49 protein-coding genes are annotated in these 56,225 nt (G+C 72.4%); 15 read left to right on the forward strand and 34 right to left on the reverse strand.

The genetic code is table 11. The features are described from left to right. Positions 1–258 precede the first annotated feature (258 nt). On the reverse strand, positions 259–1,224 hold the full coding sequence (locus ABZ471_RS28385; protein WP_359070195.1) for a serine/threonine-protein kinase: 966 nt from the start codon (positions 1,222–1,224) through the stop codon (positions 259–261). A 158-nt stretch (positions 1,225–1,382) separates the two neighbouring features. Further along, positions 1,383–2,285, reverse strand: coding sequence for an MBL fold metallo-hydrolase (locus ABZ471_RS28390; RefSeq protein ID WP_359070197.1), 903 nt, complete (start codon positions 2,283–2,285; stop codon positions 1,383–1,385). A 71-nt stretch (positions 2,286–2,356) separates the two neighbouring features. Here ABZ471_RS28390 and ABZ471_RS28395 point away from each other — a divergent pair, with 71 nt between their 5' ends. Continuing rightward, entirely contained in the window at positions 2,357–3,292 is a 936-nt protein-coding gene (locus ABZ471_RS28395) for an AraC family transcriptional regulator (protein ID WP_359070199.1), read from the forward strand. On the opposite strand, the gene ABZ471_RS28400 is transcribed toward ABZ471_RS28395, so the two are convergent. The 6 genes from ABZ471_RS28400 to ABZ471_RS28425 all read right to left on the reverse strand — a co-directional run bounded on the left by ABZ471_RS28400 (position 3,279) and on the right by ABZ471_RS28425 (position 15,517). Then, positions 3,279–4,871, reverse strand: coding sequence for a serine/threonine-protein kinase (locus ABZ471_RS28400; protein ID WP_359070201.1), 1,593 nt, complete (start codon positions 4,869–4,871; stop codon positions 3,279–3,281). The two genes, ABZ471_RS28395 and ABZ471_RS28400, sit on opposite strands and share 14 nt — an antisense overlap. A gap of 53 nt (positions 4,872–4,924) precedes the next feature. Beyond that, a complete protein-coding gene (locus ABZ471_RS28405) occupies positions 4,925–6,598 on the reverse strand; it encodes a serine/threonine-protein kinase (protein ID WP_359070203.1) in 1,674 nt (557 codons plus the stop codon). Between the two features lie 63 nt (positions 6,599–6,661). Continuing rightward, on the reverse strand, positions 6,662–8,416 hold the full coding sequence (locus tag ABZ471_RS28410) for a serine/threonine-protein kinase (RefSeq protein WP_359070289.1): 1,755 nt from the start codon (positions 8,414–8,416) through the stop codon (positions 6,662–6,664). Positions 8,417–8,578: 162 nt separating this feature from the next. Beyond that, positions 8,579–11,338, reverse strand: coding sequence for a protein kinase (locus ABZ471_RS28415; RefSeq protein ID WP_359070205.1), 2,760 nt, complete (start codon positions 11,336–11,338; stop codon positions 8,579–8,581). A gap of 134 nt (positions 11,339–11,472) precedes the next feature. After that, a complete protein-coding gene (locus tag ABZ471_RS28420) occupies positions 11,473–13,518 on the reverse strand; it encodes a serine/threonine-protein kinase (protein WP_359070207.1) in 2,046 nt (681 codons plus the stop codon). Between the two features lie 289 nt (positions 13,519–13,807). Further along, a complete protein-coding gene (locus ABZ471_RS28425) occupies positions 13,808–15,517 on the reverse strand; it encodes a glycerol-3-phosphate dehydrogenase/oxidase (RefSeq protein ID WP_359070209.1) in 1,710 nt (569 codons plus the stop codon). A 282-nt stretch (positions 15,518–15,799) separates the two neighbouring features. Here ABZ471_RS28425 and ABZ471_RS28430 point away from each other — a divergent pair, with 282 nt between their 5' ends. Next, the gene (locus tag ABZ471_RS28430) at positions 15,800–17,008 is read left to right on the forward strand and encodes a nucleotide sugar dehydrogenase (RefSeq protein ID WP_359070210.1); all 1,209 of its coding nucleotides are present in this window, start codon (positions 15,800–15,802) and stop codon (positions 17,006–17,008) included. Between the two features lie 138 nt (positions 17,009–17,146). Next, positions 17,147–17,725 carry a hypothetical protein gene (locus ABZ471_RS28435; RefSeq protein WP_359070212.1) on the forward strand — a complete coding sequence of 193 codons (579 nt, stop codon included), beginning with the start codon at positions 17,147–17,149 and terminating at the stop codon, positions 17,723–17,725. 70 nt (positions 17,726–17,795) lie between these two features. Here the strand turns inward: ABZ471_RS28435 and ABZ471_RS28440 are convergent, their stop codons facing one another. The 4 genes from ABZ471_RS28440 to ABZ471_RS28455 all read right to left on the reverse strand — a co-directional run bounded on the left by ABZ471_RS28440 (position 17,796) and on the right by ABZ471_RS28455 (position 22,644). Then, positions 17,796–18,920 (reverse strand): GuaB3 family IMP dehydrogenase-related protein, encoded by a 1,125-nt coding sequence (locus tag ABZ471_RS28440; protein ID WP_359070213.1) that lies wholly within the window; start codon positions 18,918–18,920, stop codon positions 17,796–17,798. Positions 18,921–19,035: 115 nt separating this feature from the next. Next, positions 19,036–20,541: an IMP dehydrogenase gene (gene guaB / locus ABZ471_RS28445; protein ID WP_359070214.1), complete on the reverse strand. Its 1,506-nt coding sequence runs from the start codon at positions 20,539–20,541 to the stop codon at positions 19,036–19,038. 164 nt (positions 20,542–20,705) lie between these two features. After that, positions 20,706–21,293: a sigma-70 family RNA polymerase sigma factor gene (locus ABZ471_RS28450; RefSeq protein WP_359070216.1), complete on the reverse strand. Its 588-nt coding sequence runs from the start codon at positions 21,291–21,293 to the stop codon at positions 20,706–20,708. A 739-nt stretch (positions 21,294–22,032) separates the two neighbouring features. Beyond that, the gene (locus ABZ471_RS28455) at positions 22,033–22,644 is read right to left on the reverse strand and encodes a response regulator transcription factor (protein WP_003948568.1); all 612 of its coding nucleotides are present in this window, start codon (positions 22,642–22,644) and stop codon (positions 22,033–22,035) included. 381 nt (positions 22,645–23,025) lie between these two features. Here ABZ471_RS28455 and ABZ471_RS28460 point away from each other — a divergent pair, with 381 nt between their 5' ends. Beyond that, a complete protein-coding gene (locus tag ABZ471_RS28460) occupies positions 23,026–23,355 on the forward strand; it encodes a WhiB family transcriptional regulator (protein ID WP_359070218.1) in 330 nt (109 codons plus the stop codon). 74 nt (positions 23,356–23,429) lie between these two features. Here the strand turns inward: ABZ471_RS28460 and ABZ471_RS28465 are convergent, their stop codons facing one another. Next, the gene (locus ABZ471_RS28465; RefSeq protein WP_359070220.1) at positions 23,430–24,329 is read right to left on the reverse strand and encodes a LysR family transcriptional regulator; all 900 of its coding nucleotides are present in this window, start codon (positions 24,327–24,329) and stop codon (positions 23,430–23,432) included. Between the two features lie 80 nt (positions 24,330–24,409). On the opposite strand from ABZ471_RS28465, the gene ABZ471_RS28470 reads away from it, so the two are divergent. From ABZ471_RS28470 to ABZ471_RS28480, 3 genes are all read left to right on the forward strand, one after another. After that, positions 24,410–25,078: an MOSC domain-containing protein gene (locus ABZ471_RS28470; protein ID WP_359070222.1), complete on the forward strand. Its 669-nt coding sequence runs from the start codon at positions 24,410–24,412 to the stop codon at positions 25,076–25,078. A 52-nt stretch (positions 25,079–25,130) separates the two neighbouring features. After that, positions 25,131–25,904, forward strand: coding sequence for an SDR family oxidoreductase (locus tag ABZ471_RS28475; RefSeq protein WP_359070223.1), 774 nt, complete (start codon positions 25,131–25,133; stop codon positions 25,902–25,904). Positions 25,905–25,978: 74 nt separating this feature from the next. Next, positions 25,979–26,686: an ester cyclase gene (locus ABZ471_RS28480; protein WP_359070225.1), complete on the forward strand. Its 708-nt coding sequence runs from the start codon at positions 25,979–25,981 to the stop codon at positions 26,684–26,686. 58 nt (positions 26,687–26,744) lie between these two features. Here the strand turns inward: ABZ471_RS28480 and groL are convergent, their stop codons facing one another. From groL to ABZ471_RS28500, 4 genes are all read right to left on the reverse strand, one after another. Further along, positions 26,745–28,373: a chaperonin GroEL gene (gene groL, locus ABZ471_RS28485; RefSeq protein WP_359070226.1), complete on the reverse strand. Its 1,629-nt coding sequence runs from the start codon at positions 28,371–28,373 to the stop codon at positions 26,745–26,747. A 119-nt stretch (positions 28,374–28,492) separates the two neighbouring features. After that, complete coding sequence (gene groES, locus ABZ471_RS28490; RefSeq protein WP_003998759.1) at positions 28,493–28,801, reverse strand: co-chaperone GroES; 309 nt, start codon at positions 28,799–28,801, stop codon at positions 28,493–28,495. Positions 28,802–29,029: 228 nt separating this feature from the next. After that, positions 29,030–29,863, reverse strand: a complete 834-nt coding sequence (locus ABZ471_RS28495; protein ID WP_359070228.1) for a polysaccharide deacetylase family protein — start codon at positions 29,861–29,863, stop codon at positions 29,030–29,032. Further along, complete coding sequence (locus ABZ471_RS28500; protein WP_359070230.1) at positions 29,860–30,789, reverse strand: polysaccharide deacetylase family protein; 930 nt, start codon at positions 30,787–30,789, stop codon at positions 29,860–29,862. Before ABZ471_RS28500 ends, ABZ471_RS28495 begins: the two co-directional genes overlap by 4 nt. A 90-nt stretch (positions 30,790–30,879) precedes the next feature. On the opposite strand from ABZ471_RS28500, the gene ABZ471_RS28505 reads away from it, so the two are divergent. Then, the gene (locus ABZ471_RS28505) at positions 30,880–32,055 is read left to right on the forward strand and encodes a methyltransferase domain-containing protein (RefSeq protein ID WP_359070231.1); all 1,176 of its coding nucleotides are present in this window, start codon (positions 30,880–30,882) and stop codon (positions 32,053–32,055) included. 4 nt (positions 32,056–32,059) lie between these two features. Here ABZ471_RS28505 and ABZ471_RS28510 read toward each other — a convergent pair whose 3' ends face one another. From ABZ471_RS28510 to ABZ471_RS28530, 5 genes are all read right to left on the reverse strand, one after another. Then, the gene (locus tag ABZ471_RS28510) at positions 32,060–33,319 is read right to left on the reverse strand and encodes a sigma-70 family RNA polymerase sigma factor (protein WP_359070233.1); all 1,260 of its coding nucleotides are present in this window, start codon (positions 33,317–33,319) and stop codon (positions 32,060–32,062) included. A gap of 60 nt (positions 33,320–33,379) precedes the next feature. Beyond that, positions 33,380–33,736, reverse strand: a complete 357-nt coding sequence (locus tag ABZ471_RS28515) for a YciI family protein (RefSeq protein ID WP_359070235.1) — start codon at positions 33,734–33,736, stop codon at positions 33,380–33,382. 148 nt (positions 33,737–33,884) lie between these two features. Further along, positions 33,885–34,934 (reverse strand): LCP family protein, encoded by a 1,050-nt coding sequence (locus ABZ471_RS28520; RefSeq protein WP_359070237.1) that lies wholly within the window; start codon positions 34,932–34,934, stop codon positions 33,885–33,887. A gap of 74 nt (positions 34,935–35,008) precedes the next feature. Further along, positions 35,009–36,364 (reverse strand): endo-1,4-beta-xylanase, encoded by a 1,356-nt coding sequence (locus ABZ471_RS28525; protein WP_359070239.1) that lies wholly within the window; start codon positions 36,362–36,364, stop codon positions 35,009–35,011. 82 nt (positions 36,365–36,446) lie between these two features. Beyond that, positions 36,447–37,484, reverse strand: a complete 1,038-nt coding sequence (locus ABZ471_RS28530) for a LacI family DNA-binding transcriptional regulator (protein WP_359070240.1) — start codon at positions 37,482–37,484, stop codon at positions 36,447–36,449. A 122-nt stretch (positions 37,485–37,606) separates the two neighbouring features. On the opposite strand from ABZ471_RS28530, the gene ABZ471_RS28535 reads away from it, so the two are divergent. After that, positions 37,607–39,925, forward strand: a complete 2,319-nt coding sequence (locus ABZ471_RS28535) for a glycoside hydrolase family 3 N-terminal domain-containing protein (protein ID WP_359070242.1) — start codon at positions 37,607–37,609, stop codon at positions 39,923–39,925. A 208-nt stretch (positions 39,926–40,133) separates the two neighbouring features. Here ABZ471_RS28535 and ABZ471_RS28540 read toward each other — a convergent pair whose 3' ends face one another. Genes ABZ471_RS28540 through tsaB form a run of 4 tightly spaced genes read right to left on the reverse strand, consistent with a single transcriptional unit; the run spans position 40,134 to position 42,646 of the window. Continuing rightward, the gene (locus ABZ471_RS28540) at positions 40,134–40,400 is read right to left on the reverse strand and encodes a hypothetical protein (RefSeq protein WP_359070244.1); all 267 of its coding nucleotides are present in this window, start codon (positions 40,398–40,400) and stop codon (positions 40,134–40,136) included. Next, positions 40,397–41,482, reverse strand: coding sequence for a tRNA (adenosine(37)-N6)-threonylcarbamoyltransferase complex transferase subunit TsaD (gene tsaD / locus ABZ471_RS28545; RefSeq protein WP_359070245.1), 1,086 nt, complete (start codon positions 41,480–41,482; stop codon positions 40,397–40,399). Before tsaD ends, ABZ471_RS28540 begins: the two co-directional genes overlap by 4 nt. Continuing rightward, positions 41,475–41,972 carry a ribosomal protein S18-alanine N-acetyltransferase gene (rimI, locus tag ABZ471_RS28550; RefSeq protein ID WP_359070291.1) on the reverse strand — a complete coding sequence of 166 codons (498 nt, stop codon included), beginning with the start codon at positions 41,970–41,972 and terminating at the stop codon, positions 41,475–41,477. The genes tsaD and rimI overlap by 8 nt, the downstream gene beginning before the upstream one ends. Before the next feature lie 17 nt (positions 41,973–41,989). Further along, positions 41,990–42,646 carry a tRNA (adenosine(37)-N6)-threonylcarbamoyltransferase complex dimerization subunit type 1 TsaB gene (gene tsaB / locus ABZ471_RS28555; RefSeq protein WP_359070246.1) on the reverse strand — a complete coding sequence of 219 codons (657 nt, stop codon included), beginning with the start codon at positions 42,644–42,646 and terminating at the stop codon, positions 41,990–41,992. A 113-nt stretch (positions 42,647–42,759) separates the two neighbouring features. Here tsaB and ABZ471_RS28560 point away from each other — a divergent pair, with 113 nt between their 5' ends. After that, complete coding sequence (locus tag ABZ471_RS28560) at positions 42,760–43,317, forward strand: hypothetical protein (RefSeq protein ID WP_359070248.1); 558 nt, start codon at positions 42,760–42,762, stop codon at positions 43,315–43,317. An 8-nt stretch (positions 43,318–43,325) separates the two neighbouring features. Here ABZ471_RS28560 and ABZ471_RS28565 read toward each other — a convergent pair whose 3' ends face one another. The 5 genes from ABZ471_RS28565 to ABZ471_RS28585 form a co-directional block, all read right to left on the reverse strand. Next, entirely contained in the window at positions 43,326–43,496 is a 171-nt protein-coding gene (locus ABZ471_RS28565; RefSeq protein ID WP_359070249.1) for a hypothetical protein, read from the reverse strand. 128 nt (positions 43,497–43,624) lie between these two features. Continuing rightward, positions 43,625–44,167, reverse strand: a complete 543-nt coding sequence (gene tsaE, locus ABZ471_RS28570) for a tRNA (adenosine(37)-N6)-threonylcarbamoyltransferase complex ATPase subunit type 1 TsaE (RefSeq protein WP_359070251.1) — start codon at positions 44,165–44,167, stop codon at positions 43,625–43,627. Continuing rightward, positions 44,133–45,395, reverse strand: coding sequence for an alpha/beta hydrolase (locus tag ABZ471_RS28575; protein WP_359070253.1), 1,263 nt, complete (start codon positions 45,393–45,395; stop codon positions 44,133–44,135). The genes tsaE and ABZ471_RS28575 overlap by 35 nt, the downstream gene beginning before the upstream one ends. A 142-nt stretch (positions 45,396–45,537) precedes the next feature. Further along, the gene (alr, locus tag ABZ471_RS28580) at positions 45,538–46,704 is read right to left on the reverse strand and encodes an alanine racemase (protein WP_359070255.1); all 1,167 of its coding nucleotides are present in this window, start codon (positions 46,702–46,704) and stop codon (positions 45,538–45,540) included. Between the two features lie 46 nt (positions 46,705–46,750). Next, a complete protein-coding gene (locus ABZ471_RS28585) occupies positions 46,751–47,647 on the reverse strand; it encodes a L,D-transpeptidase (RefSeq protein ID WP_359070257.1) in 897 nt (298 codons plus the stop codon). Positions 47,648–47,785: 138 nt separating this feature from the next. Here ABZ471_RS28585 and ABZ471_RS28590 point away from each other — a divergent pair, with 138 nt between their 5' ends. The 3 genes from ABZ471_RS28590 to ABZ471_RS28600 all read left to right on the forward strand — a co-directional run bounded on the left by ABZ471_RS28590 (position 47,786) and on the right by ABZ471_RS28600 (position 50,553). Continuing rightward, the gene (locus tag ABZ471_RS28590) at positions 47,786–48,568 is read left to right on the forward strand and encodes a type II CAAX endopeptidase family protein (RefSeq protein ID WP_359070259.1); all 783 of its coding nucleotides are present in this window, start codon (positions 47,786–47,788) and stop codon (positions 48,566–48,568) included. A 93-nt stretch (positions 48,569–48,661) separates the two neighbouring features. Then, entirely contained in the window at positions 48,662–49,957 is a 1,296-nt protein-coding gene (locus ABZ471_RS28595; RefSeq protein WP_359070261.1) for a sensor domain-containing protein, read from the forward strand. Next, positions 49,909–50,553 (forward strand): response regulator transcription factor, encoded by a 645-nt coding sequence (locus ABZ471_RS28600; RefSeq protein WP_359070263.1) that lies wholly within the window; start codon positions 49,909–49,911, stop codon positions 50,551–50,553. The genes ABZ471_RS28595 and ABZ471_RS28600 overlap by 49 nt, the downstream gene beginning before the upstream one ends. Before the next feature lie 55 nt (positions 50,554–50,608). On the opposite strand, the gene ABZ471_RS28605 is transcribed toward ABZ471_RS28600, so the two are convergent. Beyond that, a complete protein-coding gene (locus ABZ471_RS28605) occupies positions 50,609–52,042 on the reverse strand; it encodes an NAD(P)H-hydrate dehydratase (RefSeq protein WP_359070264.1) in 1,434 nt (477 codons plus the stop codon). Positions 52,043–52,088: 46 nt separating this feature from the next. Beyond that, positions 52,089–52,460 carry a holo-ACP synthase gene (locus ABZ471_RS28610; RefSeq protein WP_359070265.1) on the reverse strand — a complete coding sequence of 124 codons (372 nt, stop codon included), beginning with the start codon at positions 52,458–52,460 and terminating at the stop codon, positions 52,089–52,091. A gap of 105 nt (positions 52,461–52,565) precedes the next feature. Here ABZ471_RS28610 and ABZ471_RS28615 point away from each other — a divergent pair, with 105 nt between their 5' ends. Then, positions 52,566–53,210, forward strand: a complete 645-nt coding sequence (locus ABZ471_RS28615; protein ID WP_359070267.1) for an HAD-IA family hydrolase — start codon at positions 52,566–52,568, stop codon at positions 53,208–53,210. A gap of 4 nt (positions 53,211–53,214) precedes the next feature. On the opposite strand, the gene glmS is transcribed toward ABZ471_RS28615, so the two are convergent. Next, positions 53,215–55,062, reverse strand: a complete 1,848-nt coding sequence (gene glmS / locus ABZ471_RS28620) for a glutamine--fructose-6-phosphate transaminase (isomerizing) (RefSeq protein ID WP_359070269.1) — start codon at positions 55,060–55,062, stop codon at positions 53,215–53,217. 90 nt (positions 55,063–55,152) lie between these two features. Here glmS and ABZ471_RS28625 point away from each other — a divergent pair, with 90 nt between their 5' ends. After that, entirely contained in the window at positions 55,153–55,650 is a 498-nt protein-coding gene (locus ABZ471_RS28625) for an FG-GAP repeat protein (protein WP_359070271.1), read from the forward strand. The last annotated feature ends 575 nt before the right edge of the window (positions 55,651–56,225 follow it).

The following is a 56,225-nucleotide window of genomic DNA, read 5'->3' on the forward strand; positions in this document are numbered from 1 at the left end:
GGGTGTGGTTGGCGGTACGGCCTGAGCCGACGACGCCCTTGGTCAGCTGGGCCACCAGTTCGGGGGTGACCACGTCGGCGGCGGTGCGGGCGCCTTCGGGGGCGGGCGCGAGGGGGTTGGTGCCGGTGATGTCCGGGGCCTGCGAGTCCGTCATGACGCGCAGGGTATGCCGCAGCGGAGGCTTTGGGTACCCGTCGGTAACGGGGATTCACCGAGTGCACACACGACGCCAGTGATCACTGGCAGCAAATGTGCTGATCAGCGGGTTGTCGGGTGATGATCACTCGGCTCCGGGTTTTTCCGCGTGGATGCGAGAAGGAGACCGAGAGCGGCGAGTGGGGTGCGACGGCGCTGGTCCGCGGCGGGGGCGGGGGGCACAGGCAGGGGTTCTGCCACCCGCGCCCGCTCCAGCGGCCGCAGGGGTTCTGCCGCCGGCGCCCGCTCCAGCGCCGGTGCACTGTCCGCTCCGGAGGCTTCCACGGCCCCTTCACCGGCCAGCGCCGCCAGTGCCTCCGCCACGTCCTCCGCGCCCGGCCGCGCCTCGGGCTCCTGCGCGTGCAGCCTCGCCAGCAGCGGCCCGAGGGGGCCCGACCCCGCGTCCTCGACGGCGGCGGCCAGGAGCGCACCCAGCGACCACAGGTCGGAGGCCGGCCCGGCGCCGGGACCCGACGCCCGCTCGGGGGCGACGAACGCGGCGGGAGCCTCCTCGGCGTGCCCGTCCCCTGTCCCGAAGTCGGTGAGGACGACCCTGCCGGTGCCGGACTCGATCAGGACGTTGGTGGGCTTGAGGCCCCGGTGCACGATCCCGACGGCGTGCGCGGCCCGCAGCGCACCGAGGACCGCGAGCCCGACCCGGGCGGCCTCGGCGGGCGGGAGGGGCCTGCGCCGGAGGATCTCCCGCAGCGACTCGCCCTCGACCAACTCCATGACGATCCAGGGGACTCCGTCCTCGCTGACGACGTCGTGAATCGTGACGGCGGAGAGGTGCCGCACCCGCGCCGCGGCCCGGGACTCGTGGTAGAGCCGGTGTGCGACGCGCCGGCTCTCCTCGTCGTCGGCCGGATCGGCCGGCAACGCGGGCTCCTTGACAGCGACCTGTCCCTGCCCCCGCTCGTCCCGGGCACGCCAGACCGTCCCGGTCGGGCCGGACCCGATGCGCTCGACCAGCCGGTAGCACCCACCGATCAGACGTCCGTCGGGCGGGAGTTCGCCGTCTCCACTCATGTCACATGAGTACCGTGCGCACCATGCCCTTGTCGAAGTCGGGCGGTCAGGCGGCCAAAGGGTCGGGCGGCCGACCGGTAAGCCGGTCGGCCGGGCGGTCAGACGGACGGTCAGACGGTCAGACGGACGGTCAGGCAGTCAGGCGGACGGTCAGGCGGTCAGGCGGCCCACCGGTGCAAGGTGAACTCCCCGCGGTCCTTGCGCACTTCCACGGCACCGGCGCCGCCGAAGTGGGCGGGGACGACCAGGGCCCGCTCGCCGGCGGCGCGTTCGAGCACCCGGCGCCGGGTCTCGGCCGCCTGCAGCGGGTCCAGACAGAAGCAGCTGTTGCACTCGGGGCGCAGGATCTGCACCGGACTGTGCAGCATGTCCCCGACGAACACGGCCCGCTCTCCGCGCGATTCCACGCGCAGGACGGAGGATCCCGGGGTGTGGCCGGGGGCGGACTCCAGGACGAGATGCTCGTCGATGCGGTGCGCGCCGTCCCACACCACGGCCTGCCCGGCCCGGTGCACGGGCGCGATGCTGTCCTCGTAGAGGAGCCGGTCGTCCACGCGCACACCGCCGCCGTAGCCGCCCTCGGGCCCGAAGTAATGGTCGTCGGCGGCCGGCAGGAGGTACCGGGCGCCCGGGAAGACGGGCGCCCACTCGCCGTCGGCGTCGTAGGTGTTCCAGCCGACGTGGTCGGCGTGGATGTGGGTGTTCACCACGAGGTCGACGTCGCCCGGATCCACGCCGGCCTGCCGCAGCCGCCCCGGCAGGTCGCCCTGCCGCCGGTGGAACAGCGGGTTCCCGGGCCGTTCCCGGTCCCTGCCCACGCCGGTGTCGACCAGCACCGTCCGTCCGGCGCTGCGCACCACCCAGGTCTGGAGCGCGGACACGGCCAGGTCGCCGCCGGGCTCCCAGTGGCCGGGCACGAGCTGCTCCTCGTGCTCCTTCCACACCTCCGGACCACAGTCCGGGACGAGCTGCCGAGCGGTGGCGAACGGTCCCTGCCACTCGACGACCCGAAGGACCTCGACGTCCCCGATCACGAACCTCTGCACGTTGTCTTCCGTCATGGTGACGAGCCTAGGAACCCGGGATGAGCATCCCAATGCTTCTCCGGCTCGACTGGATACGCTGACGTCTCATGGATGTGGTGAGCGATGCGATCTCCGCGGTCCGGGTGGGCCGGCCCTCCTCGAACCGGCTCCGGGTGAGCGGCCGCTGGTGCGTGCGGCTGGCGCCCTACGAGGGCGCGGGGTTCCATGTCGTCCTCGGCGGCGCCTGCCGGCTGCTGCCGGAGGAGGGCGGGGACCCGGTGGACCTGGGGACGGGCGATGTCGTGCTGCTGCCGCACGGCGCGGGGCATGTGCTGGCGCACGGGGCGGCGGAGCCCGCCGAGGTGCGGCGGGCCGTGCCGTTCGAGGAGGTGCGGGACGAGGACGTACGGTTCCCCGAGGACGGCCCCGAAGTGGAGCTGCTGTGCGGCAAGTACCGCCTGGACCGCAGCCGGGCGCATCCGCTGATGGCGGAGCTGCCGGAGACGGTGCACCTGCGGAACCGGGTGGGCGCCCACCCCGAACTGCGTGCCGCGGTGGACCTCTTGGCCAGGGAGCTGACCGGCACCCACCCGGGATCGGCCCTCGCCCTCCCCGGTCTGCTGGACCTCCTGCTGATCTACGTGCTCCGGGCCTGGATGACGGAGGCGCCGACCGGCGTGTGGCCGACGGCCCTGACCGACCCGGCGACGGCGACGGCCCTGCGCGCCCTGCACACCGACCCCGCCGCCCCCTGGTCGAACGACCTGCTGGCCGCGAGGGCGGGCGTCTCCCGCGCCACCCTGTCCCGCCGCTTCACCACCCTGGTCGGGCGCCCGCCGATGGCATACCTCACCTGGTGGCGTCTGACCCTGGCCGCGACCCGCCTGCGCGACTCGGACGTGCCCCTGGCCACGGTGGCCCGGGAGACCGGCTACGGCAGCCCGTACGCCCTCTCGCACGCGTTCAGCCGCGAGTTCGGGACGACGCCCGGGCGGTACCGGGAGAAGGCCCGGGCCGGCCTTCCGGTCCTCAGGGCTTCTTGATGTCCAGGTTGGTGATCGCCGTCTTCGCCACCTCCCGGCCGCGGGCCGTGAAGTCGCCCGCGCCCGGGTAGCCGATGGTGAGCCGGTACAGGTCGCCGGACTTGGTGCGGTAGTAGAAGATCTGGAGCTCGCGGGGGCGCGGGTCCTGGCTGTCGTCGGTCGTGTAGGCGACGGTGTTCGTGGCGGCTTCTCTGCCCTGGTACTTCGTGTTGTCGTCCGGGTGCGTCTTCGCGCCCTTGGGCATGTCGAGGTCGTACTCGCCCTCGTTCTTGAACTTCTCGTCGTCGGCGTGCATCTGGGCCGCCGCGTTGCTCTTGATCTCGTTCAGGGAGTCGTCCGATTTCCTGGTCAGGTCCAGGACGATCGAGATGGCTCCGCTCCGGTCCGTGTACGACACCCAGGTCTGGTCGGTGGCGTTCTTCTCCGGGTGACCGGGCTGGTAGGTCGCGGGGACGGCGAGGACGACACCCAGCTCGGTGTCCGTCTTCTTCGCCCAGCCGTCCGGCAGCGGGCCGGCGAAGGGGTCGGCGAGGACGAGGTAGCCGGCCACCGCGGCCGCGACCACGGCAGCGCCCACGCCCAGCCAGATCTTCCGGCCCAGGCGCGGGGCCCGGGCGGCGGGCGCGGTGACCTGCACGCGCTGGGTGGGCTCCGGCGCCGGCGGGTTCGCGGCCGCTTCCAGCAGGGCACGCACCTGCGCCGCCGTCGGACGGCGCCCGGGGTCCTTCTGGAGCAGGCTGTTGACGGCCTCGGCCAGCGGGCCGCGCGCGGCGGCGGGCGCGGCCGGGGTGGCGTTGAGGACGGACTGGAGGGTGGCGGGGGTGTTGCTGCGCCGGAACGGGGAGACGCCCTCGGTGGCCGTGTAGAGGACCACGCCCAGGGACCACAGGTCGCTCGCCGGGCCGGGGCGCTGCCCCAGCACGCGTTCCGGCGCGATGTACTCGGGCGAGCCGACGAAGCCACCGGTGTCCGTCAGGTTCGTCTCGCCCTCGATCTGCGCGATGCCGAAGTCCGTGAGGACGACCCGGTCGTACCGGCCCAGCAGTACGTTGTCCGGTTTCACGTCCCGGTGCAGGACGCCCGCCGCGTGTGCCGCCTCCAGCGCGCCGAGCACCTGGAGACCGATCCGGGCGGCCTCGCGCGCGTCCAGGGTGCCCTCCTGGAGCGCGGCGCCCAGCGAGCGGCCGTGCACCAGCTCCATCACGATCCACGGCCGGCCGTCGACGACCGCGACGTCGTACACGTCGACCACCGCGGGATGGTCGAGGCGGGCCGCCGCACGCGCCTCGCGGCGCATCCGCTCGAAGGCGTTGGCGCGCTCCCGCTCGGGAACATGGTCCGGTACCCGGGGTTCCTTGACGGCGACCTCGCGGTCCACCATCTCGTCCTTGGCCCGCCACACCGTGCCCATCCCGCCGTGGCCCAGCTTGGCGAGCAGCCGGTACCGCCCGCCGATCAGCGGCCCCGCACCCTGGGCGGGCACCGCAGGAGGCCGCGGGCCCGGGTTCGGGCTCGGCGGTTGCAGAACAAAACTCGTCGTGTCGTCGGCCGCGCGGCCGAGTCCCCCGTCACTGCTCATGGTTCATCCATATCGCGCCATGTGCGTCCGCAGCCACAGGGGATGCGAACCGGTCACAGAGCCGTGACCGAGAAGGTGTCCACGGCCACGTCGAAGTACTCGCGAGCCTCCCGGACCTTGCCGACCGGAGCCGACACCCACACGTCGTACATCCGCCCGCCCTCCTCCCAGCACAGGTCGTAGGTGTGGCGCGGGCCCTCCGCGGCGCTGAAGCCGTCCCAGGTGAACTCCCAGGACGCGGCGGGGTGTCCGGCGTGCGTGGTCTCGGCGACCCGGCCGTCGTGGTAACCGGGGTTGGTGCTGGGTCCGTCGGCCGCGGACCGGTTCATCACCGCGACGGGGCCGCCCGGGCCGGGCTCGGCGACCTTGACGCCGAGGCGGAAGGTCTGCCCCGGGGAGAGGTAGAAGACCCGCTCGCCCTGCTGCTCGCGGGTGAAGTCCTGCGGTACGGCCAGGGAGAAGCCGGCCGGGTCCCGGGCGGTGCGGTAGCCGGAAGGGGCGGTGTGGGTGGCCGAGTTCGCCGGTGAGCTGCTCGCGGTGGCCGACGGAGAGGGTGACGCGGAGGGTGACGCGGAGTTGCTCGTCCGCGCCGGCGGGCTGGTCGCCGTACGGTCCGGTGTGCCGCCTCCGCCGTCCCCGCCCTGGTTCAGCAGCAGGGCCGCCGCCGAGACGCCCGCCCCGGCCACCGCGGCCACGAGCAGCGCCGCGACCAGCACTCCGCGCGCCGACTGGCGTGTGGCCGGGGCCTGTTCGGCGGTGGCCGCGGACGGTGCGAGCGAGCCGCGCGGCACGTCGTGCGCGGTCGGCGTGTAGGGGATCACGGGCGTACGCCGTCCGGAGTCACCGGTCCTGGGCGTGCGGCCCGTGCCCGGGGTGCCGGGCGCGGCCGGGGTGCGGCCGGTCTCCAGGAACGTCCGCAGCATCCGCTCGGCATCGGCCGCGCCCAGCCGCCGGTCCGGGTCGCGCTCCAGCAGGCCGCGTACGACGGGCAGCAGCGGTTCGGCCTGCGCGGGTGGCCGGATCTCGGCGGCGACGACGGCGTGCAGGATGCCGCCGAGCGAGTCACGCCGGAACGGGGACTCGCCGCTGAGCACCGCGCACAGCAGCGCGCCGACCGACCACAGGTCGGACTCCGGCCCGGTACGGACGCCGGACATCCGCTCGGGGGCGGTGTACTCGGGCGAGCCGACGAAGGAGCCGGTCTCGGTGAGCGTGGTGGCACCCGCGACCTGCGCGATACCGAAGTCGGTGAGCACGACCCGGTCGGTGCCCGACTCGATCAGCACGTTCGCGGGCTTGATGTCCCGGTGCAGCACCCCGGCCTCGTGCGCGGTGCGCAGCGCGCTCAGCAGGTCGATGCCGATCCGTGCGGCCTCCGCCGCATCGACCGGGCCACCTGCGGCGACTCGGTCGGCGAGCGAACCGCCGTCGATCAACTCCATCACGATGTACGGCCGTTCGTCCTGCTCGACCACGTCGTGCACGACGATGATGTGCGGGTGCCGCAGCTGCGCGACCGCCCGCGCCTCGCGGAAGGTGCGCTCACGGCGACGACGGGCGTCGTCCTCCGCGAGGGAGTCGTCCGGGGCCAGCTCCTTGACCGCGACGAGGCGGCCCAGCACCTGGTCGCTCGCTCGCCATACGACGCCCATTCCGCCGCGCCCGATCCGCGCCTGAAGGCGGTAACGGCCCGCGATCACACGGAAGTCGTCCCCCTCGGATCCCATGAGCCCCATCATGCCGCACCGGCCGCATGCCTCCGGGGCGGTCATCGGCCAAGCATCACCCGGTCAGCCGGAGTTCGGCTGCCACCCCTGGAGGACCCACTTGAACTGTTTGCTCGTCTTCGCCCAGTCCTCGGCGGGCGTCGACATGTAGATCGCGTACTCCGTGCCCTCCCGCGAGTAGTACGTCTCCTCGATGGCGTGGCGCGGCCCGGCCACGTAGGGCGGGTCCTTCGCCAACGCGTTCCAGGTGTAATCCCACAGCGAGCCCTCGCGGTCGCGGTAGGTGTTCTTCTTCATGGTCACGGTCCGGAAGTCGACCAGCCGCTGGAGCTGCTGCTCCAGGTCCTTCTGGTGCTGGTAGGCGTCGGCGAAGTCCGGGTCGGTGTCGATCGCGATGCGGACGAAGTGCAGGCCGCCGTCCGGCGTGTAGTCGATCTGCTTGAGATCGCCCTTGATCTCGTACACCTTGCGCTTCCAGCCCTTGGGCAGGTAGAGGCTGAAGCCCTCCGGGTCGTCGTGACGCACCCAGCTGTCAGGGACCGCGCCCTCCGGACCCGGGCTGCTCGAAGCCGAGTTCGCCGGCGCCGGGGTGGCCCCGCCCGCCTCGGTGTCCCTCTGGAACCCGTCCCACTGCCGGACGACCACCGCGGCGCCGCCGCCGAGGACGGCCGCGACGGCGACGACCAGCGCGAGCGTGCGCAGACGGCGCCGGGGGCGGGGACGGGCCGGTGCGGTGTGCGTGGGCGGCCCCACCATGGTCGGCCCCATCCCGCCCGGGCCGACCGCCGTCGGACCGGTGACGGAACCCCCTGCCGCGCCCGAGCGGTGTCCGGCCGCGGTCGTCCCGGAGCCGTAGCCCGAGGTGCCCGCTGCCGAGGCGTAGCTGCCGGAGGCGTACATGCCTGGGGCGTGCGTACCGGAGGCATGCGTACCTGAGGCGTACGGCCCGCCGGTGTCCACGCCCGCGCCCTGGGTCGGGACGAATGCCTGCGCGGTGCTCGGCCGGCGGCCCTCCGCCGCCTCCGCGAGCATCTGCTCCGCCTCCTCCGCGCCCGGCCGCTGGGCCGGCTCCTTGCGCAGCAGGGCGGCGATCACAGGGCCGAGCGCGCCGGCGTGGCGGGGCTCCTCGGCCTCCTCCTCGACGACCGCCTGCATGGTGCTCAGTGGCGAGGTGCGACGGAACGGCGAGCGCCCCTCGACCGCCGTGTACAGCGTGGCGCCCAGCGCCCACAGGTCCGAGGACGGGCCGGGGTCGTGGCCGCGCACCCGCTCGGGCGCGAGGTAGTCGACCGAGCCGACGACCTCTCCGGTGCGGGTGATGGTGGTGTCGCCCTCGATCTGGGCGATGCCGAAATCGGTGAGCAGGACCCGGCCGTCTCGGCCCAGCAGCACGTTGCCGGGCTTGACGTCGCGGTGGAGCACGCCGGCGGAGTGCGCGGCGCGCAGCGCGCGCAGCACCCACAGGCCGATCCGGGCGGCCTCGCGGGCCTCCAGGCGCCCGTTCTCCTTGACCGAGTCGGCCAGCGAGTGGCCCTCGACCAGCTCCATCACGATCCACGGGCGGCCGTCGTGCTCGAGCACGTCATGGACGGTGACCACGGCGGAGTGGTTGATGCGCGCGGCGGCCCGGGCCTCGGCCCGGGTGCGGGCGAGCAGAACGCCCTGGTCGCTCTCGGAGACGTAGAGCGCTGCGGTCAACTCCTTGACGGCGACCGTCCGGTGCAACACCTCGTCGTGGGCGCGCCACACCCGGCCCATGCCGCCGCTGCCGATGGAATCGGCGAGCCGGTAGCGGCCCGCCACCAGCAGGCCCTGCATCTGATTCACGTTGCCCCGCAATGCTCTTGACAGGGTCAGACTAAGGACCGGCCTGCACTCTGGGAACAAGCGGGGTGCCAAGGAGACCGCACTGTGACGGTTGTCGCTTCTGCGCGCGAACGGGAACCGAATCCCTCGCCGCTCGCCCCGTGTACAGGGCGCTCAACCCGTGTAGCGGTACGTCGCGGTAGCCTGCTCGTACAGCCGTGTCACCTCGTCGCGCTCGGCCTCCGGGCCCCGGATCTGGACGATGTGGTAGCGGCCGTTCAGCAGGATCGCCATGTTGCGCACATACAGATCGCGGCCCTGTCCGTCGGTCCAGGTGAACTGGCCCTCGGCCATGGTCCGTCCGCCGACCTCGATGGTTCGCAGACCGGTGGCCGTGGCCCAGCTGGAGTCCCGGTACGGCTGCAGTTCGCGTTCCTTGTCCCGCTGGTAGACCATCGGGTCGCTGCCGTAGCTCGAAGCGCTGTCCCGGCCCGGTACGACCAGCAGCTCGAAGTTCCCGTGCGAGTAGACCACCTGACCGCTGCCCTTCCTGGGCGCGCGGTCCCAGCCCTTGGCGACGGCGACCTGGAAACCGTCCGGGTCCGTGCGCAGGGTGAACCCGTCGGCGACCGTGCTGCCGCCGTCGGTCTGGGTCCCGGTGGCGGGCGCGGACGCCGAGGATCCGCCGTCCGCGGACTGTCCGGAGGACGGCGGTGACGTGTGGGAGGGCGCGGGGCTCGCCTGGCCCGCACTGCCGGTGTGCTCGCCGCCCGCCGCGCCGCTCTCCCCCTGCTTCGGCATGAACAGCAGCGCGTACGCCACCGCGCCCGCCAGCAGGAGCAGTACCAGCACAAGCAGCGTCCGGCCGAGGCTGCGCGGGGAACGGGCTGCCTCCTGCCGGGCCCGCTTGTGCCGGCCGTGCGGATGGGGCGCGGGCACCCCGGCGCGCCGCCGCCGCACCAGCTCGCCGCGGCGCCGGACGATCGGCAGCCGGCGCGGGTCGGCGGGCGGGACGGGGACGACATGGGTGCCGGCGTCCGGCTCGGGCGCGGAGCGCACCAGCGAGCGGAGCCAGCCGCTCAGCTCCTCGAAGTCCAGCCGGTCGGTGGGGTCCTGGCGCAGCAGGGACTCCACGACCGGACGCAGCGGCCCGCACTCCTCGGCGAAGGCGGGCGGCTCCGCGCACACCAGCTGCACCAGCTCGGCCGTGGACTCCTCGGGGTAGGGCGCGTGCCCCTGGACGGCGCGGAACAGCAACGCACCGAGGGCCCACAGGTCGGTGGCAGGCCCGATCGGCGCCGCCAGCTGCCAGTTCTCGTGCACCGGCCCGGCCTGCTCCGGCGCCCATCGCTCGGTCACCGGCCCCACCACGGTCATCCGCACCTGCCGCGCCCGCTCAGCGGCCAGCGCGGTACCCGGGCCACGCCGCACGGCACCGGGGTCGTCCCAACGGAAGGCCGGGGCACCCTGCTCGGGGAAGGCGACGGGAACCGCGCCTGCGGAGGGGGCGTCGCGGTCGGGGGCGCCGTAACCGGAGCCGGTGGTCCGGCCGGAGGGTGCCGCGCCGGAGTCGCGCGGCGCACCGGCAGACGCCTGGCCCGGTACGGGAAGGCGGCCGGAGCCGGGTGTCGTGCCGGGGCGCGGGTCTCCGGGGGGCAGTCCCGGTCGCTGTTCGGCGGCGCCCGGCGTGGTGGGCGTGCCGGTGGGGCCCGGTCTCGGTGAGGCGCCGTGCCACGGGGCGCCGTGCACCCCGTAGGGGTCGGCGATCCTGCCGGGCGGCGGGGTGGCCTGGCCGGAGGAGTACGGTGGCCGGCCGCCCGTGCCGTTGGCCCCGGTGTCGCTCTCGGCGGACGGGCGGGCTCCGGGCAGGGCTGTGCGGCCGCTCTGCTGGTCGTCCTGCACCCGGGCCGCGGCCCGGGTTCCCGCACGGTAGGCGGCGATGGCCCCGGCCCGCGCGGCGCGGATGTCGTCACCGCTCTCCAGGGCCCGTCGCCCCGGCGGTCCGGGGACGGCGGCCCCGCCGGGCCCTCCGTCGCTGCCCGGCCCCGGCAATCCGCCGGCCGCCCGCGCCTGGATCGCGGCCCGCCGCGCGGCCTCGGGATCCACATCGGGGGAGGGAACGGGTCCCGTGGAGCCGCCCGGGCCGCTCACTGCCGCGACCGCACCACCGGCACCCGCAGCACCCCGGCCGCCGGCGCCGCCGAAGCCCTGACCGCCCGTGCCGCCGTGACCGTCACCGGCCGGCCCGAGGGCCGCCCGCCCTTGCGGACCCTCTGGTCCGTCCTGCGCCGGCACCGGGTCGTACCCGCACAGTGCCTCCTCCGCCGCGCCGACCGCGAGGCCGGTGAGCAGCACGCGGCCGTCGTCGCAGACGAGGACCGTGCGGGCGGTGAGATTGCGGTGCACCCAGCCGTGGGCGTGCAGCACCCGAAGGGCCATGAGGACGTCGGAGGCGACCTCGGCCGCCCGGTACGGCGTCAGCGGTTGCTCGGCCAGCAGCGCGGACAGCGGGCGGGCGGCCACCCACTCGCTGACGATCCAGAGCGAGCCGCCCTCGGCGAACACGTCGAAGACCTGGTCCAGGCGCGGATGGTCAGGGATGCGGGCCGCCGCCTGTGCGGCCTCGACGGCACGCCGCACCGCCGGATCCGAGGGACTGCGGGTGGCGGTCCGTCCCGCCGGGGTGCGGCGGGCCCCACGCTCACGGGCGGTGAACCCCTCGGGCAGCCCCTCCGCGTCGAGCACCTCGGCCTCGACGACCTCCGGCAACGGCACCTGACGGACCAGCACTTCCTGCCCGCTGTAGGTGTCGAAGGCCCGGGTCTCGGTCAGCTCGTACTCGTCGGAGGGCGGCAGCGGCAGGCGGTAACGGTCGGCGAGCACCCGGCCCGCATAGTCGTCCACGTTGCCTCCCCCGGCCGCCTGGTCGTTCACATCCGTTCCCCAACGGCCCGTTCCGCACCCACATCCGGTTCCGTACGGTCCGCAACCATTCACGATACGTGCCGGAGGCAACCCGCATTGAGGGGATGGCGGATTCTCACGGCCCCAAACAGCGCTCGTTCACATCACGAGTTGGGCTCGAAGGACGTCGTCAGCGTCTTCCAGGTGTCCTTGCGCAGCGCGCCGTCCCAGTTCGCCGCCTTCGCGGTGTACATCAGCCCGTAACCGAGATGGCCGTTCACGACGAAACCCCGGTCGATCGTGCGGTACTTGATGCCGCCCTCGGTGTAGGTGAACTCCCAGTCGGCCGTGTTCCAGCCGCGGTAGTCCACCTGCTCTATGCGGATCTTCTGATAGTGGGAACGCACCATGTAGCGCGCCTGGTTGTTCCAGTCCGCCACCGGGTCGTCCTTGGGGGTGCTGGTCCAGCCGACGAGCAGCTTCTGTCCGTCGGGGCCGGTGTAGCGGTCTCCGGAGGTGCTGGTCGACTGGTACTTCCACCCCTTGGGCAGCCCGATCGAGTAGCCCTGGCCGGCCTTGCGGGTCGACTCCGCCGGCGCGCTGCCGCCGGCGCCCTTCGTGTCGGACGTCGCATCGGACGACCCGGAGTCGTCGCTGCCGGACGCGTCGGCGCTTCCCCCGGGCCGGGAGCCCGTGGTGGGGGACGCCGAGGTGTCCCCGTCCGTCCGCGCGCCGCCGGTGCTTTCCTTGCTGGCCGTGCCCTTGTCCTGCTTGGTGGAGGCGCTGGCGCTCGCCGCGGTCTTGCCGCCGCTCCTGGTGCCCTTGTCGCCGTCCCCGCCGAGTGTGAGGGCGAGCACGGTGCCGATCACCGCGAGGACGACCACCACCGCGATGATCACCAGCGTGCGCTTGGGCACCACGTCGGTGAGCGGCGCCCTCGGCACCGGCCGCGGCGGCAGGTCCAGGTCCGGCGGCGGCACCACGGGCCACCCGGAACTCGGCTTGTTCGTGCTGGAGTTCGGCACGGCCGCGGAACCCTTGGCCTGACCGGCCACGGAACCCTGGGCCGGGCCCGCCGGCCGACCGGATGCCGCGGCGCCCGCCGCACCGGAGGAGGCCGCACCGCTGTCCATGGCCGGCCCACCGCCGTTGCCTGGCGCCGCCGAACCGCCACCGCTCTTCGAACGCACGGCCGCCCCCGCGCCCGCCGCCCCGGCCGCCTTGCGGACCGAACGCAGTGCCCCACGCAGCTTCTCCCCGGCCTCCTCGCCCCGCCTGCCCCCGGGCCCGCCGGGCTGCGCCGGCAGCGGAACCACCCGCGTGGCGTCCATCGGCTCCGGCTCGGGTGCGTGGATCACCGCGTTGAGCATGGCCCGGGCGCCGGCGTCGTCGAGCCGCTGGGCCGGGTCCTTGCTGAGCAGGCCGTAGATGACGTCCTTGAGCGGACCCGCGTTCTTGGGCTCCTCCAGGGGCTCGGTCATCACCGCGGTGAGCGTGGCGATCGCCGAACCCTTGTCGTACGGCGGCGCACCCTCGACCGCCGCGTACAGCAGACCGCCCAGCGACCACAGGTCGGCCGCGGGACCCGGCTTGTGCCCGCGGGCGCGCTCCGGGGAGATGTAGGAGGGGGCGCCCACGAGCATGCCGGTGGAGGTGATGGACGGGTCGCCCTCGACCTGTGCGATGCCGAAGTCGGTGAGCACGACCCGGCCGTCCTCGGCGATGAGCACGTTGGACGGCTTCACGTCACGGTGCAGGATGCCCTCGCGGTGCGCGGAGCGCAGCACGTCGAGGACGGCGAGGCCGACCTCGGCCGCGCGCCTCGGCTGCAGCAGGCCGTCTTCGCGGATGGCCTCGGCGAGGGACTTGCCCTCGACCAACTCCATGACGATCCACGGCCGGTCGTCCTCGTCCACCACGTCGAAGACCGTCACCGCGCTGTTGTTGCGGATCCGGGCGATCGCCTTGGCCTCACGCAGGGTGCGCGTGATCAGGCGCCGCTTCTCCTCCTCGTCGATGTTCGACGGGAACCGCAGTTCCTTGACGGCGACCGTCCGGCCCAGGGTCTCGTCCTCGGCACGCCACACCGTGCCCATGCCGCCACGGCCCAGCACGTCTCCCAGCCGGTACCGCCCGGCGAGAAGACGACGCTCGCTCTTGTCCTGACGAGTCTCCTGACGGGATGTGCCCGCCCGCTCCGCCTCCGACATGCGTCCCCTCATGCAACCCGCCCTGACAGAGCCTCCATTGTCTCTCACCCGACAAGTGCCCAGCGCCCAGGGTGCCCCTGGCCCCGCCCCGGGCTCCGCGCACCGGAAGACCCCCTGAAGCCGGAGTTCCGCATACCGGGATGACGACCCCGGGAAGAAGGGAGCCTCCGGCCGGAACCGGCCCTGCTCACCGCCGAGTTCTGCCCTCGCACCCGGTAGAACGCACCGGTTCCGAACGGAGATCCCGGTACACGACACTCGTTCGAGTGAAACCGAAGGTGAGCCCTGCTCAGCTCAGCGGCACGATGTCCGGCGCCCCCAGCCTCGCCGCATCCGCCGTCTGGTCGTCCGGCTGGAGCTGGGACTCCCGCTCGGCCTCGACCCGCTTCTCGTAGTGCTCCGCCTCGCGCTCGATCTGGTCCTTGTCCCAGCCGAGGACGGGTGCCATCAGCTCGGCGGCCTCGCGGGCGCTGCGGGTGCCCCGGTCGAAGGTCTCGATGGAGATACGGGTACGGCGGGTGAGCACGTCGTCCAGGTGCCGGGCGCCCTCGTGCGAGGCGGCGTACACGACCTCGGCGCGCAGATAGTCGTCGGCGGCCTTGAGGGGCTCTCCCAGGGCGGGGTCGGCGGCGATGAGGTCCAGGATCTCCTCGGCCGCCGAGCCGTACCGGTTCAGCAGGTGTTCGACCCGGACCACATGGAGTCCCGTGCGGGCGGCGATCCGCGCCCGCGCGTTCCACATCGCCCGGTAGCCCTCCGCGCCGAGCAGCGGGATGTCCTCGGTGACGCAGTCGGCGACCCGCATGTCGAGGCCGTGCACCGCCTCGTCCACGGCGTCCTTCGCCATCACCCGGTACGTCGTGTACTTGCCGCCCGCCACGACCACGAGTCCCGGCGCCGGGTGCGCCACGGTGTGCTCGCGGGACAGCTTGCTGGTGGCGTCGGACTCGCCGGCCAGCAGCGGACGCAGGCCCGCGTACACGCCCTGCACGTCGTCACGGCTGAGCGGGACGGCGAGCACCGAGTTGACGTGCTCCAGCAGGTAGTCGATGTCGGCGCTGGAGGCGGCCGGGTGGGCCTTGTCGAGGTCCCAGTCGGTGTCGGTGGTGCCGACGATCCAGTGCCGGCCCCAGGGGATCACGAAGAGGACCGACTTCTCGGTGCGCAGGATCAGGCCGGTGGTGGAGTGGATGCGGTCCTTGGGCACGACCAGGTGGATGCCCTTGGAGGCGCGGACGTGGAACTGGCCGCGCTCCCCCACCATGGCCTGCGTGTCGTCGGTCCACACACCGGTGGCGTTGACGATCTGCTGGGCGCGGATCTCGTACTCCCCGCCGCCCTCCACGTCCTGCACCCGGGCACCGACGACCCGCTCGCCCTCGCGCAGGAACCCGGTCACGCGCGCACGGTTGGCCACCTTGGCGCCGTACGACGCCGCCGTGCGCACCAGGGTCGCCACGAACCGGGCGTCGTCCATCTGGGCGTCGTAGTACTGGAGGGCGCCGACCAGGGCGTCCTTCTTCAGGCAGGGGGCCACCCGCAGGGCGTGACGGTGGGTCAGGTGGCGGTGCAGGGGCAGGCCCCGGCCGTGGCCGCGAGCCATGGACATCGCGTCGTACAGGGCCACGCCCGAGCCGGCGTACAGGCGCTCCCAGCCCTTGTGCTGGAGCGGGTAGAGGAACGGCACCGGTTTGACCAGGTGCGGGGCGAGCCGCTCCAGCAGCAGGCCACGCTCCTTCAGGGCCTCGCGGACCAGGGCGAAGTCGAGCATCTCCAGATAGCGCAGGCCGCCGTGGACGAGCTTGCTGGATCTGCTGGAGGTCCCGGACGCCCAGTCGCGGGCCTCGACCAGGCCGGTGGACAGGCCGCGGGTGACGGCGTCCAGTGCGGTGCCGGCGCCGACCACTCCGCCGCCGACCACCAGGACGTCCAGCTCACGCTCCGCCATCGCCGCCAGTGCCTCGGCGCGCTGCGCCGGACCCAGAGTCGCTGTCCTCACCGCTGCCTCCCGCTGTCGAACAACTCGCTCGCGTCGGCCGCACCCGGTGGGCGAAGCCCGGTTCACCCCCTCCTCATGCCCAAATTCTGACCGGCTTGCCCGACTTCAGCCACCACGGGCTTCCAACCTGTGGACAACAAGCACACAACCCCGGGAAGACACACGAACACAATCCCACATAACGGTCATATTTACTCCTAGTGTGACAGTGCGCACGCTCCTGCAGTCCACAGCGGTTGCGCATCCGCCCCGCTTCGGTTACTGGGAAGGACGGCCCACGCCATGCCCGCAGACCTCGCCGTCATCGGACTCGGTCCCTTCGGCCTGCCGCTCGCCCAGGCCGCCGTCGCCGCCGGCATCCCGACCATCGGGTACGCCACCGGCCCCGAGGCGGGTTCCCTCAGCCCCGCCGAGCTGCGCCGGATGCACGCCACGGGCTTCCGGCCCGGCACCGACCCGGCCCAGCTCGGTCGCGTGCGGACGGCCGTGATCTGCACGCCCACCCCGCGTGGCGCCGACGGCGGACTCGACCTCGGCCAGGTCGAGGCGGCAGCCCGCACCCTGGCCGAACGACTGCGTCCGCACACCACGGTCATCCTGGAGTCACCCGTCCTCCCCGGGACCACCGAGGAGTTCCTGCGCCCCCTGCTGGAGAAGGGCTCGGGACTGCGCGCCGGCCGCGACTTCCACCTCGCCTACTCGCCCAGCCGGATCGACCCGGGCAACCGCGACCGCACCCCCGCCGGCACGCCCAAGGTCATCGGCGGCCTCACCCCGGCCTGCACCGAATCGGCCGCCGCGTTCTACGGGCGGCTCACCGACAAGGTGGTACGCGCGCGTGGGCTGCGGGAGGCGGAGACCGTGCAGTTGCTGGAGACCAACTTCCGGCACGTGAACATCGCGCTCGTCAACGAGATGGCCGTCCTCTGTCACGAGCTGGGCGTCGACCTGTGGGACGTCATCCGCTGCGCGGAGACCAAGCCGTTCGGCTTCCAGGCCTTCCGGCCGGGCCCGGGCGTCGGCGGGTACGGGGTCCCGCAGGACCTCACCGGCCACGCGAGCCGCACGCTGCGCATGGTGGAGCTGGCCCAGCAGGTCAACCACCGCATGCCCCGGTACGTCGTGCAGCGCGCCGCCACACTCCTGAACGAGCACGGCAAGTCCGCCCGCGGCGCCCGCGTCCTGCTCCTCGGCGTCACCTACAAGCCCGACCTCGCCGACCTCCAGAGCACGCCGGCCCAGGAGATCGCCATCCGGCTGATGGAACTGGGCGCCTCGGTCAGCTACCACGACCCGCTGGCGACGTCCTGGAGCGTCCTGGACCGCCCGGTCCCGCGCGCGGACTCCCTGTACGAGGCGGCCGCCGACGCCGACCTGACGATTCTGTTGCAGCAGCACCGGACGTACGACCTGCAGGGCCTGTCGGTGAAGGCGCAGCTGCTCCTGGACACGCGGGGGGCCACGCCCACGGGGGCGGCGCACCGGCTCTGAGGGCGGTGACGAAGGGAAAACAGCCGGGGCGCTGTCGTCCCCGGCTGTTAGTCTCCCCCGGACCTGCCGCACACGTGTGCGCGTGGGCCTTCCGTTCTCGTCATCTCAGTTGTGCCACAACTCGGGGGAATCTCTGTCATGAGCCAGTCAGCTCCGCCGCCCCAGCCGCCGCAGTACGGTCCGGCCGACGGCAACCCGTACGCCCAGCAGGCGCCAGCCGGGGCTCCGGGTGCGCCCCAGGTGCCGTACCCGCCCCAGGCTCCGTATCCGCCCCAGCCGGGCGCGTTCGCCCCGCCCGTCCCGCCCGCCCCGGGCCGGAACAACGTCGCCCTCGGCGTGATCGCCGCCCTCGCCGCCGCCCTGGTCGTCGGCGCCCTCTACGGCGTCATCATCGGAGCCACCGAGCACGAGATCGGCTGGGCGGCCGTCGGTGTCGGCTTCGTCGTCGGCCTCGCCGCGGGCAAGGCGGGCGGCCGCAGTCCCGCCGTCGCGATCGCCGCCACGGTCCTCGCGCTCGGCTCGGTCTACTTCGGCCAGCTGGTCGGCGAGGCCATGCTCATCGCCGACCACTTCCACGTGGACTTCTCCGAGGTGTTCTTCGAGCACATCGACTCGGTCCAGAAGCTCTGGAAGGAAGACGCCGACCCGCTGACCTTCGTCTTCTTCGGCATCGCCGCGTACGCGGCGTTCACCGGCGCCAAGAAGGCCGCCGCGTAACGCACACCCGCGCGGCGAAGGGCCCGCCCACCGAACCGGTGGCCGGGCCCTTCACGTCGTACGGGTCGGGTCAGCGCTTGTGCTGGCTGTCCGCGACGGTCACCTCGACCCGCTGGAACTCCTTCAGCTCGCTGTAGCCGGTGGTGGCCATGGCGCGGCGCAGGGCACCGAAGAAGTTCATCGAGCCGTCCGGCGTGTGCGAGGGGCCCGTGAGGATCTCCTCGATCGTGCCGACCGTGCCCAGGTCGACCTTCTTGCCGCGGGGCAGCTCCTCGTTGACCGCCTCCATGCCCCAGTGGTGGCCCTTGCCGGGCGCGTCCGTGCCCCGGGCCAGCGGGGAGCCCATCATCACGGAGTCGGCACCGCAGGCGATCGCCTTCGGGAGGTCGCCGGACCAGCCGACACCGCCGTCCGCGATCACGTGCACGTACCGGCCGCCGGACTCGTCCATGTAGTCGCGGCGGGCGGCGGCCACGTCGGCGACCGCGGTGGCCATCGGGACCTGGATGCCGAGGACGTTGCGCGTGGTGTGCGCGGCGCCGCCGCCGAAGCCCACCAGGACACCGGCCGCGCCGGTGCGCATCAGGTGCAGGGCGGCGGTGTAGGTGGCGCAGCCGCCGACGATCACCGGGACGTCCAGCTCGTAGATGAACTGCTTCAGGTTCAGCGGCTCGTGCGCGCCGGAGACGTGCTCCGCCGAGACCGTCGTACCGCGGATGACGAAGATGTCCACGCCCGCGTCCACGACCGCCTTGGAGAACTGGGCGGTGCGCTGCGGGGAGAGCGCGGCCGCCGTGACCACACCGGCGTCGCGCACCTCCTTGATGCGGGCGCCGATCAGCTCCTCCTTGATGGGAGCCGCGTAGATCTCCTGGAGGCGGCGGGTCGCCTGCTCGGCGGGCAGCGCGGCGATCTCGTCGAGCAGCGGCTGCGGGTCCTCGTACCGCGTCCACAGGCCCTCGAGGTTGAGCACGCCGAGGCCGCCCAGCTCGCCGATGCGGATCGCGGTGGCCGGAGAGACGACCGAGTCCATGGGTGCGGCCAGGAAGGGCAGCTCGAAGCGGTAGGCGTCGATCTGCCAGGCGATCGAGACCTCCTTCGGGTCCCGCGTACGGCGGCTGGGGACGACGGCGATGTCGTCGAAGGCGTACGCCCTGCGGCCCCGCTTGCCGCGCCCGATCTCGATCTCAGTCACGTCTTGGCCTTTCCCTGATGCGTTTCAGCGTCTCCCAGTATCGCCGACGGGTACGACAAGGGCGGCCCCGGATGCTCCGGGGCCGCCCTTTTCTGCCGTCACGCGTGCGCGTGCGTCACTTCTTGCTGCTGTAGTTCGGCGCCTCGACCGTCATCTGGATGTCGTGCGGGTGGCTTTCCTTCAGGCCTGCCGAGGTGATCCGCACGAAGCGGCCCTTGGACTCCATCTCCTCGATGGTGGCGGCGCCCACGTAGCCCATGGTCTGGCGCAGACCGCCGACGAGCTGGTGCAGCACGTTGGCCAGCGGACCCCGGTAGGGCACCTGGCCCTCGATGCCCTCGGGGACGAGCTTGTCGTCGGACGCCACCTCGGCCTGGAAGTAGCGGTCCTTCGAGTACGACCTGCCCTGGCCGCGGGACTGCATGGCACCCAGCGAGCCCATGCCGCGGTACGACTTGAACTGCTTGCCGTTGATGAACAGCAGCTCGCCCGGCGACTCCTCGCAGCCGGCGAGGAGGCTGCCCAGCATGACCGTGTCCGCACCGGCGGCGAGTGCCTTGCCGATGTCGCCGGAGTACTGCAGACCACCGTCGCCGATCAGCGGGATGCCTGCCGGACGGGCGGCGAGGGAGGCCTCGTAGATGGCGGTGACCTGCGGGACTCCGATGCCGGCGACCACGCGGGTGGTGCAGATCGAGCCCGGGCCCACGCCCACCTTGATGCCGTCGACACCTGCGTCGATGAGCGCTTGGGCGCCGTCACGGGTGGCGACGTTGCCGCCGATCACGTCGACGTTCACGCTGGACTTGATCTTCGACATCCAGCTGAGGGCGTTGCTGTTGTGGCCGTGCGAGGTGTCGACGACCAGGAAGTCCACGCCGGCCTCGGCGAGCGCCTGGGCGCGCTCCAGCGCCTCGGGGCTGGCGCCGACGGCGGCACCGACGAGCAGGCGGCCCTCGGCGTCCTTGGCGGCATTGGGGTACTTCTCGGCCTTGACGAAGTCCTTGACCGTGATCAGGCCCTTGAGGACGCCCTCGTCGTCGACCAGCGGCAGCTTCTCGATCTTGTGCTTGCGCAGCAGTTCCATGGCCTCGGGCCCGGAGATGCCGACCTTGCCGGTGACCAGCGGCATCGGGGTCATGACCTCGCGCACCTGGCGCGTGCGGTCGCTCTCGAAGGCCATGTCGCGGTTGGTGACGATGCCCAGCAGCTTGCCGGCCGGATCGGTGACCGGGACACCGCTGATGCGGAACTTGGCGCACAGCGCGTCCGCCTCGGCGAGCGTGGCTTCCGGGTGCACCGTGATCGGATCGGTGACCATGCCGGACTCGGACCGCTTCACCAGGTCGACCTGGTTGACCTGGTCCTCGACGGAGAGGTTGCGGTGCAGCACGCCGACGCCGCCCAGCCGGGCCATCGCGATCGCCATGCGGGACTCGGTCACCTTGTCCATCGCCGCGGACAGCAGCGGGATGTTGACCCGGACATTGCGGGAGATGCGGGACGAGGTGTCGACCGCGTTGGGGAGCACCTCGGATGCACCCGGCAGCAGCAGCACGTCGTCGTAGGTCAGCCCGAGTGTCGCGAATTTTCCGGGCACTCCGTCGACGTTGGCAGTCATGACACCTTCCCCAAATGGCCTTGATCGGTGCGGATGTCCATGCTAACGGGAAGCACGGCTAGCAAATTCCACGGTCAGGAGTGACTTCAGGCTTCGTATGTTCGTACGGAAACGAACGCGCGCCTGTTCACGAAGGGGAGCTGCAAAGGCTCCGCCCAGGGCTGTCACTGCTCGGCGAGTGCGCGCAGGCGGCTCAGCGCCCGGTGCTGGGCCACCCGCACGGCGCCGGGTGACATTCCCAACATCTGCCCCGTCTCCTCCGCGGTCAAGCCCACGGCGATGCGCAGCAGGAGCAGTTCGCGCTGGTTCTCGGGGAGGTTGGCCAGCAGTTTCTTGGCCCACGCGGCGTCGCTGCTGAGCAGGGCGCGCTCCTCGGGTCCGAGCGAGTCGTCGGGGCGTTCCGGCATCTCGTCCGAGGGGACGGCCGTGGAGCCAGGGTGACGCATCGCGGCGCGCTGGAGGTCGGCGACCTTGTGCGAGGCGATGGCGAAGACGAAGGCCTCGAAGGGACGGCCGGTGTCGCGGTAGCGCGGCAGGGCGAGCAGGACCGCCACGCAGACCTCCTGGGCGAGGTCCTCCACGAAGTGGCGCGCGTCGCCGGGGAGCCGGGACAGCCGGGTGCGGCAATAGCGCAGCGCCAGGGGGTGGACATGGGCGAGCAGGTCGTGCGTGGCCTGTTCGTCGCCGTCGACGGCACGATGGACGAGCGCACCGATCGCCCCGTGGGCCGTGCCCGCCTCGTCGTCGCGCATCGGTCCATGGTGCCCTGTGGCCGTACGGTCCGTCGCATCGTGTTCGTGGTTGTGCACCGAAGCGTTATGAGCAGGTGCGCCGGCACTCATCCCTTGCGCCCTCCCCTTCCGCTCGACCGACTTGTCCCCGAGAGACTCCACATCTCAAGGATGCGGCATCCGCGGCGAAACGAGCAGCGGGCCTCCGGCAGGCCGACTTGCGCATCGCGTGCCGACGTGCCGACGGGGTCGTACACCCGGTGTGCGCACACCCCGCACCGCGCTGCTCCGGGCGGACACGCGCCGGGGCCGCCCGGGGCCCGGACACCGGCCAGGGGCTGGTCCGGCCCGTCCCGGCGAGGGACTGGGACAGCGGCACGGGGCACGTCTCCGTTCCCACCCGGGGGCGTGGAGCCGGCGAGCGGCGTATCTCACGTCTCGCCGGGGCGTCGGGGGCCGGCCCGCGAAAGCGCGTCACATCCACTTCCGCGGGCACCCGGGACACTCGGGCAGGGGGCGCACCGGCGTCACACCCCCGGGGACGACGCGGACGCCCCCGTGGGCTGCCTGCGTCCGTCCCGGCAGGCAGGCCCGAACACCCCCGTGGCGCATGCCGGGTCGATCCCCGCGAGCGACCCGGATGCCGCCGAGCCGCCCGGCCCCCGCCACGGGCGGCGGGTCGGCCTCCGGCTCCCGGAGCGGCGCCCGGTGCACGGCGGCCCCGCCCGCCCCGCAGGGACGGCTCAGGGGCGCACACCCGCTACCGGACCAGTCCCCAGCGGAAGCCGAGTGCCACCGCGTGGGCCCGGTCCGAGGCGCCGAGCTTCTTGAACAGGCGACGGGCGTGCGTCTTGACGGTGTCCTCGGAGAGGAACAGCTCGCGGCCGATCTCGGCGTTGGAGCGGCCGTGGCTCATGCCCTCCAGCACCTGGATCTCGCGCGCGGTGAGGGTGGGCGCGGCGCCCATCTCGGCCGAGCGCAGCCGGCGCGGGGCCAGCCGCCAGGTCGGGTCGGCGAGGGCCTGGGTCACCGTGGCGCGCAGCTCCGCGCGCGAGGCGTCCTTGTGCAGATAGCCCCGGGCGCCGGCGGCGACCGCGAGGGCCACGCCGTCGAGGTCCTCGGCGACGGTGAGCATGATGATGCGCGCGCCCGGGTCGGCCGACAGCAGCCGGCGCACGGTCTCGACGCCGCCCAGGCCGGGCATGCGTACGTCCATCAGAATGAGATCGGAGCGGTCGGCGCCCCAGCGGCGGAGGACTTCCTCGCCGTTGGCCGCCGTCGTCACGCGCTCGACGCCGGGCACGGTCGCGACCGCGCGGCGGAGCGCCTCTCGGGCAAGCGGGGAGTCGTCGCAGACGAGGACGGATGTCATGACCGCCCTCCGCAGCTGATGCGCGTCACCTTGAGCCTCCAGGCTGGTACGGAATCGTCACCTGTGCGGTCGAACGTCTCGGACGCCTGCCCGAGCTCTTGTGTTTTCAACCGCCTCCGCACTCTCAACGACGGTCACTCGAAAGAGTTACGGGGCTGCATGCCGTCTTCGGCACTCTACGTGAGGGGGCCGACACGGTGCAGACATGCCCGACGGACCCTCAACTTTTCATCACAACCTATGCCCCATTTAGCCGTTTTTGCTCCCGTTTCTCAGTGTCTGGAGCTAGATTCGCAATGAGTCATATTTTCATCTCCTTAGACCGGAGATGTACGGTCGATGGCACCGTATCCGCCCAGAACGGCTACAAGGGGTCACGTAATGGCAGATTTCTCCCGCCTTCCCGGACCGAACGCGGACCTGTGGGACTGGCAGCTGCTGGCTGCCTGCCGCGGGGTGGACAGCTCGCTCTTCTTCCACCCGGAGGGCGAGCGCGGGGCGGCTCGGAGCGCTCGCGAGAACTCGGCCAAGGAGGTCTGCATGAGGTGCCCTGTCCGTGCGGAGTGCGCGGCGCACGCGCTGGCGGTGCGCGAGCCGTACGGAGTCTGGGGCGGCCTGACCGAGGACGAGCGCGAAGAGTTGATGGGGCGGGCGCGCAACCGGCTGGTGTCGGCATCGACGACCAGCGGGAGCACCGCCTCGAACGCCTGAAGGAACGTTTCTGCAATAGCTCCGCGCCTGGGCACGCGTGCGCGTGCCCGTGACAGCTCACTCCTTGCGCGGCGTCACTGCCGTCCGGCCGCCCGGGCCAGCTGCTCCAGCGTCGCAGCCACGGTCGGCACCTGGGCCAGGTCGGGCAGGGTGAGGGCGACGATCTGCCGGCGCACCACCGGCTCCAGCGCCACCGTGCGCACCCCCCGGGGCCGTACCGACTCCACCGCGAGCTGCGGCAGTACGGCAACCCCGAGACCCGCGCCCACCAGGCCCACCACCGCCGGATAGTCGTCGGTGGCGAAGTCGATGCGGGGCGTGAAGCCCGCGCCCTCGCACACCTCCACCAACTGACCGCGGCAGCGCGGGCAGCCCGCGATCCAGGGCTCCCGGGCCAGCTCCCCGATGGCGACGGACTCCGCGCGCGCGAGCCGGTGCCGCTCCGGCACCAGGGCGACCAGACGGTCGGTCAGCAGGGGCCGCACGACGAGGTCGTCCCAGTCCTCGGCGACCGCCGCGCCCTCGTAACGGAAGGCGAGCGCCAGGTCGCAGTCGCCCTCGCGCAGCAGCTCGACGGACTTCGGGGGCTCCGCCTCCTCCAGGGAGACCCGGGTGCCGGGGTGGGCGGCGCGCAGGGCGGCCAGGGCGGTGGGGACCAGGGTGGAGCTGCCGCTGGGGAAGGAGACCAGCCGGACCCGGCCGGCCCTGAGGCCCGCGATGGCGGCGACCTCCTCCTCGGCCGCGGTGAGCCCGGCGAGGATGCCGGAGGCGTGCCGGACCAGGGCCTCCCCTGCCTGGGTCAGGCGCATCTCGCGGCCGCTGCGGACCAGCAGCGGAGTGCCGACCGAGGCCTCCAGGGCCTTCATCTGCTGGCTGACGGCGGGCTGGGTGCAGCCCAGTTCGCGCCCCGCCGCCGAGAAGGAACCGGAGGTGGCGACGGCGCGCAGGACTCGGAGATGACGGGCCTCGATCACCCTTCAAGCATAAGGCGAGCTTGGACATGGTGCCCGATATCGCGTCGACGCTTTGGGTTGCGGTCCCGTACCGTGCGGACATGAAGCTTCTTTCGGTGAACCTCGGCCGCCCGCGGCCGGTGCCGTACACGGACCAGGCCGAGGGCGTGACGGCCATCGACAAGCGGCCTGCGGACGGGCTGGTACGGGTGGCGGCTCCCGGACCCAAAGGGGTCGGCGCGAGCGGCGTCGCCGGGGACACGGTGTGCGACCTGCGCCATCACGGCGGTGACGACCAGGCGGTGTACGCCTTCGCGCGCGAGGACCTCGACGACTGGGAGCGGGAGCTGGGCCGATCGTTGGCCAATGGTTCCTTCGGCGAGAACCTCACGACGGAGGGTCTGGACGTGTCCGGGGCGCTGATCGGCGAGCGCTGGCGGATCGGGTCCGAGGTGGTTCTGGAGGTCACCGCGGGGCGGATTCCGTGTCGTACGTTCCAGGGCCATCTGGGCGAGCGGGGATGGGTGAGGAGGTTCACCCGGAAGGGCGCGACGGGTGCCTACCTGCGGGTGATCGAACCGGGTGGGATCCGGGCGGGCGACCCGATCGAGGTCGTGCACCGGCCGGACCACGAGGTGACGGCAGCGATGCAGTTCCGCGCGGTGACCACCGAGCGGGACCTGCTGCCGCGGCTGCTCGCGGCGGGCGATGCGCTGCACGGCGAGGCGCTGGCCGCGGCCCGTAAGTACGTCGCCGGACAGGCCCGCTGAGGGGACGTCACCGGCAGCGGACGCTGTCGGTCCGGGTCACTACCCTTGGGCCATGACAACGGCTCTGATTACGGGATCGACCGCGGGAATCGGTGCCGCGTTCGCGCGGCGCCTGGCGGCTGACGGGCATGACCTCGTCCTGGTGGCGCGGGACGCCAAACGGCTGCGCGAGCAGGCGACCGAGTTGCACGACCGGCACGGCATCGAGGCGGAGGTGCTGTCCGCCGACCTCGCCGAGGACAAGGGCATCGAGACGGTGGCCGACCGGCTCGCTGACCGGAAGAACCCGGTCGACCTGCTGATCAACAACGCCGGCTTCGGCAACAAGGGCCACTATCTCGACGTGCCCATGGCCGACGAGCTGAGGATGCTCAAGGTGCACTGCGAGGCGGTGCTGCGGCTGACCTCGGCGGCGTCCGGGGCGATGCGCGAGCGCGGGCGCGGCGGGGTGGTGAATGTCGCCTCGGTGGCGGCCTTCGTGCCCCGGGGCACCTACGGCGCCTCGAAGGCCTGGGTCGTGCAGTTCACCCAGGGCGCGGCGAAGGACCTGGCGGGCAGCGGGGTGCGGCTGATGGCGCTGTGCCCCGGCTTCGTGCGCACCGAGTTCCACGAGCGGGCCGGGATGGGCACGGACAACATCCCGGGCTGGATGTGGCTGGACGCGGACAAGCTGGTCGCGGCGGCCCTCGCCGACCTCGCGCGCGGGAAGACGCTGTCCATCCCGGATCCCCGGTACAAGGCGCTGATGGGACTGGTGAAGGTCGCCCCGCGCGGACTGCTCGGCGGAATCAGCACGAAGACAGGACGCAAGTACGGGCCACAGTAGGACGGGTGGCGACCGCGTTCCGGTGGGAAAATGGGCCTGACGGATCCGGACCCAGGGGGCCGGGAGGCGGCGCCATGACGTTCGTACAGCTCATCGACTGCAGGACCAGCCGGCTCGACGAGATGAACCGGCTGATGGACCAGTGGGTCGAACAGACCAAGGGGAAGCGGACCGCGACGCACGCGGTGGTCGCCAAGGACCGCTCGGACGCGACCCACGTCATCGAGATCGTGGAGTTCCCGTCGTACGAGGAGGCGATGCGGAACTCGAACCTGCCGGAGACCGACCAGATCTTCCGGGAGCTGGTCGCCCTGTGCGACGAGATGCCGACGTTCACGGACCTGGACGTCGTGCGCGACGAGCAGTTGTACGCGACCCAGGCGCGGCGGTTCTTCGACACGGTCGCGATACAGGGGCCGTTGCCACCGCTGAACGACCTGCTCGCGGAGAACTACCACGACCACGATCCGGCCAACGAGCAGGACACGCTCGGGCTGGACAACATGCGGCGTGAGATCGACATGTGGCGGGGCGCCTTCGACTTCACGTTCACGGCCGAGGACCAGCTCACCCAGGGAGACCGGGTCTGCACCCGCTGGTCCTGGTACGGCATCCAGACGGGCGAGTTCATGGGCCTGCCCAACACCGGCCGGCAGGTGTCGATGACCGGTACGACCATCTTCCGGTTCGACGGCGACGGCCGGATCCGCGAGGGCTGGTGGCAGTACGACCGGCTCGGACTGCTGGGGCAGTTGGGCGCGCTGGACGCGCTGGAGAACTAGAACGGACGGCGAAGGCCCGGCACCCCGAGGGGGTGCCGGGCCTCAACGCCGAAGTGCGTCAGTGGGCGTGGCCGTGCGAGTGGCCGTGGCCCGCCTCGGCCGGCTCCTCTTCCTTCTTCTCGACGACCAGGGTCTCGGTCGTGAGCAGCAGGGAGGCGATGGAGGCGGCGTTCTCCAGGGCGGAGCGGGTGACCTTGACCGGGTCGATGACGCCGGCCTTGACCAGGTCGCCGTACTCGCTGGTGGCGGCGTTGAAGCCCTGGCCCTTGTCGAGCTCGGCGACCTTGGAGGTGATGACGTAACCCTCCAGGCCGGCGTTCTCGGCGATCCAGCGCAGCGGCTCGACGGCGGCGCGGCGGACGACCGAGACACCCGTGGCCTCGTCGCCGGTCTTGCCGAGGTTGCCCTCCAGGACCTTGACGGCATGGACCAGCGCGGAGCCACCACCGGAGACGATGCCCTCCTCGACCGCGGCGCGGGTCGCGGAGATGGCGTCCTCCAGACGGTGCTTCTTCTCCTTCAGCTCCACCTCGGTGGCGGCGCCGACCTTGATCACGCACACGCCGCCGGCCAGCTTCGCGAGGCGCTCCTGGAGCTTCTCGCGGTCCCAGTCGGAGTCGGTGTTCTCGATCTCGGCCTTGATCTGGGCGACGCGGCCGTGGACGGCCGAGGAGTCGCCGGCGCCGTCGACGATCGTGGTGTCGTCCTTGGTGACCGTGACGCGGCGGGCGGAACCCAGCACGTCCAGGCCGGCCTGGTCGAGCTTGAGGCCGACCTCCTCGGAGATGACCGTGGCGCCGGTGAGGACCGCCATGTCCTCCAGCATCGCCTTGCGGCGGTCACCGAAGCCGGGGGCCTTGACCGCGACCGCGTTGAAGGTGCCGCGGATCTTGTTGACGACGAGGGTCGACAGGGCCTCGCCCTCGAGGTCCTCGGCGATGATCAGCAGCGGCTTGGAGGCACCCGACTGGATGACCTTCTCCAGCAGCGGCAGCAGGTCCTGGATGGAGGAGATCTTGCCCTGGTTGATGAGGATGTACGGGTCCTCGAGGACGGCCTCCATGCGCTCCTGGTCCGTCACGAAGTACGGCGACAGGTAGCCCTTGTCGAAGGCCATGCCCTCGGTGAAGTCCAGCTCCAGACCGAAGGTGTTGGACTCCTCGACGGTGATGACACCGTCCTTGCCGACCTTGTCCATGGCCTCGGCGATCAGCTCACCGACCTGCTGGTCCTGGGCGGACAGCGCGGCGACGGCGGCGATGTCGGACTTCTCGTCGATCGGGCGCGCCGAGGCGAGCAGCTCGTCGGAGACGGCCTTGACCGCGGCGTCGATGCCCTTCTTCAGGGCGGCCGGGGAGGCACCGGCGGCGACGTTCTTCAGGCCCTCGCGCACCAGCGCCTGGGCGAGCACGGTGGCGGTGGTGGTGCCGTCACCAGCGACGTCGTTGGTCTTGGTCGCCACCTCCTTCACCAGCTGGGCACCGAGGTTCTCGTACGGGTCCTCGATCTCGACCTCGCGGGCGATCGTGACACCGTCGTTGGTGATGGTGGGGGCGCCGAACTTCTTGTCGATGACGACGTTGCGGCCCTTGGGGCCGATCGTCACCTTCACCGTGTCGGCCAGCTTGTTGACGCCGCGCTCGAGGGCGCGACGGGCGTCCTCGTCGAACTTCAGGATCTTCGCCATGACAGCGTGAGCCCTCTCGGAAATCTGTGGGTGAAAACGGCACTGCGCCCCGGGCGCCCGGCCTTTTCAGTGGTCGCGGGGGCCAGGGGCGCAGCGTCAAGCAATGTGTTCGAGGTGTCTTACTTCTCGATGATCGCGAGCACGTCGCGAGCCGAGAGGACGAGGTACTCCTCGCCGTTGTACTTCACCTCGGTGCCGCCGTACTTGCTGTACAGCACGATGTCGCCGGTCTTGACGTCGAGCGGCAGGCGCTCGCCGTTCTCGAAGCGGCCCGGGCCCACGGCCAGGACGACGCCCTCCTGGGGCTTCTCCTTGGCGGTGTCCGGGATGACCAGGCCAGAGGCGGTGGTCTGCTCGGCGTCGAGCGGCTGGACCACGATGCGGTCCTCAAGCGGCTTGATGGCAACCTTGGAGCTGGTGGTCGTCACGATCCGACCTCCCCCTTCGGAGATCTCACGGGGTTAACTGTCTGAGGTGGCGACCAGGTGGATCCGTCGTCGCGGGTGCCGGACCTGCCCGTCGCGTGTTGGCACTCTCCAGGGGGGAGTGCCAGAGCCGAGACTATGACTGCGATTAGCACTCGGTCAAGCGGAGTGCCAATGCGGTGCGGCGCGTCGGCCCGGTCGGGGCCCGTGGAGCACCGGCTCCGGAAGGCTCTACAGATAGTCCTCGAGGCTCCCCACCGTCAGCCCGCTCGCCTGGACGCGGCGCAGCAGGCGTCTCGTGCGCTCCCTGAGGGTGAGACCGGTGGCCTCGTCGGGGCCGACGAGGACGACGTCTCCCGGGCGCAGACGCCTCTCCCCCCGCACGTAGGAGATGCCGTCGGAGGTCATGGCGGCGCGCCACAGGACGAGTGCGGAGATGCCGCAATCGGCGGCCGCGCGCAGGGTCGTGGTGTCGTACGTGCCGTAGGGCGGGCGGAACAGGCGCGGGCGGATGCCGAAACGGGACCTGAGTTTGTCCTGCTGGCCGCAGATCTCGGCGCGCTGGCCGGCGTACGGCAGTCCGGGCATCGCCGGGTGGTCGAGGGTGTGGTTCTCGATGTCGGCGCCGACCGCGCGCAGACGGGCGAAGTGGCCGTAGCCGGGTCCCACGACGCTGTCGGTGAGGAAGAAGCTGACCGGCAGCCTCAGGTCGCGGACCATGTCGACGAACCGCGGGTCCCGTTCGGCGCCGTCGTCGTAGGTGAGGAAGACGACCTTGTCGGTGGTGGCGACGTGGTCCAGGACCCGGGGCGGGTCGGCGCCCGCCCGATGGGCCGTCACGAGCCGGCCCGGGTTGCGGGGCGGCGCGGCGAGCGGGGCGGCCAGGCCCCAGCGGCGGTAGGCCTCGTCACCGGCCCGGCTCGGCGGCCGTGCCCCCTGGGCCGCCCGCTTGCCCAGGCGTTCGATGGGGTCGACGGACTGGGCGCAGCCCGCGAGGAGCAGGGTGGAGGCGAGTACGGCGGCCGGTGCGGCCCGAGCACGTCCCGGTCGCCCCCGGCGCCTCACAGGTAGTCCTCCAGGCGTGCCACGGCGTACCCGTCGCGCGTGACCCTGTTCAGGAACCTGCGCATGTCGTCGACCATCGTGCCGTCCCAGTCGTCACGGCCGCGGAAGTGGGTGAGCACGATGTCGCCGGGATGCAGAGCGCGGTCCCAGTCGCGGTACTCCCAGTGGTCGACGAAGACCTCCTCGTCCCAGATCGGCGCGTACCTGATCCCGCAGGTCTTGGCGGCGCGCAGGGTGTCGCCGTTGTAGTTGCCGTAGGGCGGGCGGAAGACCGTGGGCGCCTTGCCGAACTGCTTCTTCATGATGGCCTGCATGCCGCAGATCTCGTCCTTCTGCTCCTCGTACGACAGGCCGGGCAGGTAGGGGTGGGTGAGGGTGTGGTTGTTGAGGGTGTGTCCCTCGGCCTGCATCCGGCGGAAGTAGCCGTAGTCGTCCTTGACGAGGTAGTTGCTGAGGAAGGCCGTGTAGGGGATCTTCAGGTCGCTCATCATGCGCAGGAAGTCCGGGTCCTTCTCGGCGCCGTCGTCGATGGTGAGGAACACGACCTTCTGCCGGGTGGGGACGGTGGTGAAGACCGGCGGCAGGTTCTCCTCCTCCTGACCGTCCACCTCGAAGCCGTCGCGCGGGGTGATCCTGGGCTTGCGGGACGGCGGCGCGGGGGGCGTCAGGGGCACCCGGTCCAGCCGCCAGTGCCGGGCGGCGGCGACCAGTCGGGCGTGTTCGGCGGCGGCACGGGCCTGGGGGTCCAGCGCCTGGGCGGGGCCGCCCCGGCCCGGCCGGCCCGGCCCGGAGTGGGGGCCGGAGTCCGCGTCCTCGGCGGCGCAGCCGGAGGCGAAGGCGACACAGGCCAGTACGGCCGCGCCGCAGCGGAGGGAGGTCCTCCGAAGCCCTGCCCGACTTTTGTCATTTTGTAGTACTAGTTCCATGGCGTCGGATCTTCCCAGGCCCCAGCCCAGAACCCGGGTCGACACCGCCACCGGAGGCGCACCATCCACCGACTGGCCCACAATGACCCGGTGAACGACCTCGCTCCTCTCCTCACCCCCGAAGGCCGCGCCCTCCTCGACGAGGTGCGCGACACCGACCCCGCCCAGGAGCTGGCCGTCGCCACTCGGCTGCGCCGCGAGCACCCGGCCGAGCTGGTGTCGGCGGCGCTGGGGCAGGCCCGGCTGCGGCAGCGGGCGGCGGCCAAGTTCGGGGCCGAGGACGCGGGCCGGATGTTCTTCACGCCCAACGGGGTCGAGCAGTCGACCCGCGCGAGCGTGGCGGCGTACCGGGCGAACCGTATGAAGGAACTGGGTGTGGCCTCGGTCGCCGACCTGTGCTGCGGGATCGGCGGCGACGCGATCGCGCTGGCCCGGGCCGGGATCCGGGTGCTGGCCGTGGACCGGGATCCGCCGACGGCGGCCGCGGCACGGGCGAACGCCGAGGCGCTGGGGCTCGCCGGCCTGATCGAGGTGCGGGAGGCGGACGTCACGGAGGTGGACACGGCCGGCTACGACGCCGTGTTCGTGGACCCGGCCCGCCGGGGCGGGCGGGGCAGGATCTTCGACCCGGAGGCGTACTCACCGCCCCTGTCCTGGGCGGTCGCCACGGCCCTCGGGGCTCCCCGCGCGGCTCTGAAGATCGCCCCCGGCATCCCGCACGAGGCGGTCCCCGCCGAGGCCGAGGCCGAGTGGATCTCGGACGGCGGGGACGTGAAGGAGGCGGTGCTGTGGTTCGGCACCGGGACGCCGGGGGCCGTACGGGCCACGCTGCTTCCGGGCCCGCGCACGCTGCTCGGCCGGGGACTGCCCGATCCACGAGTGCGCCCGGTCGGGCGGTACCTGTACGAGCCCGACGGCGCCGTCATCCGCGCCCACCTGGTCGCGGAGGTGGCCGAGGAGGTCGGCGGCGGCCTCCTCGACGCGACCATCGCGTATGTCGCGGCCGACGAGCTGCGCCCGACGCCGTACGCCTCCGCCTACGAGATCACCGATCAACTCCCCTTCAACGTCAAGAAGTTGAAGGCCCTGCTGCGGGAGCGGGAGGTCGGCACGCTGACCGTGAAGAAGCGGGGCTCGGCGGTGGAGCCGGAGGAGCTGCGCAGGAAGGTCAAACCGCAGGGGCCGGGCGCGGCCACGGTGTTCCTCACCCGGGTCGCGGGGGCGCCGACCATGCTGATCGGGGCCCCCGCGTCCGCGCGCCCCTGAGCCCTCACCCGCCGGGCAGGGAACGCAGTCTCTCCCGCAGCAGCTGCCGCTCGCGCTCGTTGCGCGTCAGCCCGGCAGCCCGTTCGAACTCCTCGCGTGCCTCGGCGGTGCGGCCCAGCCGTGCCAGCAGGTCGCCCCGCACGCTGGGCAGCAGGTGGTACTCCCGCAGGGCGGGTTCGGCGGCCAGGGCGTCCACCAGCTTCAGCCCCTCGGCCGGGCCCTCGGCCATCGACACGGCGACGGCACGGTTCAGTTCCACGACCGGGGACGGGGAACGGGCCGCGAGCAGGCCGTACAGGGTGGCGATGGCCCGCCAGTCGGTCTCCTCGTAGGTGTACGCGTGCGCGTGGCAGGCGGCGATGGCCGCCTGGAGGGCGTAGGTACCGGGGGCACCGGTGGCCGTTGCGTCGGCACGGCCGAGGGCCCGGATGCCGCGGGCGACGAGCATGCGGTTCCAGCGGCGGCGGTTCTGGTCCTTCAGGAGCACCGGTGCGCCGTCGGGGCCGGTGCGGGCGGCGGCGCGGGAGGCCTGGAACTCCAGGAGCGAGGTCAGGGCGTGCACCTCGGGCTCCTTCGGCATCAGCGAGGAGAGCACACGGGCCAGCCGGAGCGCGTCCTCGCACAGCCCGGGACGCAGCAGGTCGTCCCCGGCCGTGGCCGCGTAACCCTCGTTGAAGATCAGGTAGATGACGTCCAGGACGGAGCCGAGGCGGGCCTCGCGGTCGGGTCCGTACGGCACCTCGAAGGCGACGTTCTTCGTGGCGAGCGTCTTCTTCGCCCGGACGATGCGCTGGGCGATCGTCGGCTCCGGGACCAGGTGGGCGCGGGCGATCTCGGCCGTGGTCAGGCCGCCGAGCAGGCGCAGGGTGAGCGCGGTGCGGGCCTCCGGGGACAGCACCGGGTGGCAGGTGGTGAAGACCAGCCGCAGCAGGTCGTCGTCGATGTCGTCCGGGTCGGCGGGTTCCTCGGGCGGGGCCGTGGTCTCCAGGTCCCGGCCGATCTCGGCGAGCTTGCGGGCGTAGGTCTCGCGGCGCCGGACCAGGTCGACGGCGCGGTGCCGGGCGGTGGCCATGAGCCAGGCACCCGGGTTGTCGGGCACGCCGTCCCTGGGCCACTTCTCCAGTGCCGCCACCAGCGCGTCCTGCGCCAGCTCCTCGGCGATGCCGACGTCCCGCACGATCCGGGCGACGCCGGCGATGACCCGCGGGGACTCCAGACGGAAGACGGTCTCGATCGTGTGCGCCGCGGTGGGCTGTGGTTCCACAGCCCACCATGCAACACCCCCGGACGGCCCGGGGCCAAAGGATCAGGGCCCAGAAAGGGCTCAGCCTTCCGCGATCTCCCGGACCTCGCAGGTCACGGTCCAGTGCTCCTCGTGGACCTGGAGGAACCTCTTGGTCCACTCCAGGGCCTCGGCCTTGTCCTTGCACTGCATGATCGCGTAGCCGCCGACGACCTCCTTGGACTCGGTGAAGGGCCCGTCGGTGACGGAGATCTTCCCGCCCTCCCAGCGCATCCGGGTGCCCTGGGCGGAGGGGGTCAGCCCGGCGGTGTCGAGCATGACCCCGGCCTTGGTGACCTCCTCGATCAGCCGGCCCATCCGCTGCATCAGTTCCTCGCTGGGGCCCTCGGCGGGGGCGGAGGCCTCGTCGATCTGCACGAGCGACAGGTAGCGGGGCATGGTGACTCCTTCGGTCTGCGGCGGCGGGGCCTTCCCCCGCCGCTCACCCATGCGTCGAACGGGAGACGTCCGGATCGACACGCGCCCGGAATTTCCTCGAAGATTTTTTCCGGGGCCCTGCGGTGCCGCTGTTTCGGGGAGAAGCCGCTCAGCGCAGCGAAGCCCACAGTTCGCTCGCCGCCGGCTCCTCGGCCACCACGCGGTTGGGGTCGGAGGGTGCCGTGACGACCGGCATCGTCACCGTCTTCACCCGGTCGGCCGCGAGGCCCTTCAGGCTCCGGCCGAGCTTCGTCAGCTCGGCCAGGGAGTCCAGCCCGGTGTCGGTGGTGAGGCTGGCGGTGACCGCGTCGGCGACCTGGTAGAGCTTGGCCGGGTCGGTGAGGAGATCGGTGGCGGCCATCTGCTCCAGCAGGGCCTTCACCAGTTTCTGCTGGAGGCCTATGCGGCCGAGGTCGCTGCCGTCGCCTATGCCGTGCCGGGTGCGGGCGAGGGCCAGGGCCCGGGTGCCGTCCAGGTGGTGGGTGCCCGCCGTGAGGTGCAGATGGCTCTTGTCGTCGTCGATGTCCTCGTCGGTGGTGACCGTGACCCCGCCGAGCGCGTTCACGAGCTTGGCGAAGCCGGAGAAGTCGATCTCGATGTAGTGGTCCATGCGGACACCGGTGATCGACTCGACGGTCTTCACCGCGCAGACCGGTCCGCCCACCGAATAGGCGCTGTTGAACATCGCGTGGTACGCCGCTGCCGTGGACCCGCCGGAGGACAGCGGACAGGACGGTCGGGTGACGAGGGTGTCGCGCGGGATGCTGACGACGCTCGCCCTCGTCCGGCCGGCGTCGAGGTGCACCACCATCGCGGTGTCGGAACGGGCGCCGGAACTGTCGCCGCCGCCCAGCTCCTGGTTGGCCTTGCCGCTGCGCGAGTCGGATCCGAGGACCAGGATGTTCAGGGCTCCGGTGGGCAGCGGGGAGGCGCCGGCCGACGCGGCCGGGGCGATCACCGCCTGCGCCGGGCGGTTGTCGCCGAGCGCGCTGTCGATGTCCACGCTCTTGATGTTGTCGTCGAGGTGCCAGTAGGCATACCCGGCTGCGGCCGTGCCCAGCACCAGCAGTCCCGCCACGGCGAGGCCGACGGCCTTCAGCGCTCTCGACCGCCGGCCCACCCGTCCGCCCGCGTCGCCTTGCTCCTCGTGTCGCGTCACGGGCAGGAACGTAAGTCCGAATTATTAGCGGATTGTTAGGAGAACCCGTGAGAGACGGTTTTCTCGGGAAATTCTCATCCCACCGTCACCGCGGGCACCGGGTTGCTCCCGCTCCACGACGCGTTGAACCCGAACGTCACCGAACCGCCGTCCGGCACCGCCCCGTTGTACGAGGCGTTCGCGCAGGACACCGCCGTGCCCGACTGGGTGCAGGCGGCGTTCCAGGCCTGCGTGATCTGCTGGCCCGCGCCGAACGTCCAGTTCGCCTTCCACGAGGACAGCGAGGCCCCGGAGCAGGAGATCGTCACCTGGCCGGTGAAGCCGGTGTTCCACTGGCTGGTCACGCTGTAGGCCGCGGTGCAGGCGGCGGTCGGGGGCGGGGTGGTGGTGGAACCGCCGAGCGCCTCGGCGATGCCGTGGTACGCCGGTTTCGGTGCGTAGTTCTCGTCGTACGGCGTCGCCGCCCCGTACCCGGGGAACGTGCTCGGCACCCAGGAGTCGGAGTCGGTGAAGCCCCACACGGTGACGTTGGCGCAGCGGGCCACGGCCGCGCAGGCGGCCACGACGGACTTGAAGTCGGCGGCCTGCTGGGCGAGTTTCGTGCTGTCGGCCGGTAGTGCCATCCGTACGTCCAGCTCGGTGATCGCCACGTCCACGCCGAGGTCGGCGAAGCGCTGGATGTTCTGCTGGAGCGTGGCCGGCACCTGGCCGAGGACCAGATGGGCCTGGAGGCCGACGCCGTCGATCGGGACGCCCTGCTGCTTGAGGGACCTGACGAGGTTGTACAGGGCGGTGGACTTCGCGTTCACGCCCTCGACGTTGTAGTCGTTGATGTACAGCCTGGCGTCCGGATCGGCCGCGTGGGCCCAGGTCAGAGCGGAGGCGATGTAGCCGGGGCCGAGGCCGTTGTACCAGAGCGTCGAGCGGTAGCTGCCGTCCTCGTTGAACGGCTCGTTGACCACGTCCCAGGCGGCGATCTCGCCCTGGTAGCGGCCGACCTCGGTACTGATGTGGTTCTGCAGCAGGCTGCCGAGCTGGGCGGAGGTCCAGCTGCCGCTGGTCAGCCAGCTCGGGTTCTGGCTGTGCCAGACCAGGGTGTGGCCGCGTACCTGCTGGTGGTGGGCCTGGGCGAAGGCCACGATCTGGTCGGCCTCGCTCCAGTTGAAGCTGCCCTGCGTGGGCTCGACCGTGCCCCACTTCATGGCGTTGCCCGGGGTCAGCGAGCTGAACTGGGCCCCGGCGAGGTCGCCGTAGGTGCCGGTGAGCTTGGAGCCGGTGACCGCCGTGCCGATGACCTTGCCCTTCGCCGCCGCGAGGTCACGCAGGGGCGTGTCGGCGGCGTGGGCGGTGCCGGTGCCGGCGGTGAACAGGCCGACGGCGGTGACCAGGGCGGCCAGACAGGCCCTCAAGGGAGTTCTGGAGGATCTCATTGCGGGTGCCTCCGAAAGTTTCGGTCGTGCAACCGATTGACTTCGGAGGAGTGTGGGGGCGCACCTCCCACCCGTCAATACGTCAACTTCCGGCCACACCCGGCGCTGCCGTGCTGGACCGCACCACCAGACTCGTCGCCAGCTCCACCCGGGTCGCCGCCCGCTCGTCCTGTGCGCGGGCCAGTTCCAGCACCAGCCGCGCCGCGGCCTCGGCCATCTCCGTAAGCGGCTGCCGTACGGTCGTCAGCGGCGGGCCCACCCAGCGGGCCACCGGCAGATCGTCGAAGCCGACCACGCTCAGGTCCTCCGGGATGCGCAGGCCCAGCTCGCGCGCGGCCTCGTACAGCCCCAGCGCCTGCAGGTCGTTGCCCGCGAAGACGGCGGTGGGCCGGTCGGGGCCACGCAGCAGTTCCAGGCCCAGGCGGTAGCCGGAGTCGTGGTGGAAGTCGCCGGTCCTGATCAGGCGCTGGTCGACGGGGAGGCCGGCGGTCTCCAGGGCGGCCCGGTAACCGTCGACGCGGGCGCGGCTGCACATCATCCGGGAGGGGCCGCTGATCGCGCCGATCCGGGTGTGGCCGAGTTCGACCAGGTGGCGGGTGGCGGCGAGGCCGCCCTGCCAGTTGGTGGCGCCGATGGAGGGGACGTCCGGGCCGGGGTCGCCGGCCGGGTCCATCACCACGAACGGGATGGACCGGCTGGTCAGCAGCGCCCGCTGGGACTCGTCCAGGCCGGACAGTACGAGGACCACCCCGTGCGGGCGGCGGGCGGCGACCTGGTCGGCCCAGGTCCGCCCCGGGGTGAGCCGCCCGGCCGACTCGGACAGCACCACGCTCAGACCCGCGTCCCGTGCCACGTTCTCCACCCCGCGGATGACCTCCATCGCCCAGGCGCTCTCCAGCTCGTGGAAGACCAGGTCGATCAGCGGCGAGCGGGAGGCCTCGGCGCGGCGGCGCCGGTAGCCGTAGGCGCGCAGCAGTTCCTCGACACGGGTGCGGGTCGCCGGGGCGACGTCGGCGCGGCCGTTGAGGACCTTCGAAACAGTCGGAGCGGACACTCCGGCTTCCCGGGCGATCTCGGCGAGGGTCGCCGTCTGCGTTTCTACGGGCTTCGAAGGCTTCATGCCCGGGATCGTATCCCTGCGGCCCCTCTTGACGAAGGTCTGTGTGCGCCATAGGTTCCCGGAACATTCGAGATTTTATCCGAAACATTCGCGAGCATCCCGACCCATCCGACGGGAGTTCCATGACCATCGCTCCTTGGCGCGACCCCGCCCGGCCCGCCGCCGACCGCGTCGGCGACCTGCTCTCCCGGATGACCCTGGAGGAGAAGACCGCCCAGCTGTACGGCGTGTGGGTGGGCGCCGCCACGGACGGCGGCGGGGTCGCCCCGCTGCAGCGGGAGATGACCGCCGGCCCCTCCGCCGATGAATGGAACGAGCTGATCACCCGTGGCCTCGGCCAGCTGACCCGCTCCTTCGGCACCGCCCCCGTGGCGGCGGATGTCGGCGCCGAGGCCCTGGCCCGCGCCCAGCGGCGGATCGCGGCGGCGGGCCGCTTCGGCATCCCGGCCCTCGCCCACGAGGAGTGCCTGGCGGGCTTCACGGCCTGGGGCGCGACGGCGTATCCGGTGCCGCTGGCCTGGGGCGCGGCCTTCGACCCGGCGCTGGTCGAGGAGCTGGGCCGGCACATCGGCCGCGATCTGCGCGCGGCCGGCGTCCACCAGGGCCTGGCCCCCGTCCTGGACGTGGTCCGCGACCCGCGCTGGGGCCGGGTGGAGGAGACGATCGGCGAGGACCCGTACCTGGTCGGCACGGTCGGCGCGGCCTATGTGCGCGGCCTGGAGTCGGCCGGGATCATCGCCACGCTCAAGCACTTCGCCGGGTACGCGTCCTCGGCGGGCGCCCGCAACCTCGCCCCCGTCCGGGCGGGCGTGCGCGAGTTCGCGGACGTGACCCTGCCGCCGTTCGAGATGGCGCTGCGCGAGGGCGGGGCGCGCTCGGTGATGGCCGCGTACACCGAGACCGACGGCGTTCCGGTCTCCGCCGACCCGCGCCTGCTCACCGAACTCCTGCGGGACGAGTGGGGGTTCACCGGCACCGTGGTCGCCGACTACTTCGGCATCGGCTTCCTGCGGACCCAGCACCGGGTCGCCGAGGACGAGGCGGGCGCGGCGCACCTGGCACTCGCGGCGGGCGTCGACGTCGAGCTGCCGACCCTGCACTGCTACGGCACACCGCTCGTGACCGCCGTACGCGAGGGCCGCGTCCCGGAGTCCCTGGTGGACCGGGCGGCCCGCCGCGTCCTGCTCCAGAAGTGCGAACTGGGTCTGCTGGACGCGGACTGGCAGCCGGAGCCGACCGGCCCCGTCGACCTCGACCCGGCGGACAACCGCGCCCTGGCCCGCCGGCTGGCCCAGGAGTCGGTGGTCCTGCTGGACAACCCCGACGGCCTGCTCCCGCTGGCCCCAGACACCCGGGTCGCGGTGGTCGGCCCCCGCGCGGCGGACGCGCTCGCGATGCTCGGCTGCTACTCCTTCCCGTCCCACGTCCTCCCCCACCACCCGGAGGTCCCCCTCGGCATCTCGATCCCGACCGTCCTGGACTCCCTGCGCGCCGAACTCCCGGACGCCAAGGTCACGTTCGCCCAGGGCTGCGAGGTCGCGGACCCGGACACCGCCGGGATCCAGGAGGCGGTGACCCGGGCGGCGGAGGCGGACGTGTGCGTGGCGGTCCTCGGCGACCGCGCGGGCCTGTTCGGCCGGGGCACGTCCGGCGAGGGCTGCGATGTCGCGGACCTGGAACTGCCCGGCGTACAGGGCGAGCTGCTGGACGCGCTGGTCGCCACGGGCATCCCGGTGGTCCTGGTCCTGCTGACCGGACGCCCGTACGCACTGGGCCGCTGGCAGGGCCGGCTCGGCGCGGTCGTGCAGGCCTTCTTCCCCGGCGAGGAGGGCGGCCCGGCGGTGGCCGGAGTCCTGTCCGGCCGGGTGAACCCCTCGGGCCGTCTGCCGGTGAGCGTCCCGCGGCTGCCCGGCGGACAGCCCTGGACCTATCTCCAGCCTCCGCTGGGCCTGGCCGGCGAGGTCAGCAGCCTGGACCCGACCCCGCTGTACCCCTTCGGCCACGGCCGCTCGTACACGACGTTCTCCTGGCAGGACTGCACGGGCGACGATGTCACCGAGGTCACCACGGACGGCTCGTACGACCTCTCCCTGACCGTCCGCAACACGGGCGGGTGCGCGGGCGCGGAGGTCGTCCAGCTGTACCTGCACGACCCGGTGGCGTCGGTGACCCGCCCGGACGTCCGGCTCATCGGCTACCAGCGGGTGGAACTGGTTCCGGGCGAGGCCCGCCGGGTGACCTTCCGCTTCCACGCGGACCTGTCGTCCTTCACCGACCGCACGGGCGCGCGGGTGGTGGAGCCGGGGGCCCTGGAGCTGCGCCTGGGCCCGTCGAGCGCCGAGGTACGGCACACGGCACGGCTGCGGCTGACCGGGCGGGTGCGCGTACTGGGTCCGGACCGGATGCTGCGGTGCGGGACGAGGGTGTTCCCGGCGGACTGAACCGGCCGGCCCGCCGGGAACGAGAACACCCCGCCCCCGGCGGGCCGGGAGCGGGGTGTCTGTGGAGCGCCGGGCAGGCCTTGCACCTGCATTTCCCCGCAGGAAGCGGGGCGTCTTTCCTTGGACCACCAACGCACTGCGTCCGGGCCGGTGTTCCGGCCGTTCGCTGTGTGATGATCATAGCGGATGGACGGGCCTGCGCGCCACTTCAGCGTTCCGGATCCCCGTCCACCGGCTCGAAGCGCCACCGGTGCACCGCCCGGCTCGCCAACGACCCGTCCGGCTCGGGCAGTTCCGGCAGACCGGCGTCGTACGGCGCGTCCCACCACGTGATGACCAGCACCCGGTCCTGCGGGGCGCGGAAGGTCTCCCGGCGCAGCGGCTCCCGGGCGAGCCGCTGCGTCCGCGCCCAGGCGAGCAGTTCCTCGCCCCGCCCCTCGACGGCCCGGGCCTCCCACATCAGGGCGACCGTCATGAGTACAGGTTCTCCTTGCTGACCTCGTGCACATGGTCGTGGCCCGGGACGTGCGGGTCCGTCACCGGCAGGGAGGAGTCCGCGGACAGGTCCCAGCCGGAGGCGGCCCGGTTGCGGGCGACCATCTCGGCGCCGAGGGCCGCGACCATCGCGCCGTTGTCCGTGCACAGCTTGGGGCGCGGGACGCGCAGCCGGATGCCGGCCGCCTCGCAGCGCTCCTGGGCGAGGGCCCGCAGACGGGAGTTGGCCGCGACACCGCCGCCGATCATCAGGTGGTCGACGCCCTCGTCCTTGCAGGCGCGAACCGCCTTGCGGGTCAGGACGTCCACCACGGCCTCCTGGAAGGAGGCGGCCACGTCACGCACCGGGACCTCCTCGCCGGCGGCGCGCCTGGCCTCGATCCAGCGGGCCACGGCCGTCTTCAGGCCGGAGAAGGAGAAGTCGTACGCCGGGTCGCGCGGGCCGGTCAGGCCGCGCGGGAAGGCGATCGCCCCGGGGTCGCCCTCGCGGGCGTAGCGGTCGATGACCGGGCCGCCGGGGAAGCCCAGGTTCAGCACGCGGGCGATCTTGTCGAAGGCCTCGCCCGCCGCGTCGTCGATGGTCTGGCCCATAGGGCGTACGTCGGAGGTGATGTCCTCGGACAGGAGCAGGGAGGAGTGGCCGCCGGACACCAGCAGGGCCATGGTCGGCTCGGGCAGCGGGCCGTGCTCCAGCTGGTCCACGCAGATGTGGGAGGCGAGGTGGTTGACGCCGTAGAGGGGCTTGCCGAGCGCATAGGCGTACGCCTTGGCCGCCGAGACGCCGACCAGCAGGGCGCCGGCGAGGCCGGGTCCCGCGGTGACCGCGATGCCGTCGAGGTCCTTCACGGAGACTCCCGCCTCCTTCAGGGCGCGGTCGATGGTGGGGACCATCGCCTCCAGATGGGCCCGCGACGCCACCTCGGGCACGACGCCGCCGAAGCGGGCGTGCTCGTCGACGCTGGAGGCGATGGCGTCCGCCAGCAGGGTGGTGCCGCGGACGATGCCGACGCCGGTCTCGTCGCAGGACGTCTCGATGCCGAGGACGAGAGGTTCGTCAGTCATTGATCTCGGTTCCTTGTACGGAGGAAGAACCCGCGGCGGAGCCGCTCGGGGGTTCCGTGGTCAGGCGCATCACCAGGGCGTCCACGTTCCCCGGCTGGTAGTAGCCGCGCCTGAATCCGATGGGTTCGAAGCCGAAGCGCTCGTAGAGCTTCTGGGCGCGGATGTTGTCCACCCGGCACTCGAGCATGACCTCGGCGCACTCGAAGGCGGTGGCGGCCTTCAGCAGTTCGGCCAGCAGGCGGGCGCCGAGGCCGGTGCCCTGGAGGCCTCGGCTCACGGCGATGGTCTGGACGTCGGCCAGCTCGCCGGCGGCGGCCAGGCCCGCGTAGCCGACGATCCGGTCGGCGTCCTCGGCCACGAGGTAGCGCCGGGTCGCCTCGGGGCCCCGGGAGTGGGACAGCTCGGACCAGAACATGCCCCGGGACCAGGCGTCCTCGGGGAACAGGTCCTTCTCCAGCTCCAGGACCGGGTCGATGTCCCACCAGCGCATCTCGCGCAGCTGTGCGGTCACTTGGGCGTGACCACCTTGTAGTTCTTGGGGACCTGGGCGTCGGGGCGGCGCAGGTACAGCGGACGCGGCGCCGCAAGTTCCTCGCCCGCGGCCAGTTTCTCGGCGGCCAGCGAGGCGAGGGCGGCGGCGGACACGTGCTCGGGCTCGTGGGCGCTCGGGAACGTGTCCGGGTAGAGCAGCGCGCCGGCGCCGACCGCGGGGAGCCCGGCGACCCGCTCGGCGATGTCGGCAGGCCGGTCGACGGCCGGGTCGGTCAGGCGGGTGCGGGAGTCGGCGTACGTCGCCCAGTAGACCTCCTTGCGCCGGGCGTCGGTCGCCACGACGAAGGGGCCCTTCTCGATGTCGGCGGCGTAGGCGAGGCCGTCCAGCGTGCACAGGCCGTACACGGGGACGCCGAGCGCGAGGCCGAAGGTGTCGGCCGTCATCAGGCCGACGCGCAGGCCGGTGTAGGGGCCGGGGCCGATGCCGACCACGATCCCGGTGACGGCCTCCAGCTTGAGCCCCGCCTCGGCAAGCACGCGGTCGACGGCCGGCAGCAGCAGCTCTCCGTGCCGGCGCGCGTCCACCTGGCTCGACGAGGCGACGACTTCCGTGCCGTCGTGCAGCGCGACGGTGACGGCGGGGGTGGCGGTATCCAGAGCGAGCAAGAGCACGCAAACAGCCTACGGCGCCCGCGGCTCGTGCATGGCCGTCCGGGGCAGGCCGTGACTGACTGCTACGGTCTGTACGAAGTACGACATATGACGCGAGGCAGAGGTGGACGGACGTGGCAGGGACCAGCTCGGGGATCGTGGCCGGCCTGACCGCGGCCGCCGTGGGCACCGTCGGCTTCCTCGCCTACCAGGCGTCGGCGACCGTTCCGCCGGGCCTCGGCGGCCGGCCCGGGGCGAGTGTGTCGCCCTCGGCCAGCACCAGCAAGGCCCCGCGCGACCGGCGCAACCCGGGCGCCCTGCCGAGCGGCTCGGGCAAGGGTGAACGGGTCGTGTACTCGGTGGACGACGACCGGGTCTGGCTGGTCGACGAGCTGGGCCGGGTGCAGCGCGGCTTCGGGGTACGCCCCGGCACCGTCGACCCGCCCACGGGGACGTACTGGGTCACGTCCCGGTCCAACGCGGTCACCGGGACGGACGGGGTCCCCATCGAGCACGTGGTGCGCTTCACCAGCGTGGACGGGGTGGTGATCGGCTTCAGCGCGGCGGTGGCCGGCAGCGTGACCATGGCCGCCGAGGGCGTCAGGACGGGCGGCATCCGGGAGCGGCGCGAGGACGGCGACGCGATGTGGAAGTTCGCGACGATCGGCGTCCCGGTCGTCGTCATCCGCTAGCGCGGGGGTTACGCGGCCTCGCGGTGCCGTTGCTGCCGTCCGGCCGGCTCGGGCTCCGGGGCCCGCGGTGGCCTGGAGACCGCGTCCGCGGCCGCGCACGACGCCAGCAGATCACGCATGGACAGTCCGCTGTTCACGGGCCGCTCGGCCGGCTGCGCCGTGGGGCGAGAAGCGGGCATGGACGCCTCCTGAGGTGCGGGGGCGGGGCGTAGTTAGGCACACCTAACCACGGGCTGGATACCATGTGACCACGCCCGGGACGTCCTGCGCAATACGTTGCCGACGGCTTGTCGGAAAGTGCGGCGGATCAGGCCGCGAGCGTCTCCAGACCGGCTCGGTCCCACCGCTCCCCGAGCCCGGTCACGGTCACGTGCCGTACCTCGTCCGTTCCCTGGGGTTCGGGGGTGACCTCCGAGGGTGCGGTTCCGACGGACCGGTGGATGACGACCCGCAGCCGGTCCTCGGTCAGTTCCTCGACCTTGCCCTCGCCCCATTCGACGACGATCACCGAGTCGGTCAGGGAGACGTCGAGGTCCAGGTCCTCCATCTCGTCGAGGCCGCCGCCGAGCCGGTAGGCGTCGACGTGGACGAGCGGCGGGCCGTCGCCGAGGGAGGGGTGCACCCGGGCGATCACGAAGGTCGGCGAGGTGACCGCGCCGCGGACCCCGAGCCCTTCGCCGAGCCCGCGGGTCAGCGTCGTCTTGCCCGCGCCCAGTTCCCCGGTGAGCATGACCAGGTCGCCCGCGCGCAGCAGCTTGGCCAGTCGGCGGCCCAGCTCCCGCATCTGCTCGGGAGTGGTGACGGTCAGCCGGGTCTCAGCGGGGTTGTGCGGTGCTGCTGGTGCTTCCATAGCCACTTACGGTAGCTCCTGCGGGCACGGCGCCCGCGCGGGTGAGCAGGTCGGCGAGGCGGTCCGTGACCACCTCCGGGTGTTCCAGCATGACCAGGTGCCCGGCGTCCGGCACGAGCACCAGCTCGGCATCCGGGAGCAGGTCGCCGATGACCTCGCTGTGCTCGCTGGGCGTGACCAGGTCCTGCACCCCGGCCAGCACGAGCACCGGGAAGTCCTGGAAGCAGGTGAGCGCCTCGGTCTTGTCGTGGTCGGTGAAGGCCGGGTAGAACTCGGCGACCACGTCGATCGGCGTGGACTCGATCATCCGCTCGGCGAACCGCTCGACCGCCGGGTCGACGTCGCGGGTCGCGAACGAGTACCGCTTGATGATCCCGGCGAACAGGTCGGCGGTGGCCCTGCGGCCCTTCTCCACCAGTTCCGCCTGCTGTCCGAGCGCCTTCAGCACCCCGGGGAGGATCCGGCGCACCGCGTTGACGCCGGCGAGGGGAAGCCCGAAGTTGACCTCGCCGAGCCGCCCCGAGGACGTGCCGACGAAGGCGGTGGCTACCACCCGGTCCCGGATCAGCTCCGGGTACTGGTCGGCCAGCGCCATCATCGTCATGCCGCCCATGGAGTGGCCGACCAGCACGATCGGCCCGTCCGGTACGGCCGCGTCGAGGACCGCCTTCAGATCGCGGCCGAGCTGGTCGATGGTGACGGGCACGCCGTCCTGGGCCTGGGCCGCGCCCCGCCCGGACCGCCCGTGGCTGCGCTGGTCCCAGTGCACGGTCCGTACGACCCCGCGCAGGGCCGCACGCTGGAAGTGCCAGGAGTCCTGGTTGAGGCAGTAGCCGTGGCTGAAGACGACGGTGACCGGGGCGGGTGCCTTGCGGCCGAAGAGCCGGCGGCGGCGCGGGGAGACGTTCGGGCCGGGGTCGGGTTCGACGTCGTCGACCTCGTAGTACAGCTCGGTGCCGTCGTCGGCGTGCGCCTTGCCGGGGGTGCCGCGCAGGGTGCCGTAGGGGCCCGCCGAGTCCAGCGCCAGCCGCGCCTTGCGGCGCATCCCGCGGCCGACGGTCATCCGCTCGATGGCGACGCCCGCGGCCGCGCCCGCGGCGATCACGCCTATCGCGGCACCGGCGATGCCGGTCGCCCTGCGCCAGCTCCCGGCCGCCTCCGCGGCGGAGGCGGCGGCGGCCGCCGAGGCGACGGCGTCCGCCACGGCCTCCGCACTGCTCTCGCTCACGTACCGCTCCTCTTCGCCGTACTGCAGTTCGCTGGGTGAATGAAACAGGTGGTGCCGTCGTGGTGCGTGTGGTTCCGATGTGGTGCGTGTCGCGCTTCGTGACAGGCGTCACCGGACGTGGGGCGCCCGGCCCTGAAAGGGGTTACCCCTCTTCTTCCCCGTTCACATAGACGCGAGGAACACGCGTTCCGATCCGTGTGACGATTTCGTACGCGATCGTGCCGCAGGCCTGCGCCCAGTCCTCGGCGGTCGGCTCGCCCCGGTCACCGGGCCCGAACAGCACCGCCTCCGCGCCCACCGGGGGCTCGTCCCCGCCGAGGTCGACCACGAACTGGTCCATCGCGACCCGCCCGGCGACGGTCCGCCACTTGCCGTCGACCAGCACCGGCCCGGTGCCGGAGGCGTGCCGGGGGATGCCGTCCGCGTAGCCGACGGGCACGAGGCCGAGGGTGGTGTCGCCGGCGGTGATGTGGTGGTGGCCGTAGCTGACGCCGTGGCCGCCCGGCACGTGCTTGACCAGGGCGAGCGAGGCGCTGAGCGTCATCACCGGCCGCAGGCCGAAGTCGGCCGGGGTGCCGATCTCCGGGCTGGGCGAGACGCCGTACATGGCGATACCGGGACGGACCAGGTCGAAGTGGGTCTCCGGAAGGGTGAGCGTGGCCGGGGAGTTGGCGAGGTGCCGCACCTCGGGGCGCACGCCCTGCTCCTCGGCGTACGCCACCATCTCGCGGAACCGGGAGAGCTGGGCGGCGATGGACGGATGCCCGGGCTCGTCGGCGCAGGCGAAGTGGGACCACAGTCCGGTGACCCGGACCAGACCCGCACGCTCGGCGCGCAGGGCCTCACCGACCAGCTCGGGCCAGTCGGCGGGCTGGCAGCCGTTGCGTCCGAGCCCGGTGTCGGCCTTCAACTGCACCCGCGCGGGCCGGCCCGCCTGCCGGGCGGCCTCCGTCACCTCGCGCAGCGCCCACATCCCGCTGAGCGAGACGTCGATGTCCGCCTCGATGGCCTGCCGCCAGGGCCCGCCCGGCACCCACAGCCAGCACAGGACACGGGTGTCCAGACCGGCGGCGCGCAGCGCGAGGGCCTCCTCCGGGGTGGCCGTGCCGAGCCAGGCGGCCCCGGCCTCGACGGCCGCGCGGGCACACGGCACCGCCCCGTGGCCGTACGCGTCGGATTTGACGACGGCCATCAGGGCCGCACCCTTCGCGCGGGCACGCAGGGCCCGCACATTGGCGCGCAGGGCGGCCAGATCGATCTCGGCCCGGGCGCGCAGGGGCGCGGTCGGCACAGCTGAAGTCTCACTCATGGCGCCCCCAGTCTCTCAGAGGGCTGTGCGGGCCCCTGGTGCAGTCTCAGGTACCAGGCCGCCGTCCCCACACATAGACGTGGTCGCCCTTCTTCAGCACCCCCCACAGCTTGCGCGCGTCGGCGAGCTTCATATTGACGCAGCCGTAGGAGCCGACGGTGGTGAAGATGCTGCCGTAGACGGCGTGGAAGGCCTGGCCGCCGTCGAAGAACTGGGCATACGGCATCGGCTGGTTGTACAGGGTCGACACGTGGTTCTTGTGCCGCCAGTAGACGGTGTGCCAGCCCTTCCGGGTGACGAGCCCCTTGCGCCCGCTGCGCATCGGCACCGGCCCGAACACCACCTTGCTGCCCTTCTGCACCCAGGTCACCTGCCGGTCCAGATCGACGCAGGCGACCCGGTACGACCTGACCGGGCACTTCTTGGCCGCGTTGGGGTTCTTCTTCGCCGAGATCAGCATCATCGACGACCAGGTGACCGGCCCGGCGAAGCCGATGGCGGGCTTGATCTTGTTCTTGACCTGGAAGGCCCGGATGGCCTTGCAGTCCGCGGCGGACTGCTTCCCGTCCGCCTTCCGCTTCAGGAAGCGCTCCACCTGCCGCTGGTACGGCCCCGCCTGCTTGGTGCAGGTCACCTTGGCGACGGCGTCGGCGAGCGGGATGTACTCGATGAGGTCGTAGGTCCCCGGAGCCGCGTCCTTGGGCTCCCGGGCGTCCTCCGCCTTGGTGGGCGTGAAGACCTTCGGCGGCAGCGCCTGGTCGGGCGTGTCGATCTGCCACGGCTGGGCCGGGCCCGGGGGCACACCGGGGACCAGTTCGATGGCGGTGGGTGTCGGGCCCGTCGTGGGCGGGCGGGCGGCTACGGCGGTCCCTGCCGCCGGGAGGGCGGTCGCGGTGGCGAGCAGCACCGCGGCGCCCCGGTGCGCGATTCGTCTGCTGATCATGCGATCAGCCAAACGTCCGGCCTTGCCGGATCCCGGGTGGCGCGCGGGCGGGTCACCCAGGGGGGTGGAGCTGGGTACAGCCCCGTTCGGCAAACAGGTGCAGTCCGCGCGCGGCGCCCGCCCGGCAGTGTCGAAGGCATGCAGACGAGACAGCGGTGGAAAGCAGCGGCGGCGGTCTATCTCCTGGGCGCCTTCGTGGCGGCGGGAGTGCTGGGAGCCGTACAGCCGGCCACCGGCATCCCCACGGAGGTGGTCCAACTGACCCAGTTCGGCCCGGCCCTGGCCGTGGGCCTGGCGTTCCTGCTGTGGCCGTCCCGGACGCGTGAGCTGCTCGCTCCGGGGCGTTCGGCCCCGGCCTCCCCGGCCTCCCCGCGGCGGCCGCTGCTCGCCACCGCCCCCCTGATCATCCTCCTGTCGGCAGGCCCGTACGCCCTGCTCACCGGCGCCGCCCACGCCACCGACCCGCGCGCCCTGCACCACCCGTTCCTCCTCGTCGCCCTCGCCCAACTCGTCGGCGCCTGCGGTGAGGAGATCGGCTGGCGCTGCTTCCTCCAGCCCCTGCTGCGGCTTCGCTTCGGCCCGCTGACCGCATCGGCGGCGGTCGGCGTGGTGTGGGGCCTGTGGCATGTCCAGGTGCTGGCCGCGAGCCCGGCGTACGCGGCGGGCTTCCTGCTGGCCACGACCACGATGTCCGTCGTCCTGGGCCTGGCCCTGGAGGACGTACGGGGACACCGTCGTCTGCTCCTCGCGGGCGGCTTCCACGCCCTGGTCAACCTGGGGATGCTGCTGTTCATGGACGAGGAGACCGGCCGGGCCACGCCGATGGTCCTGTTCGGGCTGGCGTGCGCGGTGGCGGCGGTGCCGTGGGTGTGGCGCGGGCTCAGGACCGCGGGGGTTACGATCCCGGCGACTGCGGGGTGAGCGGGGCGGGGGTACGGGAGTGGGGGGCTTCCGGCGCAGGAAGTGCGCCGTGGCCGGGCGGAGTCGGGTGTCGGGGCCGGCCGGAGCCGGGTCATGACCGCGCCGAAGGCCGATGCGACGGGGCTGGTCCGAAGCGGGTACTGGACCGCGCTCGGGCGCTGTCAGGTGCTGGGCCTGGCCGGGTTTCTCGTGATCGGGGCCGGGCTGCTGGTCGGCGGGGCGCTGCTGCTGCTGCCGCTCGGGCTCGGTTTCCGGCTGCTGCCCGCGGCGGCGCGGCTGCTGCGCCGCGTGTCCGACCGGTACCGCGAGCGCGCGGCCCGCTGGAGCGGCCGTCCCCTCAGCCCTCCCGACCCCCTCCCCCACGGCACGTCCGCCCGCCGCCGCAGCGCCGCGATCCTCGGGGACGACGGCTTCTGGCACGACCTGCGCTGGGCCTGGCTGGAGCCGTGGACGGGCGGGCTGCTGGCGGCCCTTCCGCTCGCGCTGGTCGAGTACGGGGTGTTCGGAGCGCTGGTCCAGCCCTTCGTCTGGCGCCGGCTGGGCGACGGCAACTGGTACGCCTTCGTCCCGGTCACCTCGCCGGCCACCATGGTCACCGCCCTGCTCCTGGGCCTCGCTCTCATCGCGGCGGGCCTGGCTCTGGCGCCGGTCGTGACGAGCCTGCACGCCCGCCTCACCCGGTGCCTGCTGACCGCCCCGCGCACCACCGAACTGGCCCGCCGCGTGGCCCGGCTGTCCGACACCCGGGCCACCGCCCTGGACGTGCACGCGGCCGAACTCACCCGCATCGAACGGGACCTGCACGACGGCGCCCAGGCACGCCTGGTGGCCCTGGGCCTCACCCTGGACGAGGCGACCCGACTGCTGGACACCGACCCGCGGACCGCCCGCACCCTCCTCCTGGACGTCCGCGCCGCCTCCGAGCGGGCGCTGCAGGACCTGCGCGACCTGGTCCACGGCATCCACCCCCCGATCCTGGCGGACCGCGGCCTGGCCGACGCGGTCCGCTCCCTGGCCCTGGACAGCCACCTGGACGTCGAGGTGGCCCCGCACCTGCCGCCGAGCCGTCTCCCCGCGCCCGTCGAGGCGGCGGCCTACTTCGCGGTGTCCGAACTCCTCGCCAACGCGGCCAAGCACGCCGAGGCGACCCGGGTCGACATCGCCCTCGCCCACGACGGCACGCACCTGCGGGTGAGCGTGACGGACGACGGGCGCGGCGGCGCCGACCCGGCGGCCGGGACCGGACTGCCGGGCATACGCCGCCGGTTGGATACCTTCGACGGCACGCTCGCCCTGCACAGCCCGCCGGGCGGACCGACCACCGCGACCCTGGAGATCCCGTGCGCGTCGTCCTCGCCGAAGACCTCTTCCTCCTCCGCGACGGCCTGACCCGCACCCTGCGCGAGAACGGCTGCGAGGTCGTCGCCTCCGTGGACAACGGTCCTGCGCTGGTACGGGCGCTGGCGGAGACGGACCTGGACGTCGCCGTGATCGACATCCGGCTGCCGCCGACGCACACGGACGAGGGTCTGAAGGCGGCCCTGGAGGCCCGCCGCACGCGCCCCGGGCTGCCGGTCCTGATCCTCTCCCAGTACGTCGACCAGCTCTACGCCCACGAACTCCTCGCCTCCGGCGAGGGCGCCGTCGGCTATCTCCTCAAGGACCGTGTCACCCGCACGGACCAGTTCATCGACGCCCTGCGCACGGTCGCGGCCGGCGGCACGGTGATGGACCCCCAGGTCATCGCCAGGCTCCTGACCCGCAGCGAGAAACGGGGCCGCACCGACTCCCTGACCCCGCGCGAGCACGAGGTCCTCGCCCTGATGGCCGAGGGCCGATCCAACACCGCCGTCGCCCACACCCTCCACGTCAGCGAGAGCGCGGTGGCCAAACACATCGCGTCGATCTTCGGCAAGCTGGGGATAGAGCAGTCGGCGGAGGACAACCGGCGGGTGCTGGCGGTACTGGCGTACTTGAAGGGATGACGTCCCGGCTTACGGGCTTACGGGCTTACGGTTTCCGGGCTTCCGGTTTCCGGGCTTACCGGTAGACATCCCGCCAGGCCGACGGCAACTCCTCGGCGACGTCATGTGCCCCGGCCGGTGCCCCGTCGGCCGCGAACCGCCCCGCCAGCCCGTGCAGATACGCGGCCACGCTCCCCGCGTCCCGCGCGGACAACCCCGCCGCGAGCAGCGACCCGGCCAGCCCCGACAGCACGTCCCCGCTCCCCGCCGTGGCCAGCCAGCCCGTCCCCGTGGCATTCACCCGCACCGCCCCTCCCCCGGAGTCGGCGACCAACGTCGTGGACCCCTTCAGCAGCACGGTCGCCCGGTACACCGCCGCCAGTTCCCGCACCGCGGCCAGCCGAGCCCCCTCGACCTCCTCCCGCGGCACGCCGAGCAGCGCGGCCGCCTCCCCGGCATGCGGGGTCATCAACGTCGGTGCCGTACGCCCGCGCACGGCGTCCCGCTCCGCCAGCCGCAGACCGTCGGCGTCGAGCAGCACCGGCACGTCGATGGCGAGCACTTCCGCCACCGTCGCCGCATCGTCCCCGGCACCCGGCCCGACCACCCACGCCTGCACGCGCCCGGCCTTGGCGGGCCCCAGGTCGGACACGAGCGTCTCCGGGAAGCGGGCGATGACCGCCTCCCCCGCAGGCCCGACGTACCGCACGGCGCCTGCTCCGCCCCGCAGCGCCCCGGAGACGGCGAGCACGGCTGCCCCCGGATACCGCGGCGACCCGGCGGCGATCCCGACCACTCCCCGCCGGTACTTGTCGCTGTCCGCTGCGGGCACCGGCAGCAGCCGCGCCACGTCGGCGTGCTGCAAAGCCTCCAGCTCGGGGTCGGGCGGCAGTTCGAGCCCGATGTCGATCAGCCGCACGGACCCGGCGTACTCCCGCGCCGGGTCGATCAGCAGCCCCGGTTTGTGGGTCCCGAAGGTGACGGTGAGGTCGGCCCGGACGGCCGCACCCCGCACCTCCCCGGTGTCGGCCTCGACCCCGCTCGGCAGATCAACAGCGACGACAGCGGCCCGGGACCGCTCCACGACACCGGCCAGCGTCTCCGCGTCCGGCCGCAGCCCGCCCTTCCCCCCGATGCCGACGATGCCGTCCACGACGAGGTCGGCCCGCTCTACGGCCGCGGCGGCAGCAGCGTCGGCCGCGACGCGCCCACCCGCCCGGAGCAGCGCCGAGAGCCCCCCGGAGTGGGTGCGTTCGGCCTGCGCCGGCAGTACGGCGGTGACCCCGGCCCCTCGCCGCGCCAGCCGCGCCCCGGCGTACAAGGCGTCCCCGCCGTTGTCGCCGCTTCCGACGAGCAGCACCACCCGGCTGCCGTACACCCGCCCGAGCACCTCGGCACAGGCGGCGGCCAGTCCGGCGGCGGCCCGCTGCATCAGCGCGCCCTCCGGAAGCCGCGCCATCAACTCCCGCTCGGCCGCCCTCACCGTCTCCACGCTGTACGCAGTACGCATGGCATCGAGTCTGCCCCGGAACCGCCGGCCGCCACACCCGGGGGCGTCATCCCTCGGCGACCACCACGGCCGAGGCGACCCCCGCGTCATGGCTGAGGGACACGTGCCACGACCGTACGCCCAGCTCCGCCGCCCGCGCGGCCACCGTCCCCTTCACCCGCAGCCGGGGCCGCCCGCTGTCCTCGACGTACACCTCGGCATCGGTCCAGTGCAGCCCCGGCGGAGCACCGAGCGCCTTCGCGAGAGCCTCCTTGGCGGCGAACCGCGCGGCGAGCGAGGCGATGCCCCTCCGCTCCCCGTTGGGCAGCAGCAGCTCGCTCTCCACGAACAGCCGATCGGCCAGCCCAGGCGTCCGGTCCAGCGACGCCCGGAACCGATCGATCTCGGCGACGTCGATTCCGACCCCGATGATGCTCATGGGAAGCACCCTACGGCGTTGACCTGCTCAACCGTCGGCAAGCGAGTGACCGTTGGGCCGTGGGCCCCGAGGGGCCGGAACAGCTGTACAGGCAGACTGAGCGCCATGAAGTACATCCTGTTCGACGTCGACGGCACACTGATCGACGCGGTGAGCAACCAGCGCCGCGTCTGGGCGACCTGGGCTCAGCGGTACGGCCTGGACGCGGACGAGGTCTACCGGGTGGCTCTGCGAACACGGCCGATCGAGACGTTCGCGCAGGTCGCCCCGGACCGCGACCCGCACGAGTGCCTGGCCCTGCTGCACGAGCTGGAGGACGAGGACGTACGGTCCGGCGTCTATACGGCTTTCGACGGAGCGTCGGAACTGCTGCACGCCCTGCCGCCCGAGTCCTGGGCCCTGGTGACCTCGAACTACGAGCACCGGGTGCGCGGCCGTTTCCAGCGGACCGGACTGCCCATGCCGGGCCTGATCGTGGACGCGGCGGCCGTCGAGGAGGGCAAGCCCTCCCCCCTGCCCTATCTGCGGGCTGCCGCACGGCTGGGTGCCGAGCCGGCCGACTGCCTGGTCATCGAGGACGCCCCGTCAGGAGTCCTGTCCGGCCTGCGCGCCGGGATGACGGTGTGGGGCGTCAACGCCACCGACGCGGTGGACGGCGTACACCGCCACTTCGGAACCCTGAACGAGGCAGTCCCGCACGTACTGGCCTACGCGTCCGGCCATCTGCGCGCGCCTTCCTCGACGGCGTGAAGAACTATTCCACCGTCACCGACTTCGCCAGGTTCCGGGGCTGATCCACCTCGTTGCCCCGGGCGGTGGCCAGCTCGCACGCGAACACCTGGAGCGGCACCGTAGCCACCATCGGCTGAAGCAGGGTCGGGGTGGCCGGGATCCGGATCAGGTGGTCGGCGTACGGGACCACCGCCTCGTCCCCCTCCTCCGCGATCACGATCGTCCGCGCCCCGCGGGCCCGGATCTCCTGGATGTTGGACACGATCTTGTCGTGGAGGACGGACCGGCCCCGGGGCGAGGGCACGACGACGACCACGGGCAGGTCCTCCTCGATCAGGGCGATCGGGCCGTGCTTCAGCTCGCCCGCCGCGAAGCCCTCGGCGTGCATGTAGGCGAGTTCCTTGAGCTTGAGAGCGCCCTCCAGCGCGACCGGATAGCCCACGTGCCGGCCCAGGAACAGCACCGTGTTCTTGTCGGCCAGGGAGCGCGCGAGCGCCCGTACCGGCTCCATCGTGTCCAGGACCCGCTCGACCTCGCCCGAGATCTGCGACAGGTCCCGGATCACCGCACGGATCTCGTCGCCCCACTTGGTGCCCCGCACCTGGCCCAGGTACAGAGCCACCAGGTAACACGCCACCAGCTGCGTCAGGAACGCCTTGGTGGAGGCGACGGCCACCTCCGGCCCGGCGTGCGTGTACAGCACCGCATCCGACTCGCGCGGAATCGTCGAACCGTTGGTGTTACAGATGGCCAGGACCTTCGAGCCCTGTTCGCGGGCGTGCCGCAGCGCCATCAGGGTGTCCATGGTCTCGCCGGACTGGGAGATGGCGATCACCAGGGAGCGGGAGTCGAGGATCGGATCGCGGTAGCGGAACTCGCTCGCCAGCTCCACCTCGCAGGGGATCCGCGTCCAGTGCTCGATGGCGTACTTGGCGATCAGGCCGGCGTGGAAGGCCGTACCGCACGCGACGATGACGACCTTGTCCACCTCGCGCAGCTCCGACGGCGAGATCCGGACCTCGTCCAGAGTCAGTGAGCCGGCCGCGTCGATGCGGCCCAGGAGCGTGTCGGCGACCGCCTTCGGCTGCTCGGCGATCTCCTTGAGCATGAAGTAGTCGTAGCCGCCCTTCTCGGCGGCGGAGGCGTCCCAGTCCACGTGGAAGGAGCGGACGTCCGCCTCGCGGCCGTCGAAGCCCGTCACCCGCACGCCGTCCCGGCGCAGCTCCACCACCTGGTCCTGGCCCAGCTCGATCGCCGAGCGGGTGTGGGCGATGAACGCGGCGACATCGGAGGCCAGGAACGCCTCACCCTCGCCGACACCCACCACGAGCGGGGAGTTGCGGCGCGCGCCCACGACCACGTCCGGCTCGTCCGCGTGCACCGCGACCAGGGTGAACGCGCCCTCCAGCCGCCGGCACACCAGCCGCATGGACTCGGCGAGGTCGGCGCAGGACGAGAACTCCTCGGCGAGGAGGTGGGCGACGACCTCGGTGTCCGTCTCGGAGGACAGTTCGTGTCCCCGCTCGGCCAACTCGGCGCGCAGCACCGCGAAGTTCTCGATGATGCCGTTGTGGACGACGGCCACCCGGCCGGCGTTGTCGAGATGCGGGTGCGCGTTCGCGTCCGTCGGGCCGCCGTGGGTGGCCCAGCGGGTGTGTCCGATACCCGTCGACCCCGCCGGCAACGGCCGGTCGACCAGTTCCTTCTCCAGGTTGACCAGCTTCCCGGCCTTCTTCGCCGCGGCCAGCCCGCCGTCCGCCAGCACGGCGACGCCCGCCGAGTCGTATCCCCGGTACTCCAGCCGCTTCAGCCCGGCCATCACGACATCGAGCGCCGACTGTGACCCTACGTATCCCACGATTCCGCACATGAGCGGCAGCCTAGGCGCCGACGGGGTTCGGAAAGTGCTGCCGCGTGCCCGAAATCGGAAATTCCCACGGGGGTTCGGTCGCGGATCCTGATGGCGCATACAACCTTTAGGCGCTCGGTCACCCTCGGGGACATCGACGGCGACGGCAGGCAGGACCTCGCCATCGGCGCCCCGGACGAGAACATGCGGTTCTTCGGAAGCATGCACTACCACATGGGTACGGTCACCGTCCTGTACGGATCCCCGGCCGGCGTCGACACCACCACGGCACCGCAGTACTTCTACCCGGGCAACCACGGGGTCCCCGGTGAACCGCTGCACGTACCGCAGTTCGGCACTGCCGTACTGCTGTCCGACCTCGACCGTGACGGCGGAGCCGATCTGCTCGTCGGCGCCCCGTGGATGCTGAACGGCGACGGAGCAGTCACCGTGCTGCCCTCCGCGGTGGCACCCGACGGGAGCAGGCGGATCGGCACCACCGGGGCCATCGTGCTCGCGCCCCGCCAGGCCGGAATGGACACGACCGGTGTCCCCCAGTTCGGCAGCGTCCTGCAGAACTCGCGCCAGGTGTCTCTCATCAACACCTGAGGCCTGCATACCGCGCGAGCGACCGAGAAGCGGCACGGCGTCCGCTTCCCGGCCGCCAGGGGCGAAAATCGGCCAACTCTGGTCGCCCGGCGCGCGCCGCGACGTCACTCGTGCACACAGAAAGCGCACAGAAAATGCACACATGAGCGGACTGTGTGCGCCACTCGCGGGCCGGCCGGCAACAAGAGGTTTCAAGCCAGCGCCGACCCCCTCAAAGGGAACCCCTGTACGACCCCGTGCGCGCCCGCATATGGTGGCGCCGCGCACGACGGGAACCCGACCATTCCGCGTTCGCGCACATCACTCAGCGACCGGGGGAACGCCGTCGCTCACGGGGAGAGGGGTTGCATCGCCATGCCGTCGTACCGGGCGTCAGCGCGCGTCAACTCGGCCGATGAAGTGACTTCCTGAGGCGCTTTCAGGACATTCGACACGTCACCGCTCTCCGCTCGTCGGCCGCCCTCACGGCCTGCACCCCTTGATCGAAGAAAGGGATGCTCCGTGCACCCCAGACCATGGTTCCGCCTGCCCACATCACGAAGATCGCGGAAATTCACGTCCACCGTCACATCCGT

Origin of the sequence: Streptomyces sp. NPDC005728, from assembly GCF_040630895.1 — a bacterium.
In the GTDB taxonomy this organism is placed as follows: domain Bacteria; phylum Actinomycetota; class Actinomycetes; order Streptomycetales; family Streptomycetaceae; genus Streptomyces.

Excerpts from the sequence above, each read along its gene's own strand:
- ABZ471_RS28385 (WP_359070195.1), bottom strand. The coding sequence starts at position 1,224 with ATGAGTGGAGACGGCGAACTCCCGCCCGACGGACGTCTGATCGGTGGG.
- ABZ471_RS28390 (WP_359070197.1), bottom strand. The coding sequence starts at position 2,285 with ATGACGGAAGACAACGTGCAGAGGTTCGTGATCGGGGACGTCGAGGTC.
- ABZ471_RS28395 (WP_359070199.1), top strand. The coding sequence starts at position 2,357 with ATGGATGTGGTGAGCGATGCGATCTCCGCGGTCCGGGTGGGCCGGCCC.
- ABZ471_RS28400 (WP_359070201.1), bottom strand. The coding sequence starts at position 4,871 with ATGAGCAGTGACGGGGGACTCGGCCGCGCGGCCGACGACACGACGAGT.
- ABZ471_RS28405 (WP_359070203.1), bottom strand. The coding sequence starts at position 6,598 with ATGGGATCCGAGGGGGACGACTTCCGTGTGATCGCGGGCCGTTACCGC.
- ABZ471_RS28410 (WP_359070289.1), bottom strand. The coding sequence starts at position 8,416 with ATGCAGGGCCTGCTGGTGGCGGGCCGCTACCGGCTCGCCGATTCCATC.
- ABZ471_RS28420 (WP_359070207.1), bottom strand. The coding sequence starts at position 13,518 with ATGTCGGAGGCGGAGCGGGCGGGCACATCCCGTCAGGAGACTCGTCAG.
- ABZ471_RS28430 (WP_359070210.1), top strand. The coding sequence starts at position 15,800 with ATGCCCGCAGACCTCGCCGTCATCGGACTCGGTCCCTTCGGCCTGCCG.
- ABZ471_RS28435 (WP_359070212.1), top strand. The coding sequence starts at position 17,147 with ATGAGCCAGTCAGCTCCGCCGCCCCAGCCGCCGCAGTACGGTCCGGCC.
- guaB (WP_359070214.1), bottom strand. The coding sequence starts at position 20,541 with ATGACTGCCAACGTCGACGGAGTGCCCGGAAAATTCGCGACACTCGGG.
- ABZ471_RS28450 (WP_359070216.1), bottom strand. The coding sequence starts at position 21,293 with ATGCGCGACGACGAGGCGGGCACGGCCCACGGGGCGATCGGTGCGCTC.
- ABZ471_RS28455 (WP_003948568.1), bottom strand. The coding sequence starts at position 22,644 with ATGACATCCGTCCTCGTCTGCGACGACTCCCCGCTTGCCCGAGAGGCG.
- ABZ471_RS28460 (WP_359070218.1), top strand. The coding sequence starts at position 23,026 with ATGGCAGATTTCTCCCGCCTTCCCGGACCGAACGCGGACCTGTGGGAC.
- ABZ471_RS28470 (WP_359070222.1), top strand. The coding sequence starts at position 24,410 with ATGAAGCTTCTTTCGGTGAACCTCGGCCGCCCGCGGCCGGTGCCGTAC.
- ABZ471_RS28475 (WP_359070223.1), top strand. The coding sequence starts at position 25,131 with ATGACAACGGCTCTGATTACGGGATCGACCGCGGGAATCGGTGCCGCG.
- ABZ471_RS28480 (WP_359070225.1), top strand. The coding sequence starts at position 25,979 with ATGACGTTCGTACAGCTCATCGACTGCAGGACCAGCCGGCTCGACGAG.
- groL (WP_359070226.1), bottom strand. The coding sequence starts at position 28,373 with ATGGCGAAGATCCTGAAGTTCGACGAGGACGCCCGTCGCGCCCTCGAG.
- ABZ471_RS28500 (WP_359070230.1), bottom strand. The coding sequence starts at position 30,789 with ATGGAACTAGTACTACAAAATGACAAAAGTCGGGCAGGGCTTCGGAGG.
- ABZ471_RS28515 (WP_359070235.1), bottom strand. The coding sequence starts at position 33,736 with ATGCCCCGCTACCTGTCGCTCGTGCAGATCGACGAGGCCTCCGCCCCC.
- ABZ471_RS28525 (WP_359070239.1), bottom strand. The coding sequence starts at position 36,364 with ATGAGATCCTCCAGAACTCCCTTGAGGGCCTGTCTGGCCGCCCTGGTC.
- ABZ471_RS28530 (WP_359070240.1), bottom strand. The coding sequence starts at position 37,484 with ATGAAGCCTTCGAAGCCCGTAGAAACGCAGACGGCGACCCTCGCCGAG.
- ABZ471_RS28535 (WP_359070242.1), top strand. The coding sequence starts at position 37,607 with ATGACCATCGCTCCTTGGCGCGACCCCGCCCGGCCCGCCGCCGACCGC.
- ABZ471_RS28540 (WP_359070244.1), bottom strand. The coding sequence starts at position 40,400 with ATGACGGTCGCCCTGATGTGGGAGGCCCGGGCCGTCGAGGGGCGGGGC.
- tsaD (WP_359070245.1), bottom strand. The coding sequence starts at position 41,482 with ATGACTGACGAACCTCTCGTCCTCGGCATCGAGACGTCCTGCGACGAG.
- rimI (WP_359070291.1), bottom strand. The coding sequence starts at position 41,972 with ATGCGCTGGTGGGACATCGACCCGGTCCTGGAGCTGGAGAAGGACCTG.
- ABZ471_RS28565 (WP_359070249.1), bottom strand. The coding sequence starts at position 43,496 with ATGCCCGCTTCTCGCCCCACGGCGCAGCCGGCCGAGCGGCCCGTGAAC.
- tsaE (WP_359070251.1), bottom strand. The coding sequence starts at position 44,167 with ATGGAAGCACCAGCAGCACCGCACAACCCCGCTGAGACCCGGCTGACC.
- alr (WP_359070255.1), bottom strand. The coding sequence starts at position 46,704 with ATGAGTGAGACTTCAGCTGTGCCGACCGCGCCCCTGCGCGCCCGGGCC.
- ABZ471_RS28585 (WP_359070257.1), bottom strand. The coding sequence starts at position 47,647 with ATGATCAGCAGACGAATCGCGCACCGGGGCGCCGCGGTGCTGCTCGCC.
- ABZ471_RS28590 (WP_359070259.1), top strand. The coding sequence starts at position 47,786 with ATGCAGACGAGACAGCGGTGGAAAGCAGCGGCGGCGGTCTATCTCCTG.
- ABZ471_RS28595 (WP_359070261.1), top strand. The coding sequence starts at position 48,662 with ATGACCGCGCCGAAGGCCGATGCGACGGGGCTGGTCCGAAGCGGGTAC.
- ABZ471_RS28605 (WP_359070264.1), bottom strand. The coding sequence starts at position 52,042 with ATGCGTACTGCGTACAGCGTGGAGACGGTGAGGGCGGCCGAGCGGGAG.
- ABZ471_RS28610 (WP_359070265.1), bottom strand. The coding sequence starts at position 52,460 with ATGAGCATCATCGGGGTCGGAATCGACGTCGCCGAGATCGATCGGTTC.
- ABZ471_RS28615 (WP_359070267.1), top strand. The coding sequence starts at position 52,566 with ATGAAGTACATCCTGTTCGACGTCGACGGCACACTGATCGACGCGGTG.
- glmS (WP_359070269.1), bottom strand. The coding sequence starts at position 55,062 with ATGTGCGGAATCGTGGGATACGTAGGGTCACAGTCGGCGCTCGATGTC.
- ABZ471_RS28625 (WP_359070271.1), top strand. The coding sequence starts at position 55,153 with ATGGCGCATACAACCTTTAGGCGCTCGGTCACCCTCGGGGACATCGAC.